The sequence below is a fragment of the Streptomyces sp. NPDC020299 genome, from assembly GCF_044387825.1.
Taxonomy (GTDB): domain Bacteria; phylum Actinomycetota; class Actinomycetes; order Streptomycetales; family Streptomycetaceae; genus Streptomyces.
The window spans coordinates 56,080-113,397 of record NZ_JBIRWL010000017.1 but is presented as its reverse complement, the minus strand read 5'-3'; the positions used below and the strand labels follow the sequence as shown (position 1 = coordinate 113,397).

General features: G+C 71.5%; 50 protein-coding genes (2 of these 50 cut by a window edge). 31 read left to right on the top strand and 19 right to left on the bottom strand.

Annotated elements, in window-relative coordinates; translation table 11 throughout:
* A protein-coding gene (gene xseA, locus ACH45E_RS34875) for an exodeoxyribonuclease VII large subunit (protein ID WP_361447629.1) crosses the window boundary here: on the bottom strand, positions 1-144 show its start. Its footprint begins 1,077 nt before the window's first position; 144 of the gene's 1,221 nt are visible here — the first part of the coding sequence; it begins with the start codon at positions 142-144; its stop codon lies off the left edge, out of view.
* Between the two features lie 72 nt (positions 145-216).
* On the opposite strand from xseA, the gene ACH45E_RS34870 reads away from it, so the two are divergent.
* Together ACH45E_RS34870 and ppgK are read left to right on the top strand one after the other, a co-directional pair.
* Positions 217-1,233 (top strand): 4-hydroxy-3-methylbut-2-enyl diphosphate reductase, encoded by a 1,017-nt coding sequence (locus ACH45E_RS34870; RefSeq protein WP_361447631.1) that lies wholly within the window; start codon positions 217-219, stop codon positions 1,231-1,233.
* Positions 1,234-1,284: 51 nt separating this feature from the next.
* Entirely contained in the window at positions 1,285-2,055 is a 771-nt protein-coding gene (gene ppgK, locus ACH45E_RS34865; protein ID WP_361447633.1) for a polyphosphate--glucose phosphotransferase, read from the top strand.
* 31 nt (positions 2,056-2,086) lie between these two features.
* Here ppgK and ACH45E_RS34860 read toward each other — a convergent pair whose 3' ends face one another.
* Entirely contained in the window at positions 2,087-2,641 is a 555-nt protein-coding gene (locus tag ACH45E_RS34860; RefSeq protein WP_361447635.1) for a DUF6542 domain-containing protein, read from the bottom strand.
* A gap of 202 nt (positions 2,642-2,843) precedes the next feature.
* Here ACH45E_RS34860 and ychF point away from each other — a divergent pair, with 202 nt between their 5' ends.
* Positions 2,844-3,932: a redox-regulated ATPase YchF gene (ychF, locus tag ACH45E_RS34855; protein WP_361447637.1), complete on the top strand. Its 1,089-nt coding sequence runs from the start codon at positions 2,844-2,846 to the stop codon at positions 3,930-3,932.
* Between the two features lie 253 nt (positions 3,933-4,185).
* On the opposite strand, the gene ACH45E_RS34850 is transcribed toward ychF, so the two are convergent.
* From ACH45E_RS34850 to ACH45E_RS34825, 6 genes are all read right to left on the bottom strand, one after another.
* Positions 4,186-4,593: a PIN domain-containing protein gene (locus ACH45E_RS34850; protein WP_361447639.1), complete on the bottom strand. Its 408-nt coding sequence runs from the start codon at positions 4,591-4,593 to the stop codon at positions 4,186-4,188.
* Positions 4,590-4,865, bottom strand: a complete 276-nt coding sequence (locus ACH45E_RS34845) for a hypothetical protein (protein ID WP_361447641.1) — start codon at positions 4,863-4,865, stop codon at positions 4,590-4,592. Before ACH45E_RS34845 ends, ACH45E_RS34850 begins: the two co-directional genes overlap by 4 nt.
* Before the next feature lie 137 nt (positions 4,866-5,002).
* Positions 5,003-5,272 carry a type II toxin-antitoxin system RelE/ParE family toxin gene (locus ACH45E_RS34840; RefSeq protein ID WP_361447643.1) on the bottom strand — a complete coding sequence of 90 codons (270 nt, stop codon included), beginning with the start codon at positions 5,270-5,272 and terminating at the stop codon, positions 5,003-5,005.
* On the bottom strand, positions 5,265-5,534 hold the full coding sequence (locus ACH45E_RS34835) for a type II toxin-antitoxin system Phd/YefM family antitoxin (protein ID WP_055621811.1): 270 nt from the start codon (positions 5,532-5,534) through the stop codon (positions 5,265-5,267). Before ACH45E_RS34835 ends, ACH45E_RS34840 begins: the two co-directional genes overlap by 8 nt.
* A gap of 75 nt (positions 5,535-5,609) precedes the next feature.
* Entirely contained in the window at positions 5,610-6,788 is a 1,179-nt protein-coding gene (gene dacB / locus ACH45E_RS34830; protein WP_361447646.1) for a D-alanyl-D-alanine carboxypeptidase/D-alanyl-D-alanine-endopeptidase, read from the bottom strand.
* A gap of 170 nt (positions 6,789-6,958) precedes the next feature.
* Positions 6,959-7,573, bottom strand: a complete 615-nt coding sequence (locus tag ACH45E_RS34825) for a TetR/AcrR family transcriptional regulator (RefSeq protein WP_361447648.1) — start codon at positions 7,571-7,573, stop codon at positions 6,959-6,961.
* Between the two features lie 123 nt (positions 7,574-7,696).
* Here ACH45E_RS34825 and ACH45E_RS34820 point away from each other — a divergent pair, with 123 nt between their 5' ends.
* The 4 genes from ACH45E_RS34820 to ACH45E_RS34805 all read left to right on the top strand — a co-directional run bounded on the left by ACH45E_RS34820 (position 7,697) and on the right by ACH45E_RS34805 (position 12,729).
* On the top strand, positions 7,697-8,155 hold the full coding sequence (locus tag ACH45E_RS34820; RefSeq protein ID WP_361447650.1) for a cupin domain-containing protein: 459 nt from the start codon (positions 7,697-7,699) through the stop codon (positions 8,153-8,155).
* A gap of 47 nt (positions 8,156-8,202) precedes the next feature.
* Entirely contained in the window at positions 8,203-9,012 is an 810-nt protein-coding gene (locus ACH45E_RS34815; protein ID WP_361447652.1) for an alpha/beta hydrolase, read from the top strand.
* A gap of 46 nt (positions 9,013-9,058) precedes the next feature.
* A complete protein-coding gene (locus tag ACH45E_RS34810; protein WP_361447806.1) occupies positions 9,059-10,450 on the top strand; it encodes a DHA2 family efflux MFS transporter permease subunit in 1,392 nt (463 codons plus the stop codon).
* Positions 10,451-10,548: 98 nt separating this feature from the next.
* Complete coding sequence (locus ACH45E_RS34805) at positions 10,549-12,729, top strand: DEAD/DEAH box helicase (RefSeq protein ID WP_361447654.1); 2,181 nt, start codon at positions 10,549-10,551, stop codon at positions 12,727-12,729.
* A gap of 59 nt (positions 12,730-12,788) precedes the next feature.
* On the opposite strand, the gene ACH45E_RS34800 is transcribed toward ACH45E_RS34805, so the two are convergent.
* Positions 12,789-14,030: an LmeA family phospholipid-binding protein gene (locus tag ACH45E_RS34800; RefSeq protein WP_361447656.1), complete on the bottom strand. Its 1,242-nt coding sequence runs from the start codon at positions 14,028-14,030 to the stop codon at positions 12,789-12,791.
* A gap of 323 nt (positions 14,031-14,353) precedes the next feature.
* On the opposite strand from ACH45E_RS34800, the gene ACH45E_RS34795 reads away from it, so the two are divergent.
* Positions 14,354-16,162 (top strand): P-loop ATPase, Sll1717 family, encoded by a 1,809-nt coding sequence (locus ACH45E_RS34795; RefSeq protein ID WP_361447658.1) that lies wholly within the window; start codon positions 14,354-14,356, stop codon positions 16,160-16,162.
* 27 nt (positions 16,163-16,189) lie between these two features.
* On the opposite strand, the gene ACH45E_RS34790 is transcribed toward ACH45E_RS34795, so the two are convergent.
* The gene (locus tag ACH45E_RS34790; RefSeq protein ID WP_361447660.1) at positions 16,190-17,332 is read right to left on the bottom strand and encodes an FHA domain-containing protein; all 1,143 of its coding nucleotides are present in this window, start codon (positions 17,330-17,332) and stop codon (positions 16,190-16,192) included.
* Between the two features lie 105 nt (positions 17,333-17,437).
* On the opposite strand from ACH45E_RS34790, the gene ACH45E_RS34785 reads away from it, so the two are divergent.
* The 6 genes from ACH45E_RS34785 to ACH45E_RS34760 are packed head-to-tail and all read left to right on the top strand — an operon-like array spanning position 17,438 to position 27,034.
* Positions 17,438-18,406 (top strand): hypothetical protein, encoded by a 969-nt coding sequence (locus ACH45E_RS34785; RefSeq protein WP_361447662.1) that lies wholly within the window; start codon positions 17,438-17,440, stop codon positions 18,404-18,406.
* 1 nt (position 18,407) lies between these two features.
* Positions 18,408-19,841 (top strand): hypothetical protein, encoded by a 1,434-nt coding sequence (locus ACH45E_RS34780; RefSeq protein WP_361447664.1) that lies wholly within the window; start codon positions 18,408-18,410, stop codon positions 19,839-19,841.
* Positions 19,838-21,508: a vWA domain-containing protein gene (locus tag ACH45E_RS34775; protein ID WP_361447666.1), complete on the top strand. Its 1,671-nt coding sequence runs from the start codon at positions 19,838-19,840 to the stop codon at positions 21,506-21,508. The genes ACH45E_RS34780 and ACH45E_RS34775 overlap by 4 nt, the downstream gene beginning before the upstream one ends.
* The gene (locus tag ACH45E_RS34770; RefSeq protein ID WP_361447668.1) at positions 21,505-22,518 is read left to right on the top strand and encodes a hypothetical protein; all 1,014 of its coding nucleotides are present in this window, start codon (positions 21,505-21,507) and stop codon (positions 22,516-22,518) included. The genes ACH45E_RS34775 and ACH45E_RS34770 overlap by 4 nt, the downstream gene beginning before the upstream one ends.
* A complete protein-coding gene (locus tag ACH45E_RS34765; protein ID WP_361447670.1) occupies positions 22,515-23,588 on the top strand; it encodes a hypothetical protein in 1,074 nt (357 codons plus the stop codon). Before ACH45E_RS34770 ends, ACH45E_RS34765 begins: the two co-directional genes overlap by 4 nt.
* Positions 23,585-27,034, top strand: a complete 3,450-nt coding sequence (locus tag ACH45E_RS34760; protein WP_361447672.1) for a hypothetical protein — start codon at positions 23,585-23,587, stop codon at positions 27,032-27,034. The genes ACH45E_RS34765 and ACH45E_RS34760 overlap by 4 nt, the downstream gene beginning before the upstream one ends.
* A 139-nt stretch (positions 27,035-27,173) precedes the next feature.
* Here ACH45E_RS34760 and ACH45E_RS34755 read toward each other — a convergent pair whose 3' ends face one another.
* Positions 27,174-28,379 carry a serpin family protein gene (locus ACH45E_RS34755; protein WP_361447674.1) on the bottom strand — a complete coding sequence of 402 codons (1,206 nt, stop codon included), beginning with the start codon at positions 28,377-28,379 and terminating at the stop codon, positions 27,174-27,176.
* Between the two features lie 89 nt (positions 28,380-28,468).
* Here ACH45E_RS34755 and ACH45E_RS34750 point away from each other — a divergent pair, with 89 nt between their 5' ends.
* The 6 genes from ACH45E_RS34750 (at position 28,469) to ACH45E_RS34725 (ending at position 35,161) form a co-directional block, all read left to right on the top strand.
* Positions 28,469-29,635 (top strand): DUF4190 domain-containing protein, encoded by a 1,167-nt coding sequence (locus tag ACH45E_RS34750; protein ID WP_361447676.1) that lies wholly within the window; start codon positions 28,469-28,471, stop codon positions 29,633-29,635.
* Positions 29,636-29,782: 147 nt separating this feature from the next.
* Complete coding sequence (locus ACH45E_RS34745; RefSeq protein ID WP_361447678.1) at positions 29,783-30,535, top strand: GntR family transcriptional regulator; 753 nt, start codon at positions 29,783-29,785, stop codon at positions 30,533-30,535.
* Between the two features lie 331 nt (positions 30,536-30,866).
* The gene (locus tag ACH45E_RS34740) at positions 30,867-31,064 is read left to right on the top strand and encodes an SPOR domain-containing protein (RefSeq protein WP_361447680.1); all 198 of its coding nucleotides are present in this window, start codon (positions 30,867-30,869) and stop codon (positions 31,062-31,064) included.
* Positions 31,065-31,396: 332 nt separating this feature from the next.
* A complete protein-coding gene (locus ACH45E_RS34735) occupies positions 31,397-31,795 on the top strand; it encodes a (deoxy)nucleoside triphosphate pyrophosphohydrolase (protein WP_361447682.1) in 399 nt (132 codons plus the stop codon).
* Positions 31,796-31,892: 97 nt separating this feature from the next.
* Positions 31,893-32,321: an ATP-binding protein gene (locus tag ACH45E_RS34730; RefSeq protein WP_361447684.1), complete on the top strand. Its 429-nt coding sequence runs from the start codon at positions 31,893-31,895 to the stop codon at positions 32,319-32,321.
* 254 nt (positions 32,322-32,575) lie between these two features.
* The gene (locus ACH45E_RS34725; RefSeq protein WP_361447686.1) at positions 32,576-35,161 is read left to right on the top strand and encodes a SpoIIE family protein phosphatase; all 2,586 of its coding nucleotides are present in this window, start codon (positions 32,576-32,578) and stop codon (positions 35,159-35,161) included.
* Between the two features lie 324 nt (positions 35,162-35,485).
* On the opposite strand, the gene ACH45E_RS34720 is transcribed toward ACH45E_RS34725, so the two are convergent.
* Positions 35,486-36,988 (bottom strand): hypothetical protein, encoded by a 1,503-nt coding sequence (locus ACH45E_RS34720; RefSeq protein WP_361447688.1) that lies wholly within the window; start codon positions 36,986-36,988, stop codon positions 35,486-35,488.
* A gap of 80 nt (positions 36,989-37,068) precedes the next feature.
* Between ACH45E_RS34720 and ACH45E_RS34715 the strand changes: the two genes are divergently transcribed.
* The 3 genes from ACH45E_RS34715 to ACH45E_RS34705 all read left to right on the top strand — a co-directional run bounded on the left by ACH45E_RS34715 (position 37,069) and on the right by ACH45E_RS34705 (position 39,613).
* Complete coding sequence (locus ACH45E_RS34715) at positions 37,069-38,226, top strand: hypothetical protein (protein ID WP_361447690.1); 1,158 nt, start codon at positions 37,069-37,071, stop codon at positions 38,224-38,226.
* Between the two features lie 121 nt (positions 38,227-38,347).
* The gene (locus tag ACH45E_RS34710) at positions 38,348-39,277 is read left to right on the top strand and encodes a class I SAM-dependent methyltransferase (RefSeq protein ID WP_361447692.1); all 930 of its coding nucleotides are present in this window, start codon (positions 38,348-38,350) and stop codon (positions 39,275-39,277) included.
* Positions 39,278-39,298: 21 nt separating this feature from the next.
* A complete protein-coding gene (locus ACH45E_RS34705) occupies positions 39,299-39,613 on the top strand; it encodes a hypothetical protein (RefSeq protein WP_361447694.1) in 315 nt (104 codons plus the stop codon).
* Here the strand turns inward: ACH45E_RS34705 and ACH45E_RS34700 are convergent.
* From ACH45E_RS34700 to ACH45E_RS34685, 4 genes are read right to left on the bottom strand one after another with little or no spacing between them, the layout of a single operon-like run.
* Positions 39,594-40,364 (bottom strand): succinate dehydrogenase/fumarate reductase iron-sulfur subunit, encoded by a 771-nt coding sequence (locus ACH45E_RS34700; protein ID WP_361447696.1) that lies wholly within the window; start codon positions 40,362-40,364, stop codon positions 39,594-39,596. The two genes, ACH45E_RS34705 and ACH45E_RS34700, sit on opposite strands and share 20 nt — an antisense overlap.
* Positions 40,361-42,325, bottom strand: coding sequence for a fumarate reductase/succinate dehydrogenase flavoprotein subunit (locus ACH45E_RS34695; protein WP_361447698.1), 1,965 nt, complete (start codon positions 42,323-42,325; stop codon positions 40,361-40,363). The genes ACH45E_RS34700 and ACH45E_RS34695 overlap by 4 nt, the downstream gene beginning before the upstream one ends.
* A gap of 17 nt (positions 42,326-42,342) precedes the next feature.
* Positions 42,343-43,164 (bottom strand): hypothetical protein, encoded by an 822-nt coding sequence (locus ACH45E_RS34690; RefSeq protein WP_361447700.1) that lies wholly within the window; start codon positions 43,162-43,164, stop codon positions 42,343-42,345.
* An 18-nt stretch (positions 43,165-43,182) separates the two neighbouring features.
* Positions 43,183-43,473: a hypothetical protein gene (locus tag ACH45E_RS34685; RefSeq protein WP_361447702.1), complete on the bottom strand. Its 291-nt coding sequence runs from the start codon at positions 43,471-43,473 to the stop codon at positions 43,183-43,185.
* Between the two features lie 290 nt (positions 43,474-43,763).
* On the opposite strand from ACH45E_RS34685, the gene ACH45E_RS34680 reads away from it, so the two are divergent.
* The 8 genes from ACH45E_RS34680 to ACH45E_RS34645 all read left to right on the top strand — a co-directional run bounded on the left by ACH45E_RS34680 (position 43,764) and on the right by ACH45E_RS34645 (position 55,340).
* On the top strand, positions 43,764-45,884 hold the full coding sequence (locus ACH45E_RS34680; RefSeq protein ID WP_361447704.1) for an ABC transporter family substrate-binding protein: 2,121 nt from the start codon (positions 43,764-43,766) through the stop codon (positions 45,882-45,884).
* A 267-nt stretch (positions 45,885-46,151) separates the two neighbouring features.
* The gene (typA, locus tag ACH45E_RS34675; protein WP_361447706.1) at positions 46,152-48,059 is read left to right on the top strand and encodes a translational GTPase TypA; all 1,908 of its coding nucleotides are present in this window, start codon (positions 46,152-46,154) and stop codon (positions 48,057-48,059) included.
* Between the two features lie 586 nt (positions 48,060-48,645).
* On the top strand, positions 48,646-50,307 hold the full coding sequence (locus tag ACH45E_RS34670; protein WP_361447708.1) for an ABC transporter substrate-binding protein: 1,662 nt from the start codon (positions 48,646-48,648) through the stop codon (positions 50,305-50,307).
* Positions 50,308-50,714: 407 nt separating this feature from the next.
* The gene (locus ACH45E_RS34665) at positions 50,715-51,641 is read left to right on the top strand and encodes an ABC transporter permease (protein ID WP_361447710.1); all 927 of its coding nucleotides are present in this window, start codon (positions 50,715-50,717) and stop codon (positions 51,639-51,641) included.
* A gap of 33 nt (positions 51,642-51,674) precedes the next feature.
* The gene (locus ACH45E_RS34660; protein WP_361447712.1) at positions 51,675-52,598 is read left to right on the top strand and encodes an ABC transporter permease; all 924 of its coding nucleotides are present in this window, start codon (positions 51,675-51,677) and stop codon (positions 52,596-52,598) included.
* Positions 52,599-52,646: 48 nt separating this feature from the next.
* Positions 52,647-53,693 carry an ABC transporter ATP-binding protein gene (locus ACH45E_RS34655; protein ID WP_361447714.1) on the top strand — a complete coding sequence of 349 codons (1,047 nt, stop codon included), beginning with the start codon at positions 52,647-52,649 and terminating at the stop codon, positions 53,691-53,693.
* The gene (locus tag ACH45E_RS34650) at positions 53,686-54,831 is read left to right on the top strand and encodes a dipeptide ABC transporter ATP-binding protein (RefSeq protein ID WP_361447716.1); all 1,146 of its coding nucleotides are present in this window, start codon (positions 53,686-53,688) and stop codon (positions 54,829-54,831) included. The genes ACH45E_RS34655 and ACH45E_RS34650 overlap by 8 nt, the downstream gene beginning before the upstream one ends.
* A gap of 86 nt (positions 54,832-54,917) precedes the next feature.
* Complete coding sequence (locus ACH45E_RS34645; protein ID WP_361447718.1) at positions 54,918-55,340, top strand: VOC family protein; 423 nt, start codon at positions 54,918-54,920, stop codon at positions 55,338-55,340.
* Here the strand turns inward: ACH45E_RS34645 and ACH45E_RS34640 are convergent.
* The 3 genes in view from ACH45E_RS34640 to ACH45E_RS34630 are tightly spaced (each overlapping or abutting the next) and all read right to left on the bottom strand, a layout consistent with a single transcriptional unit that may run on beyond the window.
* On the bottom strand, positions 55,333-56,322 hold the full coding sequence (locus tag ACH45E_RS34640; protein ID WP_361447720.1) for an ABC transporter ATP-binding protein: 990 nt from the start codon (positions 56,320-56,322) through the stop codon (positions 55,333-55,335). The genes ACH45E_RS34645 and ACH45E_RS34640 overlap by 8 nt on opposite strands.
* A complete protein-coding gene (locus ACH45E_RS34635) occupies positions 56,319-57,317 on the bottom strand; it encodes an ABC transporter ATP-binding protein (RefSeq protein ID WP_361447722.1) in 999 nt (332 codons plus the stop codon). The genes ACH45E_RS34640 and ACH45E_RS34635 overlap by 4 nt, the downstream gene beginning before the upstream one ends.
* Positions 57,314-57,318 carry the final stretch of an ABC transporter permease gene (locus tag ACH45E_RS34630; protein WP_361447723.1) on the bottom strand. 907 nt of this gene lie beyond the right edge of the window, so only the last 5 of its 912 coding nucleotides appear in the window; the start codon falls outside the window, past its right edge; the stop codon is at positions 57,314-57,316. The genes ACH45E_RS34635 and ACH45E_RS34630 overlap by 4 nt, the downstream gene beginning before the upstream one ends.

The following is a 57,318-nucleotide window of genomic DNA, read 5'->3' as shown; positions in this document are numbered from 1 at the left end:
CACCACCCCGGCGCCCGGCCGCCGCGACAACTGGGTGATCTGTCCCTCGACCCACACCGCGCCGAGCCGGTCGATCCAGCCCCCGATGAGCCGCGAGATCTCGCCGACGGGCAGCGGGGCGTCCGCGGACGTGTTCACAGCCATGCGGTCGAGCGTAACGGCCGGTACCGACAACGCGGGACGCACGCGGTCTACGGCACCGGACGCGGCCTTACGATGGATGGCATGACTGCTTCGCCTGGCCGCCGTGTCCTGCTCGCCGCCCCCCGTGGCTACTGCGCGGGTGTGGACCGCGCCGTGATCGCCGTCGAGAAGGCCCTGGAGCAGTACGGGGCCCCGATCTATGTCCGGCACGAGATCGTCCACAACAAGTACGTCGTGCAGACCCTGGAGAAGAAGGGTGCCGTCTTCGTCGAGCGGACGGAGGAGGTGCCGCCGGGCAACATCGTGATGTTCTCCGCGCACGGTGTCGCCCCCGTCGTGCACGAGGAGGCCGCGCGCGGGCACCTCGCCACCATCGACGCCACCTGCCCCCTGGTCACCAAGGTCCACAAGGAGGCCGTCCGGTTCGCGAACGACGACTTCGACATCCTCCTCATCGGGCACGAGGGCCACGAGGAGGTCATCGGCACCTCCGGCGAGGCCCCCGACCACATCCAGCTGGTCGACGGCCCCGAGGACGTCGCCAAGGTCGAGGTCCGCGACCCGTCCAAGGTCGTCTGGCTGTCCCAGACCACGCTCTCCGTCGACGAGACGATGGAGACGGTCGACGCCCTGAAGGAGAAGTTCCCGCAGCTCATCTCCCCGCCGAGCGACGACATCTGCTACGCCACGCAGAACCGCCAGCTCGCCGTGAAGCAGATGGGCGCCGAGGCGGAACTCGTGATCGTGGTCGGTTCCCGCAACTCCTCCAACTCCAAGCGGCTCGTCGAGGTCGCCAAGCTCGCCGGCTCCCGCGACGCCCGCCTCGTGGACTTCGCCGCCGAGATCGACGAGGCCTGGCTGGAGGGCGTGACCACGGTCGGCGTCACCTCCGGCGCCTCCGTCCCGGATGTCCTGGTCGAAGAGGTCCTGGAATGGCTCGCCGAGCGCGGCTACGGGGACGTGGAGATCGTCAAGGCGGCCGAGGAGTCCATCACCTTCTCCCTGCCGAAGGAGCTGCGCCGCGACCTGCGCGACGAGGCGGCCGCCCTGGTGGCGGAGCGCGGCGGTTCCGGCACCCCTCAGGCGTGAGCGGCCTACGTCCGTGACGTGACCGCCGGCCCCACGTCGTAGCGTGGGTCCATGCAGATCTTCGGCGTGGACATCGGCGGATCCGGGATCAAGGGCGCTCCCGTGGACCTGGAGAGGGGCGAACTGGCCCAGGAACGCTGCAAGGTGCTCACCCCGCATCCGGCGACACCGGACGGGGTGGCCGACGGCGTCAAGCAGGTCGTCGAGCACTTCGGCTGGACGGGCCCGGTCGGGCTCACCTTCCCGGGCGTGGTCACGGGCGGGGCGACGGTGCGTACGGCGGCCAACGTCGACAAGAGCTGGATCGACACGGACGCGCGCGCCCTGTTCAGCGGGCGCCTCGGCGGCCTGCCGGTGACCGTGGTCAACGACGCGGACGCGGCGGGCGTCGCCGAGATGGAGTTCGGCGCGGGCCGGGGCCGCCGGGGCACGGTCGTCCTGCTCACCTTCGGCACCGGCATCGGCAGCGCCGTCTTCACCGACGGCATCCTGCTCCCCAACACCGAGCTCGGCCATCTCGAGCTGCACGGTCACGACGCGGAGAAGCGGGCCTCCAGCAAGGCGAAGGAGGACCACGACCTCAGCTGGGAGCAGTGGGCGAGCCGCGTGCAGAAGTACCTCGCCCACGTCGAGATGCTCTTCTCCCCGGAGCTGTTCATCATCGGCGGCGGCGTCAGCCGCAAGGCGGGCAAGTTCCTGCACCTCATCGAGGACATCAGGGCCGAGATCGTGCCCGCCCAGCTCCAGAACAACGCGGGGATCGTGGGGGCGGCGATGCGGGCGGCGAAGGACGGGCAGGAGGCCGCACCGCTGCCGGTGTGAGCCTCGGCCCTACCCCGGTACGAGCCTCGTCCTACCGGTGCCGCAGGGTCCGGCGGCGCACCAGCCGGACCCGCCGTACGAGCACGATCGCACCGGCGACGAGCGTCCCCCCGTACAGCCACCCCGCCTGTGTGGCCAGCGCGGTCACCAGTCCCATGACCCGGCCCGCCGTCCCCCCGGCACTGTCGGCGACGGGGACCAGCCCCACCGCGAAGGCGATCGGCGCGACCACCGGCGCGGTCAGCAGGTCGCCCCCGCGCACCCACAGCGCGGTCAGCACGCACACCGGCAGGAACAGCACCCCGTACAGCGTCAGGGACGCCCCGAACAGCAGCTGGTCGAGGCAGCCCAGCAGAAGCATGGCCGCACCGCTGAACAGTCCCGTGCCGAGCCCGGTGAGCCGGGGATTGGGCAGCCGCCGTAACTCGGCCGCCGGCACTGGCGCCGGCGCCTGCCGCGCCGCCCCCGGGGCAGGCCGTCGCTCCTCCCCGGGGCGGCTCCTGGCCTGCGGCGGGAATGGCGTCGGCGATGGCGGTGAGCCGCGTCGCGGTCCGTGTCGCTCGGGTGGCGTCCTGTGTTGCTCCACTGAACCAACCTAGGTCGTTTTATGTGCCGAATAGCCCATCTGACACGCCGGTGAGCCGAGCTTGTCCGAGCACGTGCCCATGCGTTCGACGCGGCCACCGGGCGCGTGCCGGGACGCCGTAGACTGGTGGATCGGCCGGTCCAGTCCTCTGGCCCCTCACCCCTGGCAGCCTCTGGCCCTCTCACCTTCGGGAAGTCGTAACGTGTCGCTCACGATCGGAATCGTCGGTCTGCCGAATGTCGGCAAGTCGACCCTGTTCAACGCCCTGACCAAGAACGACGTGCTGGCGGCCAACTACCCGTTCGCCACGATCGAGCCCAACGTCGGCGTGGTCGGCGTCCCCGACCCGCGGCTGGCCAAGCTGGCCTCGATCTTCGACTCCCAGCGCATCCTTCCGGCCACCGTCGACTTCGTCGACATCGCCGGCATCGTGCGCGGCGCCAGCGAGGGCGAGGGCCTTGGCAACAAGTTCCTCGCGAACATCCGTGAGTCCGACGCGATCTGCCAGGTCATCCGGGCCTTCAAGGACGAGAACGTCGTGCACGTCGACGGCAAGGTCTCGCCCAAGGACGACATCGAGACGATCAACACCGAGCTGATCCTCGCCGACCTCCAGACGATCGAGAAGGTCCTGCCGCGCCTCCAGAAGGAGTCGCGGATCAAGAAGGACGTGGCGCCGAAGGTGAAGGCCGTCGAGGAGGCCAAGGAGATCCTCGACAAGGGCGACACCCTCTTCTCCCAGGGCGTCGTCCAGGGCAGCGAGCGCGCCGAGCTCCTGCACGACCTGCATCTGCTCACCACCAAGCCGTTCCTCTACGTCTTCAACGTCGACGAGGACGAGCTGATCGACGAGGACTTCAAGAACGAGCAGCGCGCCCTGGTCGCCCCCGCCGAGGCGATCTTCCTCAACGCCAAGCTGGAGGCGGACCTCGCCGAACTGGACGAGGACGAGGCCCTCGAACTCCTCCAGTCGGTGGGCCAGGACGAGCCCGGCCTCGCCACCCTCGCCCACGTCGGCTTCCGCACCCTCGGCCTCCAGACCTACCTCACCGCCGGCCCCAAGGAATCCCGCGCCTGGACCATCAAGAAGGGCGCCACCGCCCCCGAGGCCGCCGGTGTCATCCACACCGACTTCCAGAAGGGCTTCATCAAGGCCGAGGTCATCTCCTTCGCCGACCTGGTCGAGACCGGCTCGGTCGCCGACGCCCGCGCGAAGGGGAAGGCGCGGATGGAGGGCAAGGAGTACGTGATGCAGGACGGGGACGTGGTGGAGTTCCGGTTCAATGTCTAGCGGGTGAGTCCAGAGCTTGGCCTGCGGCCGAGAAGCGCCTCGTGCCCGTGACTGCCCTCGTTGACGTGGCGGAGGCGATGGCGCTCTGTCTCTGACGAACCACCTACGGGAATTTGTGCCGCAGGGAGCTACAGCCCCTCCGGGACGGATGGCAGCTGTCGCCCAGGGATAGGACGCCCATCCCTGGTCAAGGACCGGGCGCTGGGCTGCTTCCAGCCGCCGGGCCCAGCCCCAGCTCACTCGGGCCCGTGTGCTAGATGTCGACGATCTGTACGCGGTCGCCGCACAGTTTCGACCAGTCATCGCGGTCCGAGGTCAACACCAGGACGGGCGCCGGGACGCGGAGCGCCATCGCGGCGACGAGAGCATCGATGGCGTACTTGTGTGCGTGCAGACCACCGGCGTCGCTCAGCAGTTGCACCGCGGCGAGGCTGTCTGCCTGGGTGACGTCCTGGACTTGAAGTCGGGAGAGCACCCAGTGCAGCCGGGCGGTATCCGTCTTCCCGTAGACGGCTTCCACCACCGTCAGTGCCGACACGAGGACGGGTACGCCTACGCGCCGTGCGGCCTCGATCCGGGTGATCATCTGGCGGTCGTTGCGCAGGAGCAGCGACAGAGCCTGGGAGTCCAGAACCAGGGACCTGGCCGCGGGTGCCTTCATGCGACGCTGTCGCCGGATGCGTACGGAGCCGGGGCGTCACCGAACAGTTCACGCTGCGCGGCCTGGACTTCGGCCTCGCTCAGCGGTTCGTGCTCCCCTTCGTAGGAGGCCACGATCTCGGCGAGGCCGTCCATCGCCAGCTGGTGCCGGACGGCCGCGGTCACGTAGGCGGACACACCGCGCTTGCCCGTGCGCGTACGCAGAGCGCCGAGGAGTTCCGCGGGCATCGAGACGGAGATGTTCTCCGTGCCGCCGGGGCGGGGTGACTTCATGCAGTCAGTTTAGTACAGAAACTATTACAGCGTTGAGGTGCTGGGATGCGCCCGCATTTCCGCAGGTCAGAGCCTCGTGGCCGAGTTCATGTGTGGCCGTTCGTCGCCGCACGCGGAGTGGTTGGCAAGCGTGCGGTTCAAAAAGGGGTGTCGTAGACGGTGGAGCGGTGTCCGACGTGGACGACCCACACCACGAGCTTTTCGTTTTCAATCGTGTAGACGACGCGGTGGTCGCCGACCCGTAGCCGACGGCGTTCTGGCTGCGACACGAGCGCGGTGGTGCTGAATCCGAGGGGATCGCTCTCCAGTTCGGTCAGCTTGGCGAGAATGCGCAGCGCCATGTCGCGAGGGATCTTCCGAAGCTCGGCCTGCGCCTCGGGGCGGAAAACGGTCCGGTACTCATTCACCGCGCGCCAGCGTCTCCCTCATGATGTCTTCGATCGGGATGCCGGGTGCCGGATTGGCCATGCGCTCGTCGATGATCCGGTTGATCTCGCGCTCTTCCCACTCCTGGTACTTGCGTAGCACCTCGATGGAGACGACAGCGGCGACTTCCTTGCCCCGGCGGGTGATCACCGTGGGTACGTCGTCGCGGTCGGCGCGCTCCACGACCTCGGCGAGGTGTGCGCGCACATCGCGGATGGACTCTGTGGGCAGCGGCTGCGTCATGCGCTCAAGTGTACTGAGTGTCTCATGTGTACACAATGTGCCGTGGTGCGCTGAGGTCGCGGATGGACTCCGTTTCTACCAGCAGCCCTCGACCGTGGCCGCGAGACCGTCCAGGCCGTGCTTGGCCGCTGTGGTGGGGGCGGTGCCGTTCTCGACGAACGCGAAGCTCTTCCAGCGGCCGTCCTTGCCCTTGGTGACCCCGGCCAAGGCGGTCACGTCGCTCAGGGTGCCGGTCTTGGCCTCGACCTTTCCCGTGGCGCAGGACGCGGGGGCGGTCGTGAAGCGGTCCTCGTCCTGGGAGAGGGTGCCGTCCACGCCGGCGATGGGCAGCCCGTCCAGGATCGACGACAGGGCCGCCTTGTGGTGCGGGTCCACGGTGAGCGCGGCGATGGCGGACAGCGCGTCGGCGGTCATCCGGTCGCTGCGGGACAGGCCGCTGCCGTCGTACTCCTTCACGCCGGTGAGCGGTATGCCGTAGTGGACCAGTACGGAATGCAGCGCGGCGGTGCCGCCCGCCCAGGTGGCGGCCCGGCCCTGGCCGAGCGCGGTGAGCCGCAGCAGCCCCTCGGCGATGTCGTTGTCGCTGTACTTGAGCATGTATTTCACCGCCGACGACAGCGGCTTGGACTTGTGGGTGGCCAGAGCGGAACTCCCGTGCGGTGCGGTGGCCCGCGCGGGTGCGCTGCCGACGGTGATCCCCTGGGAGGCCAGTTGCTGGGCGAAGACCTTGCCGGCGGTGAGCGCGGTGTCCTGGGTGTTGTCGCCCTCTATGCGTAAGGCCCGGACCGGAGCGACCGTGTCGGGGTAGTAGCCGGAATTCCAGCCGGGAGCGAGCGTGGGGGCGGCGAAGAGATGGTCGTCGACCATCACCCGCACCGACTTGTGGCCGCTGTTCTTCAGCGCACCGGCCGTGGCGGCGGCGAGGCTCTGCAGGTCGGCCGAGGTGAGCTGCTGGTCGCCACCGCCGACCAGGTACACCGCTCCGGCGTGGTAGACGGTCCTGGTGTTCACGGTGTGGCCCGGGCCCAGCACGGTGAGCGCGGCGACGGCCGTCGCCAGCTTGTTGGTGGACGCGGGCATCAACCCGGTGGTGGGCCGCTTGGACCACACGGTATGGCCCGAGGCCACGTCCCGGACCTCGCCCACCACGTTGCTTCCCAGGTGGGCGACGCCCACCCGTTGGTCCAGCTTCCCGGCCATGGCCTTGTCCGCCGCGGTCAGTCCGCTCGTCGCCGACGCGGATACTGCGCCCATCGCCACCGCGGCCACTGCCGGAACCGCGATCGCCGCTGCCCGCTGCGTGTTTCTTCGACGCGGACGTGCGTGCTTGCCCACCCCACCACTCCCTCACTCGCCTGCATGCGTTAAAGAGGATGTGATCACAAATGCCGTTCCCGGCGGGCGGTTTCGGGGTGAGGTGCCGTTCAGCGCCCCGGCGCGATCGAGCGGACCGCGGCGTCCGTGAGGGTCGACGCGGTCCGTACGGCGCTGGTGACGGCCTCATCGGGGCTGAGGCCGCACAGATCGGTGAGGGTGAAGAGCGCCTCGGCACTCACGACCACCGCGAGATCCCGCTTGAGCTGGGCGAACGCGTCCGGGTCCGTCGCGCCGAGCGTGTCCTCCAGGGGGAGGAGCGCGTGGTCGATGAGCCCGAAACGGACGCCGGGGCGGGTGGTCACCGTCTCGGGCCGGGTGATGGTGGCGGCGATCATCGCCCGCACCGAGCCCTGCCTGGCGAGGATGCCGCGCAGCAGGAACTCGCAGGCGAAAGCGATGCGTTCGACGGCGTCGGCGGAGTCCGCGACCGGTGCGAGCGCCTCGGCGGGGGGTGGCCAGGCGCCGGCCAGGGCCTCGCTGATCAGGGAGGGAAGGTCCGGGAAGTACCGGTAGGCGGTGGCCTCCGAGACCAGGGCGGCGCGGGCGATCGCGGGCATGGTCACCTCGGCGCCCGTGCCGATGAGTTCCCGGGCGGCCGCCACGATCGCCGTCCGCGTGCGCTGTTTCTGGTTGGTGCGGCCGGTCCCCGTCCGTGTCGTCATCGTGTGACTCCTCCCGTCGATCCGCCCTCATGCTAGCAGCATCCTCTCTTTATGAGAGTCCACTTGCATTACGAAACTCGACTCCCTAATCTCGTGAGAGTCAGCTCTCATGAAGGAGGAGCAATGAGCACGGTTTCCATGGTCGGCCCGGGCGACGGCGAGACCATCCAGCTGGGCCCGACACAGATGCGCATCCTCGAGGACGGCAGTACGACCGGGCACCGCCTCGGCATCGGAGAGATCACCATCGCCCCGCACACCCAGGGCCCGCCGCAGCACCGCCACGCCCAGCACGACGAGGGCTTCTACGTGGTCTCCGGCACCGTCCACTTCACCGTCGGGGAGACCACCCACGTGGCCCCGGCCGGCACGCTCGCGATGATCCCGCCCGGCGCCCCGCACACCTTCGCCAACCTCGGCGACGAGCCGGCGGTGATGCTCAACACCTTCACGCCCGACCTGTACGTGCAGTACTTCCGCGACCTGCGGAACATGATCGCGGGCGGCCAGGAGCTGACCCCGGAATCGACCGTCGCGGCCATGAGCCGGTACGCCACGGTCCCCGCGACCGACTTCGCGTGACGGCACGCCATTTTCCCTTTGGGAACACCTACTTGAGGAGTCCGGAAATGCCCCGCAGCACCCACACCCTCACCCTCGCCCAGGGCACCCTCGACGTCACCGTCGACCTCCACGGCGAGCACGGACACCCCTTCCTGCTCCTGCACGGAGGCGGTGGCCCGGGCACCGTCACCCCGTTCGCCGGCCTCCTGGCCGAGCAGCGGCCGGCCAGGGTGTTCGTCCCCGTCCACCCCGGCTTCGACGGCACCGCCCGCCCCGGGTGGCTGACCGACGTCACGACCCTGGCCCAGGTGTACGCCCACCTGCTCGACGCGCTCGACCTGCGGGATGTCGCCGTCGTCGGGAACTCGATCGGCGGCTGGATCGCGGCCGAACTGGCGGCCCTGGGCGGCGACCGGATCAGCAGCGTCACCCTCGTCAACGCGGTCGGCATCCCCGTCCCCGGTCACCCCATAGCCGACACGTTCTCCCTGACGCCCGTCGAGCTGTCCCGCCTCTCCTTCCACGATCCCTCGAAGTTCCGCTTCGACCCCAGCGCGCTGACCGAGGCGCGGCGCGCCGTCATGGCCGCCAACCGCGAGACCCTGCGGGTCTATTCGGGCCCGCACGCCATGGCCGACCCCACCCTGCCCGAGCGCCTCGCCAAGGTCACCCGTCCGACCCTGGTCGCCTGGGGCGCGAGCGACCAGGTCGTGGACGCCGACTACGGACGCGCCTACGCACAGGCCGTCCCGGACGCGGAATTCCGGCTGCTGGAGGGCACCGGCCACATGCCCCAGACCGAGACCCCCGAGCAACTCCTCCCCGTCCTCTGGGACTTCGCCGACGCCCATGCCACCGACCGGCCGCGGCACTGACGCCGGAAGGGCGGCCCACGTGTCCTCTTCCGCCCGCGGCGGGCCCATGACGGTCCTGGCCGTCTGCTGTCTGAGTGTGCTGCTCGTCAGCCTCGACACGACCGTCCTCAATGTCGCCCTGCCCTCGATCCAGCAGGACCTGCACTGCTCCGTGGCGGGCCTGCAGTGGACGCTCGACGCGTACACCATCGTGCTGGCTTCGCTGCTGATCCTGGCCGGGTCCACGGCCGACCGCGTCGGCCGGCGGCGCGTCTTCCTCCTCGGGCTCGTGCTGTTCACCGGCGGGTCGGCGCTGTGCAGCCTGGCCCCGTCCCTCAACTGGCTGATCGTTTTCCGCATGGCGCAGGCGGTGGGCGGCTCCATGCTCACCCCGGTGGCCATGGCCATCCTCGCCAACTCCTTTCCAGAGCCGCAGGAGCGGGCCAGGGCCATCGGCGTGTGGGGCGGGGTGGTCGGCATCAGCATGGCGGCCGGGCCGATCCTCGGCGGCGTACTGGTGCAGACGGCCGGGTGGCGGTCGGTGTTCTGGCTGAACGTGCCGATCGGGCTGGCCGCGCTGCTGCTCACCTTTCTGTTCGTCCCGGAGTCCCGCGCACCGCGGCCCCGCAGGCCGGACCCGCTGGGCCAGCTCCTCGTGATCACCGCGCTCGGGACACTGACGTACGCCATCATCGAGGCGCCGGGGCGGGGCTGGGCGTCACCCGCGATCGTGGCCTGCATGGTCGCCGCGACCGGCGCGCCGGCCGGGTTGGTGCCGTACTCGAAAAGGCGTCAAGAGCCGCTGATCGACCCCCGCCTCTTCCGCAGCGCTCCCTTCAGCGGTGCGATGGCCATGGCGGTCTGCGCCTTCACCGCGCTCGGCGGCTTCCTCTTCGCCAGCACCCTCTACCTGCAGAACACGTTGGGGCTCGACGCGCTGGAGACCGGGGCGCGCCTGCTGCCGATGGCGGTGCTGTCACTGGTGTGCCCACCGTTGTCCGGACGGATCGTGGGAAACCGCGGGCCACGCGTCCCGCTCCTGCTCGCCGGCGCCGGTATCACCGCGGGCGGCATCCTGGCCGTACCGGCCACCCGCCCGGCCGGCCACTCCGACGTCCTCCTCTACGCGGCGTACGCGCTGTTCGGCCTGGGCTTCGGCTTCGTCAACGCGCCCATCACCCACACAGCGGTCTCGGGTCTGCCACGCACCCAGGCCGGGCTGGCCGCCGCGCTCGCCGCGACCAGCCGTCAGGTCGGGGCCGCGCTCGGCATCGCTGTGACCGGTGCCGCGATCGCCGCCGGGGCACGCCCGGCCGCCTGGTGGATCATCGCCGGCAGTGGTGCGGCCATCCTCGGGCTGGGCTTCCTGACCTCGGGGCCGTGGGCGGCCCGTGGGTCCGGTGAGGACGACTCCTCCGAACACGTGCAGGCGCCATCCCGTGGCACGGCAGTCCACTGACCGCCATTCGATCCGCAAAGGCACCGTGCACGTCCGTCGGGCCGGTGCCGCGGTGGGAGGATGCGGGGAGGGCGGGAGAGGGGCGGGAGGCGTGGGGCGTGGGGCGTGGTGAGCGGGACACGGTCGCGCGGGGAGCACGACTGCACGAAGCGGCGCAGGCACTGGTCGGTGACCACGGCAGGGCGGTCGAGGCGGTACGGGCGGCGCTGAAGCCGATCCACGACGCGGCGGTGCAGCGGGAGCTCGACGCCATCCCCGTCGCCCGGCTGCAGGACGTCACCGAAGGGCGGCTGCGGCTGGGGAGCGTCGAGAAGAACAGGCTGCGCACGGTGGGCAGTGTTCTCGAAGCGGGCCCCTACCGATTGCGGCAGATTCCCGGGGTGGGGCAGCGCACCGTCGACCAGATGCTCGCCGCCGCCCGTCGGCTCTCCGAGGCCGTGCACGAGAGCGTGGCCGTCCACATCGACGTGGACCGGCCGGAACCGAGCACCACCGCGCTCGTCACAGCCTTGCATGTACTGGTGGAGGCGGGCCCGGACGCTCGTCGCGCGGTCGACAGGGCCGCCGTCCTGTCGGCACGGCTCGGTCCGCTGCTCGCCGACGCCAGGCCCGCCGCCGGACGGTTCCGGATGCTTCTGGCGGGCCAGGACAAGAAGGCACACGCGTTGGCGGCGATCACCGAGATCCGGTCGCTGGTGGACGAGGCGGAGCAGGCGGCCCTGCCCGAACTGCTTGCCCAGGCGTCGGTGGACCTGCTCCGCGGGCCTTCGTCCGACATCGCGGCGTGGGTGGACTTCGAACTCCGTTCTGCCGAGTACTACAGCCTGCTCGCCGAGATATCCGGGCGGCAGCCGGACACGGCCGCCGCCGAGGGCTTCCTGCCGGACGAGATCGCCGAACGGGTGCGGACCCAGTACCTCGACGACGCGCACCGCAGGGTCTCCCTGCGCGGTTACCAGGCGTTCGGCGCGCGGTTCGCACTGGCGCAGCGCAAGGTGATACTCGGCGACGAGATGGGCCTCGGGAAGACCATCCAGGCGATCGCCGTGCTGGCACACCTGGCCGCCGAAGGACAGAGTCACTTCATGGTCGTCTGCCCGGCGAGCGTCCTCGTGAACTGGACGCGGGAGATCGAGGCCCGTAGTGCCCTGCGTGTCATGGTGCTCCACGGCCCGGACCGGCACTACGCGTTCGCCGACTGGGAGGGGCGAGGCGGGGTCGCGGTGACCACGTTCGACGCGCTGCGCGGCTTTCCCGCGCCGGGCGGCGCGGAGGTCGGATTGCTCGTGGTCGACGAAGCGCACTCCGTGAAGAACCCGAAAGCCAAGCGGTCCCAGGCGGTCGCCCTGTGGGCGGAGCGTTGCGCGCGCACCCTTTTCATGACCGGCACCCCGATGGAGAACAGGGTCGTGGAGTTCCGCAACCTGGTCCGGATGCTTGACGGCGGCGTCGCGGACTCCCTCGGCGAGAAGGACGCGTTGGCCGGGTCGGTCGGCTTCCGCAAGGCTGTGGCCCCGGTCTACCTGAGGCGCAACCAGGAGGACGTGCTGACGGAACTCCCGAGTCTCCAGCAGACCGACGAATGGGAGGAGCTGAGCGCCTCGGACGAGGAGGCATACCGTGAAGCCGTGCGCGCGGGAAACTTCATGGCGATGCGCAGGGCCGCGTATATGCGCCCCGAGAAGTCGGCAAAGCTGGAACGGCTCCGGGAGATCGTCCAGGAGGCCGGCGAGAACGGGCAGAAGATGGTGGTCTTCTCCAACTTCAAGGACGTACTGGGCGTGGTGAAGGAAGCACTCGCCGCCACGACCACCGACGGCACTCCGGTGTTCGGTCCACTCACCGGAGGCGTCTCGGCCGGGCGGCGGCAGCAGATCGTCGACGACTTCGCCGGCGTCTCGGGCCCCGCGGTGCTCCTGGCCCAGATCCAGGCGGCAGGTATCGGCCTCAACATGCAGGCGGCTTCCGTCGTCGTCATCTGCGAACCCCAGATCAAGCCGACCATCGAACATCAGGCGGTGGCCCGGGCGCACCGTATGGGCCAGGTCAGGCCGGTTCGCGTGTACCGTCTCCTCGCCACCGGAGGCGTCGACGAACGCATGGTGAAGATGCTCGAGGCCAAGACTCGCCTGTTCGACGCCTACGCCCGCCGCAGCGCCGTGGCCGAGGCCTCTCCGGACGCGGTCGACGTGTCGGACACCGAGCTGGCGCGCCGGATCGTCGAGGAGGAGCAGGCACGGCTCGGCATGGCGGACGAGAGGCTGACGGCGACCGAGTGAACCCGGCCGAGTCATCAGGGGTACGTTCTCCGCGCTGGGTTGCCGCTGAGGACGCAGGCTCACGAGCTGCCCACGGACAGCCCCGAGCCCGTCAGTCGCACCCGGATGCCGTCCTTCTGCACGCGCACGTCCCGCAGCCGCAGGTCCCCGTGCTTCGGCTCCGGCAGATCGAAGGCCAGGGACAGCCGGTCGGCGAGGGCCGGGCGGGTGAGCTGGGACAGGGCGTCGAGGAGGTCGGGGTCGAGGCCCAGGCCGCGGAGCACCTCGGGGTTGTCCATGGCCAGGTCGACGAGGTTGAGGCGCTGGGCCTGGCGGGCGAAGCGCGGGGAGCCGGTCAGCTCGGTGAGCTTGCCGTCGTCGCTCAGGGCCTCGTGCACGGTCGCCTCGGGCACTCCCAGCCGCCGCACGATCGACGGGACCGACAGCAGGGACTTCGCCTTACGGGTCTCCCGGGCCAGGTCGGCGGACCCCTTCGGCGTCAGGTGCAGGCCGTCCGAGGCGCGCGTGCCGGGGCGGTACGTGGCCAGATCCCCGATGTCCAGGCGCATGCCGCCGATCCTCGTGGCGATGCCCCGCTCGCCCTGCCGCTGGACCGTGGCCTCGGCGTGCAGTCGCAGGTCGTGGCCGGCGACCGGCAGGGTGCCGCGGGCCCGGACCCGGTCACGGCCTTCACCGGTGAACGTCACCTGGGAAGCGCCGAGTTCGCGGTTGAGGTCGGCGAAGGACAGCAGGACGTCGCCGTTGATCCGGGAGGCGCGGGCGCCGTGCACGGATGTGAGACCGTCGGCGTCCAGCCGTACGTCGTGGGCCGTGGCCGACACCTTCGCCAGCGACACCCGGTCGGCCGCCACGTCCGGCACGGTCACCCGCACCGAGTCCAGCCTCTTGTCGGCGAGTTGGGTGAGAAAGGGGAAGCCGCCGATCTCCACCTCGGGCGCCGCGGCCAAGCCCATCCGGTGCTTCAGGGTCTCCGCGGTCCGGTGCTCGGCGTACAGCAGTGCCCAGCGGTCGGCGAGGGCCACGAAGGCGGTGAGAACGGCCAGGCCCACCACCGCTTTCACCGCGAGCGGCAGCCCGGCGAACCGGCCACGCCGACGCCGGCCGCCGCGGCGGTGGACCGGTGGGGTCCACTCCGGCTCTTGTGCCTGCTCTCGCTCGGGCCACTGCTCGGCGCTGCCCTCGGCGAAGAAGTCCTCCAGCGGGCCCCCGTCGAGGGTGCCGAGTTCCTCGTAGGGGTTTCGGGGCGCTTCGGAGCGGTCGTCGGGGCGGTGACGCGGATCTGTGCGGTGGGGGGTGGGCATCGACTCATCCGAACATGCGCACCACCCCTGCTCGCAACCTGAACGCCGGGTATGCGAGGTAGTGCACGATTGTGATCCACCCCGAACCTGAGCTGACGATGACCGCACGTCAGCAGTCGACGCCCGGGCCGCGGGAGCGGAACAAGGCGATGCCGGACGAGGCGATGCCGGACGAGGCCGGCGGTGGCTCATGGCGGAGCCGCCGATGTTCCGCTTCAATGCGTGACACGGAACGAAGGGGCCGGACTCCCGGCGAGTCGGGTCCTTGACCGGGGTATCACCGGGGGGCGCTTGTGGGGTTGGAGGGTGTTTCGGTCGGGGGGTTGTTCTTCGGGCGGGACGATGCCGAGACCGATCTCAAGGACGGGCTGCTGCGCGGGGCGGTGTTCCGGCCCAACCATGCCTACGAGGAGGTGCTCTCGGGGCGGAAGTCGCTGATCATCGGGCGCAAGGGATCGGGGAAGAGCGCCATCTGCCGGCAGTTGGCGACAGCTCGGGGGCATCCCGGGGCCTCCGTGCTGATCACGCCCGACGACGCCGCCGGTGACGAGATCCGGCGGTTCGAGCTGCAGGGGGTCACCGCCGACACCGCCAAGTCGCTGATCTGGCGGTACGTGTTCGCGGTGCACGCGGCACGGCACCTGACCGGACACGCGCGTACCGGGCACCACCGGCGGCGGCTGCCGTCCGCGGTCCGGGCGCTGCGCCGGTTCCTGCGGGCCAACGGTGAGTACGACGACTCCCGGCTCTACGACCGGCTCCGGCGCGGCGCGAGCGGGCTGCAGTCCGCGAACCTGTCCCTCAAGGCGTTCGGCGCGGAGGCCGCGTTGGGGGTCAACGGGGCCTCCGAAGGGGCGCGGGCGGGCCGGCAGCTGGAGGTCCTGGAGGACGGAGTGGCCGCCGCCTTCGCCGAGCTGGGCTGCGACGGCTCCCATCCACCGCTGCTCTTCCTCGTCGACCAGCTCGAGCAGGTGTGGACCGTGGACGCCGACAGCCACGCCCTGGTCGCCGGACTGCTGCTCGCCGCCAAGCATGCGACCGGGCACTACGGCAGCGCCGTACGGACCGCGCTGTTCCTGCGGTCCGACATCTACGACACCCTCAACTTCAGCGAGGGGGACAAGTTCCACAGCGACGAGATCAGGATCAGCTGGAGCCGCAGAGGGCTTGAGGACGTGGCCCTCGCCCGGGCCCGGGCCTCGCTGGGGGTCGAGATCGGCGAGGAGCAGCTGTGGGGGGAGGTCTTCCCGTCGGTGGTGCGGGGTGAGCCGACCGCCGACTACCTCTTCCGGCGTGCGCTGCCCCGGCCCCGGGACGCCATCCAGTTCCTCAACGCCTGCCGCGGCGCGGCTCATGAGCGGGGCGGGCCGTGGATCACGGAGGCGGACGTGCTGGCGGCGACGGAGCGGTTCTCCCGGTGGAAGTTGCAGGACCTGGCCAAGGAGTACCTGGTCAACCATCCTTTCCTGCGGGCGCTGTTCGCCATGTTCGAGAACAGTGCGCACGTCGTGACGCGGGAGGTGCTGGAGAGCCGGTTCGAGGGGCGCAGGGACGCGCTGCACCGGGACTATCCCGACTACACCGACAGTCTGACCGTGCGGGGCCTGATCGACGTGCTGTACGGGGCCGGGTTCCTCGGGGTGCGGCGCGGTGACGGGGTGGTGTACTCGGGCGGCAGCCAGGCGCCGCCGGGGCCGGGGGAGGACGAGTTCCATGTGCACCCGTGCTTCCGGCCCGCGCTGGGCGGCTTCGTCTTCACCCAGCAGCCCTGGTCGGTCAACCGGGACTTGGGGCTGCTGAGCGAACTGACCGAGTCGTGTGACCGGTTGATGCGCCAGGTGATGCGGTCGCAAGCGCCGGAGGCTGTACGCATCCGGGTGGACGAGCGGGTACGGGCCATCGCGCGGACCGCCGCGGCGGAGCGTCGGCGCGGCGAAAGGGGTGGCGAGGTCGACGCCCACAGGTACGTACGGGACTTCGCAAGCCGCTTCCTCATACTCGCCCGGGACCTCGGCGCCATGGGATTCGGCCAAGATCCGCTGGCCCGGCGCCTGGAGTCCGAGGCGAGGTCCCTCATCCGCGCGGCGGGCGGTGCCCAGGGCAGCGGCGCGGGATCGTCCTCCGGGGGCTGAGGACCCCTTCTCCCGTGTGACCGCCGCTCAGTACACCCGCGTGACCGCCTCCGCCCCCTCCCCGCTCGGCGGCTTCCGGCGCTGCCACTCCTGGGCCAGCTCCGCCGGGAAGCGCCGCCCGCTGCGGGCCAGGACGACGCCCTCGGTCAGCTCCAGTTCGTCCCCGGCGCGGAAGTCGCGTACGGCGCCCTTGGGGAGGTCGTGCCAGGGCCCGGGGCCCGACCTGTCCGTAGCCCGCCACCGGGTACCGAAGGAGCTCACGTCGGTGGCGCGCAGGGCGCCTCCCGCGACCCGCAGTTCCACGTGGGTGCGGCTGACGAGGGCGGCCAGGTCGGCGGGGAGCAGGTCGTGCAGGGCGATGCCGTCGGGGTCCGGCTTCCGGCCGATCCGTACCGTCGAGCCGTCCTCCAGGGTGAAGCGGGCCGAGACCCGGTCGGCGACGAGCAGCTTGACCTGGGCGGTGGCGGTGCGCGGGCCGTCGTCGATCAGTTCGAGACCGTGGTGCTCGCAGGTCGGGAGGCCACGCCGCATCCGGGGCAGCAGCACCAGCGCGCCCTTGCGGGTGTCGTACACGGAGCACCGCTCCTCCGGGCAGCGCCAGTTGCGCAGCACCACCTCGGAGCGGGGCCTGCGCCGGGGATCGAGCAGGCCCTGCTTCTTCAGGACCGACTCCTCCTTCTTGCGGGAGATCTGTGCCGCGGAGGCCACTTGCATGTCCAGCGGGACGAGCCGGACCGTGCCGCGCTGCCCCGGTACCGGCTCCAGGAAGTCGTCGGTGTTGCCCTGGAGGAAGGGGAAGTTGTCGCGGGCGTCCCGGTAGCGGTCGCCGGTGATGACCGGGATGCCGGTCATCTCGCACAGCTCCAGGACCCGTCCGTCCGCGTCGCCCAGCTCCTCGACCAGGCCGAGCCGCACCCACTTCGCCAGCAGGTGTACGTCCGCCGGGTCGGTGAACTCGTGGCGGCCGCCGCCGTGCCGCAGACTGCGGTCGGCGACGAGGTACAGCCTGACGTCCGGGTCGCGGGCCAGCCGGGCGGCCGCGTCGATGACGAGGGCCAGGCGGCGCAGCGAGCGTTGGCCGGGCTCGCCGAGGTCCTGGCGGCGCACCACGTTCGAGAGGTCGACGAGGAAGCATGCCTCTTCGAAGTCCGCGGTCAGATGCTTTTCCACAGGATTCCCCCGCTTCCCCGAAAGTCCCCACGCGCCCGCTGATGTGATGTTAATTACTTTATTGGGCAGTGGTCTTGGGGATCCGGAAATGCGCGGGGGGCGGATATGAGCGAGTGGGGTTCACTTGCGGACGAGACGGACGAGACGCCGTCCGGGGGACGGCGGCAGGCGGCCCCTCCGCCCCCGGCCGCCGAGGACGAGTGGGGCACTCTCGACGCCTCCGGCCCCCCTGGGTCCGGTGGACGGCGGCCCGGCCCGTCCGCACCTCCGGTCGGCGTACCGGCTCCGTCACCGGAGGTCGTCGGCTCCCTGCTGACGGCCGGTGAGACGCTGTGGGCACAGGTCGACGGCACCGACGCGGTGCTCGGCTCCGGCTGCCCCGCCACGGCGGTGTACGACGACGAGCCGGACGGCTTCAGCGGCTGGCGCCCGGTCACCGTCGTCGACCCGTCCCGGCTGATCGTGCGCCCGGTGCCGCTGTCCCTGGCCGAACCGTCCGTCGGCGCGGCGACCTCCGTCGCCGAGCTCTACACCGACACCGAACCGCCGGACACCGGCGAACCCCGTCGCACCGCGCGTTTCCCGGTCGGGGAGGGGCCCGACCTGGACGCCCTGCTGGACCGGGCGGTGGCTCAGGAGCGGGAGCGGGTGCGTGCCGAGGCCGCCGCCGCGGCACGCCGGGCCCAGGAGGAACTCGCCTACGCGCACCGGGAGCTGGCCGAGCGGACCGAGATCGTCGAGCGCGGCGCCCGGCTGCGGGAGGAGCGGGCCGAGGAGGCGGTACGGCGGGCGCGGCAGGAAGCCGACCGGCGGCTGGCCGAGGCCGAGAGCCAGGCCGGCCGGCGGATCGCCGCCGCCGAGGCCGCGGCCCGGCGGGAGGTCGACGACGCCCGCGCCCAGGTGGCGCAGGCCGTCCAGCACTGGCAGCACCGGGCACAGCAGGCGGAGACCGAACGGCGCCGGGCGGCCCAGGAGTTGCGACGCGCCAACCGGACGAGCACACAGCGCCTGGTCTTCCTGGGGGTACTGGCCGTGATCGCGGTCGTGCTCACCGTCGTCCTCAAGGGAGCGTGACGTGAGCGAACACGGTGACGCCGTCATCGGCCACGGCGACGATGTGGACGGCGACCTCGCGGGGGAGCGGAGCCCGGACCCGGTGACGACCGAAACGCCCGTGGAGACCCAGGAGATGGAGACGCCCGAGTTCGTGGCCGTCGCCGTCCCCGAGATCGCCGTCCGCTGGGACCAGGACCTGGCACCGACTCTGCGCGAGTGCGTCGACGAGCACGGCAGGCCCGAACGCGACCATCTGATCGGGGAGTTGCCCGCCCTCTGGGACAGGGTGGACTCCGCCCTGCATCGGCTCGGGCCGGGATGCCTGATGACCGAGTCCGTACGGTACGACGCGTACGAGGGCTGGCAGATCGCCGCGCTGCCCCGCTACGACCTCGAGGGCGGCATCGAGTTCCACGACCGGCGTGAGGTCGCGCCCGCGCCCCGTGACCGGCGTGCCCTGGTGCAGGCGCTGGTGGACGCCGTGGCCGAGCGGCCCTGCCTGGACCTGCGGGACGCGCTCCAGCTGCTCGGCGTGTTCGCGGGCACGTTCCCGCCCGGCCTCGACGCGGTGTGCCACCGGCTCCTGGGCCATGACCTGCGGCAGGGCGTGGCAGCGGGGATGGCGCCGCTGCACGAGGCCCTCGCGCGCCGCGCCCCGGCCGGCGTGTCGGCCACCTGCTACCAGGAGAGCGCGGTCGGCTCCCGCAAGGCCAAGGGCGACCCGGGCACCGACAACGAGGACGCGGCGGGCGCCGCCCGGGGCGCCTCGGGCACGGTGCGGTGCGCCGTGTTCGACGGGGTGACCGGCGCCGGGGACGGCTCCGGCCGGATCGCCGCCCAGGCGGCACTGCGGCAGACCGAGCGGCGCTGGCGGCTGGAGGAGGACCTGCCGCCGCAGCAACTCGTGGACGAACTGGACGTGTTCATCGGCCGGGCCACTGAGACGGGCAGCGCGGCCGGCGTCCTGGCCACGGTGCGCCCGGACGGCACGGCGAGCCTGGTGTCCGTCGGGGACGCGGAGGCCTGGCTGGTGCGGCCTCTGCGCGCACCGGTGCCCGGCGGCCCACCGACGCGCGAACTGCCGTACACGGCATGGAAGCTGACCCCCGCCCACACCGGCTACGCCGAGCGGCTGCGGGTCAGCCCGCACGCCCACGGCGACGGGTCCGCCCTGGTCAACTACCTCGGCAACGGTCCCGGCCGCTGGACGCAGACCACCGTCGTCCTCGCCCCGGGGGACCTGCTGCTGCTCGCCTCGGACGGGGCGACGGAACCCGAGCGGGACCGCTGGTTCGGCGCCGTACTGGCCGAACTGGCCTCGAAGCTGGAGGAGCCGGGACGACCGCTCGCCCCGGCGCTCGCCGCCGCGCTCGTCCAGCGGGCGGAGGCCCTGGGCGGCTGGGACAACGCCACGGCACTGGTGTGCGGGATCGGGGAGGCGAAGGACGTATGACCACTGAGGACATCAAACTCGGAGTGGACCGGCCGCAGGTCAATGTCGGCGACGAGTTCTACCTGGCGGTCGCCCCGCGCGAACTGCGCCGCGCCGACCGGATCGCGGAGGGCATCGCCTATGTGCTCGCGGTCGACGACAGCTGGTCGATGGGCATCAAGGCGAACTCCTCCACGAACGAGTTCGCGGACCCGGACGACCCGCGGGACGCCAGCCGCAAGGACGTGGCCGAGTCCGGGGTGCGCGAGCTGGTCGCCGCGCTGCCCCCGGACGCCGGGGTCGACGTGCTCACCTTCGCGCAGAAGGCGGGCCTGCGCTTCTCCGGAACGGCGGCCGAACTGCGCGACAGGGGCAGCTGGAGCGGCAATGCCGAGGACGAGCGCCGCTGGACCAGTATCGAGGGCGCGCTGCGGGAGGCCTACGCGCAGCTGGACCGGCGCACGGCGGCCTCCCGCCGGCTCGTGCTGCTCAGCGACGGGCTGCCCAACTTCGGTGCGACCGAACCCGGGCAGCTGGCCGCGATCGCCCGGGAGGCGGCAGGACGCGAGCTGCACACCGACGTCATCGGCATCGGCGAAGGCGCCGACTACCCCCTGCTGGAAGGGCTCGCGCCGACCGGGATGACCGCTCACGTGTCCTCCCGCGCGACCGCCGCCGAGAAGATGCGGGAGATCGCGTCGAGCTTCGCCGCCTACAGCCGGGACGTGGTCGCGGGCAGCGCCGAACTGTCCCTGGAGATCAGCCCTTTCATCGAGATCGTCGCCGTCTACCAGATCGACCCGGTCCGCCGGCGCCTCGACAGCGTGGTGTCCGACGGCGGGGGACGGCGCCCCAGCAGGGTACGGCTCACCCTGGGCGCGGTCGGCGCGGGCGAGGAGGCCCAGTTGCGCTATGTGCTGAAGCTGCGGGCGCCCGACCGGACCAGCCCGACCGAGCTCCTCGTCGCCAAGGCGACCGGACGGCTCGGCTCGGGACCCGGAGCGCGGGAGCTGGCGCCGGTGACGACCAAGGCGTGGTTCGTGAACGATCCGTACGCCCAGATCCTCCGCCCCGAATACGGTCGCGAGGCCGCCGCCGCGGAACTCGACCAGGAGATCAACAACCGGGTCGCCGCGGCGGGTTCCACCACCGAGGAGGAGCGGATCTACGAGGAGGGGATCGAGCGGGCCCGCCGGATCCCGGATCCCGGGCTGATCGCCTCCTTCCAGCAGGCGATCGGCGGACTCCGCGGGGGGATGCGGTCGAAGGACGTGCTCAACGAGTCCCGCGCGTCCTCCAGCCGCAGCAGCTCCAGCCGCAACAAACGGGACTGGTTCAAGGACATCGAGGTCGAGCCGCCCGACAAGATCCGCGAGCACCGCACACAGCGCAGCGTGTACGACGATGACGACGGCCAGTACGGCGGCGGGTCGTACGGCGGAGGCTCGTACGGCGGCGGGTCGTACGGCGGTGGCGGATACGGCGACGACGGATACGGCTCCGAGGACGGGTACGGCTCCGAGGACGGGTACGGCTCCGAGGACGGCGGCGCATACGGTTCGAGCGGCGGCAGCGGCCGGCACTCCTACGGCGGCCCCTACCGCGGCGCACCGGACAGGGGGCAGGACCACGGCGGCCACGGCGGCGCCGACGCCCCCACCCAGCCGCCGCGCCGGAGCGGGTCATGAGCGTCCCCGTCATCATCGACGCGTCGAACGTGGCCGCGACCAGCCAGACCCGCTGGCTGTTCTCCCGGGTCGTCGACGTACGGGAGGCATGGCTGCGCCGGCATCCCGGCGCGGACGCCATCGCCGTCCTGGACGCCAGTGTCCGGCGCCACCTGGACGACCAGAAGCTCGTCGAACAGGCAGAGCGCGCCCGCTGGCTCCAGGTCCACCGGGGCGACGCCGACGACCGGATCCTCTCCCTCGCCGACCAGTACGACGCGGCGATCGTCTCCAACGACAACTTCCGCTACGCCCGCCGCGAGCACCCCTGGCTGCAGGGCAACAACTCCCGGGTGTGGAGCGTGCGCCGGATGCGCGGCGAGGTCATCCTCAGCCTGCGCCACCTCGGCGTGGCCACCGACGAGGAGATAGAACGCGACCGGCTCAAGAAGCTCCGCAAGGCGGGTCTGCTCCACCCCGGCTCGGACAAACGGTTCCGGCACACCTCCGACACCTCCGGCTGCGTACACGCCGACGAGGAACTGCAGCCCCAGCACGTGCACAGGCAGGGCCACCGCTGGTACTGCCGCTCGTGCTACTTCGACGTCCGCGAGATCGTCGCGGAGCCACCCCCCGCGCCCGGCACCGGCCCGGTCCGGGTGACCGTACTGCACGGCCATCGCACCCGGGACACGCTCACCGTGCCCCCCGCCGGCCTGACGCTGGGCCGGCCCTCGCGCAGCCACCCCGAAGTCACGGTCGTCACCGCCGGGCTGGACGAGGAGAAGGCCAAGGACGTCTCCCGCCTCCATGTGCGGATCTTCCTCGACGACGACGGGAAGCCCATGGTCGAGCACCTCCCCGAACCCGACCGGAACGCGTCGTTCCTCAACCCGGAGCTCGACTTCCAGGGGCGCCCGAAGTCCTCCCGGCTCGCCACCGGGACGCCGTACGCGCTGGAGGACGGCGACGAACTCTGCCTCGGCCTGGGTACCGTCCGGCTCCGGATCGGCTTCGGGAGCGAGGCGTGACCACGTTCGTACCGCAGTGGGTGTACGCCGACAGCCCCGACGAGAACGGCTCCCCGCGCAAGGCATGGGTGCCCGCCGACTTCGGGATGGACGGGCGGTTCGGCACCGTCGAGATCCTCTCCCGGGGCGGCCAGGGGTACGCCCTGCGCGCCCAGGACCGCTGGTCCGGCCAGGACGTCGTGGTCAAGGGCATGTGGTGGCCCGAGACGGCCCTGGACGACCCGCGCAACGTCCTCGCCACCCTGTCCCAGCACCAGAAGGCACGCCGGCAGGGACTGCACGCCGCCCAGCAGGCGGCCCAGCTGACCCAGCAGTGCCCCGTCGTGATCAGCGTGGAATCCCAGCCCTCCCCGTCGCTGACCGAGGCCGGCCACCCGCGGCCACCGGTCGAGAGCTTCCTCGTGCAGCAGTTCATCGGACAGCAGGGCGGCGCCTCCATCACCCTCCAGCAGGACATCGACGCCCGCAAGGCCGCGAACCGGCCCTACACCGAGGACGAACTGCTCGACCTGGCCGAACAGTTGTGCAACACCCTCGCCGCCCTGCACGCCGACCGGCACGCGGACGACAAGTCGTCCAAGGGCTGGATCCACGCCGACATCAAACCGGAGAACATCCTGGTGCTGGGCCCGCCCGCCCGCTACGTCCTGATCGACTACGACGCGGCCGTGCGGATCGGCGGACGCGTCGACACCACCACCGCCGCCTACGCGCCGCCGTCGGCCGAGGGCACCGACGAGCCGAGTGAGAAGTCCCCCGCGGCCGAGCGCTTCGACATCTACATGCTCGGCGCCACCCTGGCCCACGCGGCCGCCCTCCAACGCCTCTCCGAGGAGCACCGCCGCCTGCTGTACGCGGAGCAGACCACCTACGAGGCCATCGCCCCCGCCCGGAGGTTCCTCACCGGTCAGGGCTACGGGCCGGTGCTGACCAACGCCCTCATGACCTGCCTGTCCAAGCGGACGTACCGCCTCACCAACGTCGACCGCGTCCGTATCGACCTCGCCCGCGCCCGCCGGGCCACGGCCCTGCAAACGGCGCTGAGCACCCTGGGAGGCGGGCCACGATGACCGACCACACCACGTTCGGCCGGCTCGTCACCCGGGTCCGCGGCCGTTCCGGACGCCACTGGGAACCGCGTACCGCGCAGCTGCGCCCCGGACACCTGCGCTCCTCCGGGGCGAGCGCGCTGCGCGCCACCCGGCTCGTCAAGGACGCGGAGGAAGACGCCTACGGCGCGCTGCGGTTCTTCCCCAGCGTCAGGGACCGCGGACGGGCGGCCACGCTGCTCGCCGCCGGCAGCCCCGTCACACCCCCGCTCCTGGACGTCGTCGACCACCCCCAGCTGCCGCCCGCCCTGATCACGGCCTGGGCGCCGGGCAACAAGAAGGTGCCGCTGCACGCGCTGCCGGACCGCGACGACCTCGACTCGATGCTCGCCGACGGGCACCGCTGGACACCCGCCGGAGCCCTGCGCACCCTGGTCCCCCTCGGCCGGGCCCTGGACGACATGGCACACGCCGGCTTCGTCCCCGTCGAGCTCTCACCCGACCACCTCGTGGTCAACTTCGGGTCGGTGGTCCTGGCGGGCACCGGCCGGCACGGCTACATCCCGCGCGAGGGCCGCATGCCCGGCGCCCAGGGCATGTCCCTGCCGACCGCGCTGCTCCTCGGCGGTGACGTGCCGAGCGCGGGCAGCGGGGACCAGGCCCTGGCGCAGTGGCGGGAGGTGCAGGTGCGCGCCCTGACCCGGCTGGCCGGCTGGATGGCCTGCGGACTGCCGCCCGGCGCCAGAGGACCGGTCGACGGCCCGGCCGACCTCTACGGCTATCTGGAGACGGCCGGATTCCAGCGGGTGCCCGCGCTGCGCCCCGGCCGGCTCGCCGACACCCTCGCCCGCGCCGCGCACGACGAGGAACAGGCCCGTGCCGGCGCCGACCTGGCCGCGGCGGAGGCCCTGCTGGTCTATGACGACACGGCGCAGTACAGCGGCGGCGAACGGCTCGGCATCAACCCCGAGTCGCTGCGCCTCGGCCTGCTCCACGAGCACGGCCCGGACGTGATCGCCGTGGCCGCCTTCGACCAGCGGCGGCGCGGCACCCGCGGCGCCACACTGCTCTCCGGCGCGGGCTGGCTGCTGGTGCCGCCCGAGGAGCTGGTGAACGTGTCCTGCCGGATCGCCTCGCGCGCCTCGCGCGCCCGTGTGGTCGTCGCGGGCCGGATGTCGTCCGCCGCACTGCGGAACCTGCAGCGGGTGCGGGGCGGACACGTCGAACAGGTCGACTGGGACGACCTGTCGATCGCCTCGCCGCGGATCGCGGGCATGGCCGCCGACCGGCTGCCGTTCGTCACCGACCCGGATCTGGAGGAGTACTACGAGCAGATCCTGGACAGCAGGGGCGGCGTGGCACGGCGCCGGCGCACCTTCGCCGCCGGCTGGACCCTGAGACTGGGCGGCGTCGACCGCACGATGCGGCCCGGGCCGCGCGCGAACCTGCTGGAACAGCTGGCCGACTGCTTCGGCACCGACACGGAACTGCTGGTGGCGGTGCGCTCCCTGCAGAACGCGCCGGGCCTGCGCAAGCAGAACAGGCTGCTCGACGAGGCGGGCATGCGCCGCCTGGTGACCGCCCTGTCGGGCGTGCCCCGGTCCGTCTTCCGGGAGTGCCTGATGTCGGCGCTGCTCGGGCCCGCGGAGCGTGACCTGTACGACGAGGCCGCCCGCCGGCTGCTGCCCGTGGCGGGCCGGCTCGCCGAGGTCTTCGACCCGCGCCGGGAGGTGGGCGCCGACGGGCTGACGATGGCCACCGCGCTGCGGGAGCTGGAGGGCATCCGCCGTGTCGGCCTCTACGGGCGGCTGTGCACGGCCGTCCCCGAGGTCGCGCCCGAGCGGCTCGCGGCCGCGGTCGCCGGTATGGACGACCCGCTGGTCGCGCTGCTCTCCCAGATCCCGGCGCCCAGCCTGCAGTTCCTCGCCGGCCGCCTCGACGACCCGCAGTTGCTCGACCTGCTGCGGCCCCATCTGCACGGCGAGGACGTGGACCTGCTCGCCCGCTACACCCCGCAGATGTGGCGGCGGCTGCTCGAAGGGCTGCGCCAGCCCGAGCACCTGACCGTGCTCGGCCTGGGCTGGGTGCAGATCGTGGACCAGGACACGGCCGGCGCGGTGGACGCGCGGGTGCTGCTCCAGATCGCCGCCGACGCCGAGGTCTCGGGGCGCGACGCGGTACGCGCCCTGCTCGGCACGGCCCCCGCCGACTGGCCGGTCGTGTGCGCCCACCCGGTGCTCGCGGCCCGCTGGCTGTCCGAGCAGGGCGACCTGGACATCGCCGAGATCGCCGACCGCTTCCCCGACACCCGGGCGGCGCTCGCCGGACTCGGCACCGAGGGCCTGCGGCACGCGCTGGAACTCGGCCTGGACCAGACGGCGATGGCCCGGCTCAAGGGGTACGCCGACGGGATCGGCCACCCCCTGTCCGACGTCGTCGCGGCCTTCAAGGAGCGCGGCTACGACACCGTGGAGCAGACCGAGCCGCTCGGCCCGGCCGCCGCGGTCGCCTGGTCGCGCTGGCAACTGGACCTGGGCAACGAGCTGGACTGGGTGATCGGCAACGTCGTACAGCGCCCCGAACGGATCCGTGACTGGGCCGTCAACGGGCCCCGGCTGGCGCACCGCGTCGGTGCCGCCGTCCTCGGCCCGGGTACGGCCCCCGAGGTGACCGGGGCACTGGCGGCCGACCCGGCCCTGCTGCCGCTGCTGGGCGCCCTGGCCGGCCCCGCGCAGCGCACCGCCCTGCTGCGGCTGCACGCCACCGATCCCGAGGGCGCCCTCGATCCGCGGGCCCGTCGTGAACTCCCGCTGATCCTGGCCTCCGACGACCCGCCGCTCACCCTGCGCACCCTGCTGCGCGAGGGGCTCGGCGTGGTCGCGCAGCAGTATGCCGAGCGGCTCGGGCTCAGCCCCGAACAGCGCCGTGTGCTCGCAGAACTGGAACCCCTCACAGTTGAGTTGGCGCTGCGTTCCCTGGAGGCCGTGCTGTCCGTGGGCGCTCGCTGGGGGCTGCGGGTCGCGGTCACCGCGGCGGTCGTGGAGCAGCGGCTGCCGGGCAGCGCCGAGGCGGTGGACCTGTGGGGGCCGCGCTGGCTGCCGCTGCTGGCGGGCCGCTCCGGTCAGCGCGTGCTGCGGCTGCTGATCGAACAGGGCGAGAAGCACGGCCGCCGCACGGACCGGCTCACCCCATGGCTGCTGGCGGCCGGCGACGACGGCCTCAAGCTCGTCGAACGCTACGGTTCCGACGCCCTGGACCTCGTCCTGGCCACCGCAGCCGCCCCGGCCGAGGCCAGGCTCCTGGGTGAACTGCTCACACTCCCGGGCCCGGGCCCCACCCTTTACCACCTGATCACCGAGAACGGGCTCCCCCCGGAGACCTGGCCCCGCGCGGCCCGCCTACTGGCGCGCGGCGAGCAGCCGGAGCGGGTGCTGCTGCGGTTGTGGAGCAGCACGCCGGTGAGGTGAGTCGGGGCAGCGGATCCGGCCGCGCGGTCACCGAGGCCGCGCCGACCGCGGGCGGTAACGGCATCGGCGCCGCCGCGCGCCCGGCGGCGACCGCGGCCCGCTGCCGAGACGCGGCCCGGCGCGAGGCCGCCCGCCGAGGTCAGAACCCGCCGGGGAAGGCCATCCCCTGATACGGCCGCGGGTCCGTGATCCAGCCTGCCACCAGGACGAGTTGTGTCTCCCGGTGGACCGCGAGGAAGCCGAAGGGGCGGTCGAAGACGGCGCGGACGACGGTGGTCTCGTAGCGGTACTGGGGAGGGCCGCTTCCCGGCGCCGGCATCACGGCCGTCACCGAGGCCGCGCGGAAGCCCAGGGCGCCGAACTCGGCGACCGTCGACTGCCGGGCCGCCCCGATGGCGAGCGGGTCGGGGCCGATGCCGGGGAAGTGGCCCTGCCGGGTGTCCTGTGCGGTCGTGAGTCCGAACAGGCGGTGCAGGCCGAGCAGGTCGTGGTCGTCCCGCACGTCGAAGGCGGTCGTCGTCACGTCGAGGGTCACCGGCTCCGGGGAGACGGCGGGCTCCCGTTCGATGTGCAGCCCCGGGCCGACGTGCCCGTACGGCAGTTGCCCGCCCCCGGTCAGCGGCAGCGCGCGTTCCACCGCGCCCACGCCCGCGGCCAGTACCTGTCCCGGTGTCATCCGCTCCTCGCCGAGGACCAGATGGACGTCGAAGCCGTTGTCCCCGGGGACCTTGAGGGCGGTCACGTAACCGTGCGGGGTGTTCGCCACCCCGATCCGCTCGGGCCGGACGCTCCTGCGGTTCAGGCCGACGAGCGTACGGCCCTGCCAGGGCCCGGCGTCCGGGCGCAGCGGGCGCTCGTCGAAGGGGCGCGGCCAGTCGGTGCGCAGCGCCAGGGCGGTGGCGAGGACCATCCTGGCGTCGTCCGTGAGCGTGACCGGCATGCGCTCCACGAGCCCGCCGGTCCGCTTCGTCGCCCAGGCGTCCAGGGCCTCCTGGTCGGTGGGCCGGTCGCCGCTCAGCACCCCGTGCGAGTCGGCCGGCAGCCCCGCCCGCCATTCCTCGCGCAGCCGGAGCGTCCGGTCGGTCCACAGCCCCAGGGCGCAGTTCAGCCCGGTCATGGCGCCCATGGTGCCGAGTAACTCCCGTGCCGCTCCCGCCGCCTGCTCGGCGGGCAGCCCGAGGGCCTCCGCCAGCTCGCCCCGGGCCGGGCCCGCGGCCCCGTCGGCCAGGAAGGCCAGCAGCGGCCAGACACCGGCCGCCGAGAACACCGTGCCGCCCTCCACGGCCCCCGCCCACCGTGTGGTGAGTCGGTTCACCCCCTGGACCGTCGCACTCGCGACCTGCATTACACCCCCATCAGCGGCGCGCTTACGATGCGCGCAGTCGTACGTCAGTTCAGCGCTGCCGCCGCCCCGACCCCAGGAGCACGGTACCCGTGTCCATACCTCCGCCTCCCGGTTCCCACCAGCCCGATGGCCAATATCCGCCGCCGTCGCCGTACCCGCCGTACTCCCCGTACCCGCAGGGCCCCTACGGCGGGCCGCCGTACCAGCCCTGGACGCAGGGCTACAGCCCGTACAACCGGCCGGCGGCGGTGAACGGGCTCGCCATCGCCGCCCTCGTGCTCGGCATCCTCTGCTTCCTGCCGGGCGTGGGCCTGGTGCTCGGGCTGGTGGCGCTGGCGCAGATCAGGAAGCGGGGGGAGCGCGGGAAGGGCATGGCGATCGCCGGCAGCGTGCTGTCCGGGATCGGCCTCGCGCTGTGGACGGTGGCACTGGTGACGGGCGGCGCGGCCGAGTTCTGGAAGGGCTTCAGGGAGGGCGCGCGGGACGGCGCGAGCATCTCGCTGAAGAAGGGCGAGTGCTTCAACGCGCCCGGCGGCTCGCTGGAGGGCGTGACGTACGACGTCGACGAGGTGCCCTGCGACAGGGAGCACGACGGCGAGGTGTTCGCGTCCTTCCAGATCGGGGGCGGCGGTTCGTATCCCGGCGACTCCTCCGTCACGGACCGCGCGGACGACCGCTGCTACGGCCTTCAGGACGGCTACGCCATGGACGGCTGGGCCGTTCCGGGCAACGTCGACGTCTACTACCTCACACCCACCCGGGACAGCTGGGCGCTCGGCGACCGCGAGGTCACCTGTGTGTTCGGCAACACCGACGAGGGCGCCGGCCTGACCGGCTCGCTGCGCAACGACGAGACCATGCTCGACGCCGACCAGGTCGCCTATCTGAAGGCGGCGCACGTCCTCAACGCGGCCATGGACACCGCGCCGGACGCGGAGTACGTCGAGGACGACCTGCCCGGCCACAAGGCGTGGGCGCGGCGCGTGGCGGCGGCTCTGGAGAAGCAGGCCGGGATGCTGCGCGGGCACGACTGGCCCGCGGCCGCCGAGAAGCCGGTCACCGGGCTGGCGGGCGACCTCGACAAGGCACGGGCGGAGTGGGCGAAGGCCGCGAAGGCCGCCGACGCCGACGGTTTCTACGCGCACTACGACAGCGGCTTCAAGCTCATCGACCCGGACCGGACGGTGACGGCGCGCAAGGCTCTGGGGCTGACCACGACCCCGCCGTCCGAGGACGACAGCGGCCTGGAGGTGTGACGGAGGCTGTAGCGGGGAGAAACCGCCTGCGAAACGCCTGCCCCGGGCAGATGTCATCACATCGAGTGATTCTCTGGCCTTTGCTTGCGTGGCACAACCCACGGTTGCCAGGCTGTTGCTGTCTGTACAACCTGATGGGAGCGGCCTGTGACTTTCGGTGAGCAGCCGGCGTATCTGCGCGTCGCGGGTGATCTCCGCAAGAAGATCGTCGACGGTTCGCTGCCGCCCCACGCCCGCCTGCCCTCCCAGGCCAGAATCCGCGAGGAGTACGGCGTCTCCGACACGGTCGCCCTGGAGGCGCGCAAGGTGCTGATGGCCGAGGGGCTGGTCGAGGGCCGCTCCGGCTCGGGGACGTATGTGCGCGAGCGGCCCGCGCCCCGGCGCATCGCCCGCTCCGGCTTCCGCCCGCCCGCCGGCGCCACGCCCTTCCGGCAGGAGCAGGCCGATGCCGCCGCGCGCGGCACCTGGGAGTCCCGCAGCGAGCAGGCCCAGGCGAGCGGCGCCATCGCCGAGCGGCTCGGCGTCCGCCCCGGCGACCGGGTGATGTGCACCAAGTACGTCTTCCGGGACGCCGGCGAGCCGATGATGCTCTCCACCTCCTGGGAGCCCCTCGCGGTCACCGGCCGCACCCCCGTCATGCTGCCCGAGGAGGGCCCCCTCGGCGGCATGGGCGTCGTCGAGCGGATGCGCGCCATCGACGTCATCGTGGACAACGTCACCGAGGAGGTCGGCGCCCGCCCCGGCCTCGCCGAGGAGTTGCTCACCCTGGGCGGTGTCCCCGGCCATGTCGTCATCGTCGTCCAGCGCACCTACTACGCCTCCGGCCGTCCCGTGGAGACCGCCGACGTCGTGATCCCCGCCGATCGCTACCGTGTCGCGTACCACCTTCCAGTGAAGTAGCGCACACCCCCCGGGCAGTTGCCCGGTCCGGTCGGCCGACTCCCGCCCGCGCACGGGCCGTTGGGTTCCGGCCGTTTTCCCAGGTGATCCCCGGTGTGTCCGGCGACCCGTCAACCCGATGCATCGATGCGCACGGACGGCGCACTCGTCATCGTGCGCCCCCCGCGTTCTGGCCGGTTGCGTACCTCTTGGTGAAAAGCCGTATTCGCTGCGTGAAGGTTAGGCGTAGGGTCGGGCATATGCGGACTGCGGTTTCCTCAGCGGGCGGGGCACGGCGGGAGCCGGGGACGGGAGACGGACGGGCGAGGGCCGGAAGAAGAGGTGGGGTGCGATGAACGACGCCAACGGCACGGTCTCGCTGCCGTGGCTCGTCATACGGCAGGACGACAGCGGCAATCGCTACCGCGTGGGCCGGTACGCGACCCGCGCCGAGGCCCAGAAGATCGCCGACAGCCTCGACGACCGCGGCCACAAGCAGATCTACTGGGTCGAACGCATAGGCCAGAACGGCAACGGCTCACGCCCCTGACCTCCGGCCGACTCCGCTGGGTCCAGGGGCCGGTGCCCCGGCGGGCAAGGGCCGAAGGCTGGGGGGAGCGCCGGCCGGACGGCCCCCCCGGCGGGCCGGACGTACTTGGGCTTTCGGCCGGTGTGGCGAGCGGGCGTGCCGGGCGTCGCGACGGGGCGAACGTCGCCCGCCGGGGCACTGGGCCTGTCCCGCTGGTCATGTCGCGGACGTGAGGCTTGGCACGCCCTCCTCCGCCTTGCAGCCGGCCGCACCAAGCCCCGCTCACCAGCGTCGATGAGTCACCGCCCGTCTCCTGCGACCTGATCCGCCGGACAGGCCCTAGGCTCCGGCGCATGACCGAACGGATCGTGGTGGTCGGAGCCGCGCTGCTCGACGACGGCCGTCTGCTCGCCGCGCGGCGCAGTGCGCCGCCCGAGCTGGCGGGGCGCTGGGAGCTGCCCGGCGGCAAGGTGGAACCCGGCGAGTCGCCCGAGGACGCCCTGGTGCGGGAGTTGCGCGAGGAACTCGGCGTCGACGCCGAGGTCGTCGAGCGCGTGCCGGGGGAGTGGCCCCTCAGGCACCCGTACGTCCTACAGGTGTGGACCGCCCGCCCGTGCGCCGGTTCCCCCGGGCCCAAGCCCCTCCAGGACCACGACGAACTGCGCTGGCTCGCGCCGGACCGGCTCTGGGACGTGCCCTGGCTCGACCAGGACGTCCCGGCGGTGCGGGAGGTGGCCGCGCGCCTGCGCTGAGCCCCGTACGCCGTTCGTGTCACTGGGCGCTGTCCAAGACGATATTCGGCACTGGATACCGGGTATGTGCCCATTAACCCCATGAAACCGGACATGGGTGGGCTCGCTGGCCTGGGAAGTGATCGGCGTGATCGACACCGATGGCGACTGCGCCGAGTGGACCTTTCCCGCGGAACCGGGCGCCGTGCGCTCCGCCCGCGGAGCGGTCCGCGACCAACTGTGCGGCTGGCGCCTCGACAGCCTCGCCGACCTCGCGGCGCTGCTGGTCAGTGAGCTGGTGACCAACGCCCTGCGGCACGCCACCGGACCCATCGGCGTACGCCTGGTACGCCCCGCCGAACTCGGCGACACCCTGCTGGTGGAGGTCTCCGACCCGCTCCCGGACCCGCCGCACGAGCGCGCCCCGCGTCCCGACGAGGAGGGTGGCCGCGGTCTCCAACTGGTCGCCGGTTCCTCACGCCGCTGGGGCACCCGGCCCGGAGGCACCGGCAAGACGGTCTGGTTCGAGCTGGCGGTTCCGCGCTGAGCGTCGTACTTGTACACACCAGGCCGCGCTGTCCACCGACCGGTTCCTGTCACGGAACGTTGCCGTCATGTGTGATTCGACGACGTGTCGGCTGGTTAGAAGACTGGAAGTGTTGTCACGCCCCGGACCGAAAACCACCGGGAACGTGCTGTGATCGTGAACACCGTGTTGTGCGGCGCCGTAGTGCTGGATACTGCGGGCAGCCGCCCCCGGTGACCGGTGCCGGACGCGGTGAGCTGGAGGGGACGGTTCGCGTGAGCGAGATACCAGCGAAGGCCACGGAGTCCGAGGACCCGTCGGACGGCGCTAGGGCCAAGGCCGTGGAGGAGCGGCCGCCCGTGGACGCCATGTGGCAGAGCAGTCCGCCCGGCTCCATCTACGACTACATCAAGGTGGCGTCGTTCTCCATCAGCGCCAAGGGGCTCGTCGACCAATGGAGCCTGCGCGCCGAGCAGCTCTTCGGCATTCCGGCCGAACGCGCCATCGGTATGGACCCCGTCGAGGCCTTCATCGACCCCGATCTGTACGAGCGCGGCCAGCGGAAGATGGCCGAGATCCTCGACGGGCGGGAGTGGACCGGAGTGGTCCCCTTCCGGATGCCCGACACCGCGGAAGGGGAGCGCGGCGAGGAGGGCCTCGCCGAGGTCTACGTCATGCCCACCCGCACCGCGGAGGGTGACAAGGCCGCCGTCTGCATCGTCGTCGACGTGCGCACCCTGCGTAGCATCGAGACCGATCTGGCCGCCTCGCAGGCGATATTCGGTCAATCTCCTTTCGGTTTCCTGCTGATCGACACCGACCTGCGGGTCCGCCGTGCCAACCAGCAGTTCGCCGCCACCTTCGGCGGCACCCCCGACGACCACCGGGGCCTCGGCGTCCACGACTACCTGCAACGCGGCGAGGCCGAGCGGGTCGCCGCCACCCTGCGCCGGGTCCTGGAGACGGGCAACTCCATCACGGACATGCACGTCACGGGCTTCGTACCGGGCTCGGAGGAGCGCCGGCACTGGTCCATCAACCTCTACCGCGTGCACAGCGGAAGCGGCCGGCCGATCGGCGTCGCCTGGCTCGGCACCGACATCACCGCCCGCCGCGCCGCCGCCCGCGAGGCCGCCGCCGCACGGCGCAATCTCGCCCTCCTCAACGAGGCGGGCGCCCGCATAGGGAACTCCCTCGACCTCGAGACCACCGCCCGCGAACTCCTCGACGTCGTCGTGCCCGGCTTCTGCGACCTCGCCACGGTCGACCTCTACCAGGGCCTGCTGACCGGTGACGAGACCCCGCCCGGACTCGCCGACGGCAGCGCGGAGCTGCGCCGCGTGGCCTTCGCCAGCGCCGTCTCGGACGCGCCCTTCGCCGGCGGCGGGGCGCCCGTCGCGGTCGGCGCGGTCCACCACTACGCCTTCAACTCGGCCTGCGCGGACGCCCTGCGCACCGCCCGCCCGCAGTTCGTCCCCGCGGAGGAGGGCGGGCTCGTCCAGTCCACGCTGGCCGTCCCGATGGTCGCCCACGACACGGTCGTCGGACTCGCCCAGTTCGCCCGTACCAAGGGCAGCGAGCCGTTCGGCGACCGAGACCGGGACCTGGCCTGGGAGCTGGCGGCGCGCGCGGCGGTCTGTATCGACAACGCCCGCCTCTACCGGCGTGAGCACGAACGGGCGTTGATACTGCAACGGTCCCTGCTGCCGCCCGGCGACCCGGAGGCCTCCGGCCTCGACATCGCCTGCCGCTACCTGCCCGGCAACGCGGCGACCGAGGTCGGCGGCGACTGGTTCGACGTCATCGAACTGCCCGGTGCCCGGACCGCGCTGGTGGTCGGGGACGTGATGGGCCGGGGCCTGCGTGCGGCGGTCGCGATGGGCGAACTCCGCACGGCGGTCCGCACCCTCGCCCTCCTCGACCTCGAACCCGCCGAGGTCCTGGCCGCGTTGGACGAGATCGCCCGCGGCCTCGGCACGCCCGGAGGCGTCCAGCAGGCCACCCGCACGGCCCGCCAGCCCCGGGACGCCGACCTGTCCGAGGTCTACCTCGCGACCTGCGTGTACGCCGTCTACGACTCGGTGACCAGGCGGTGCACCTTCGCCAACGCGGGCCATCTGCCGCCGGTGCTGGTGGAACCCGGTGAGAGCGCGCTGATGCTGGACGTGCCGCCGGGCATGCCGCTGGGCGTGGGCGGCGAACCCTTCGAGGAGGTGGAGGTCGACCTCCCCGAGGGCGCGCTCCTCGCGCTCTACACGGACGGACTGGTCGAATCCCGCGACCATCCCCTCGACGAGGGCCTCCAGGCCTTGGTGGACGCGCTGACCGACCCCACCCAGCCGCTGGAGGACGTCTGCGACCACGTCCTCAACACCCTCGACACCCACCACGGCGAGGACGACATCGCGCTGCTGATGGCCCGTGTGCAGGGGCTGCCGGCCGAGTCCGTGGGCGACTGGACGCTGCCGCGCGAGCCGCGCAGCGTCGGCCGCGCCCGCGAGTACGCGCGCGGGCAGCTGCTCAGCTGGGGGCTCGAACCCCTGATCGACACCACGGAGCTGCTGGTCAGCGAGCTGGTGACGAACGCCCTGCGCTACGGCGAGGGCGAGATACGCCTCCGCCTCCTGCTGGACCGCACCCTGGTCTGCGAGGTCTGGGACTCCGGCCTGGTCCAGCCCCGCCGCCGCCGCGCCCGCGACACCGACGAGGGTGGCCGCGGCCTGCAGTTGGTCGGCCTCCTCAGCGCCGCGTGGGGCTCCCGCCGGACCCCCCGGGGCAAGACGGTCTGGTTCGAACTCCCCCTACCCGACGGCGGAACCGGCCTGACAGACCCGGCGGAGGCGTTGCTGAGCCTGTTCTGAACGGCCGGCGGTGGCCCGGCGGGGGCTGGCCCAGCCTTTTTCTCGCCCCCGCCGCCCCTGCCCTCCCCCACTCTCGGCTTCGCTCGAGCGGGGGGACCCCCATCGTCCCCAGGGGCTCCGCCCCTTCGGCCCCGCCAGGGGGCTGCGCCCCCTGGACCCCCTTCGGCCTGAACGGCCTCGTCCTCAAGCGCCGGACGGGCTGATAATCGAGAGCCGCGCCTTCCAGCCCACTCGCACGAGTGGTGGGTGGGCATAGACCGGGGGTCTGGGGGCGGAGCCCCCCGGCGGGGGCCACCGGAGTGAGCCTCGGGCTCGAAAGCCCGCTCAAGCCCCCGGCAGGGTCCGGCGGTCCCGGGTTTCCGGGCCTCCGAAGCTGGCAGGGGGGCCGGCGTCGGGGTAGGGGGTGCCGTGGGCGCGGACGTCGCGTTCGGCCAGGTCCCGGGAGTCGCGGGCGAGCCGGTCGGCCTGGGTGTACCCGGGGGCGCCGCCGGACAGGAGCCGGGCGGCCTCCGCCAGCAGCGTGCGGGGCTCGGCGCTCACGACCCCCCGGTGCATGCCGATGAAATCCTCCGCGGCGCCCACGGCACTGCGGGCGACGAGCAGCGCCCCCGCCGTCACCACCCCGGCCCGGCCGACCCCCAGCGGCTCCACGGCCCGGGCGATGTGCCGAAGGGCGCCCACGGGATCGTACGGCCCCCCGGTCAGCTGCCCCCGTACGGCGGCCAGTACACCGTCGGCCCGGGCGATCCGTGCCCGCAGTTCCCCGGCGGGCACCTCGGTCGCCTCGGCCCGCCGCGCCGCCGCGATCTCCGCCTCCGCACCGGTCAGCGCCGCCGGCACCAGCTCCGCCGCCTCCCGCACCTCGGCCGCGAGCCGCTCCACGCCGGTGACCAGGACGCCGGCCTGGGCGATCGCCCCCTCGGCGGCCCGGAGATGGCGCGCGGCACGCTCCCGCTCATCCCTGTCGGCAGCCTGACGGCACGCGTTGAGGTGACCGGTAGCGAACACCAGCCGGTCCTTGGCCTGTTCGACGTACCCCGTGACCGGCTCCACCGCCGACGTGGTGAACCGCCCACCCAGCTCGTCCAGCACCGCGGCCACCTCGCCCGTCCGCCCCGCCAGCTCCCGGAACCGTCCTTCCGCGACCGCCAGGGCCTCATCCGCCCCCAGCTCCAGCGCCCGCAGCCCGTCGAACGCGGGCGCCTCGGCGTCCAGCCGCCGCCCGGCCTCCGCGCACCGCCCCACCACCCCCACCAGTGCCTGCCGCCGGGCCGGCTCGTCCTGCGGCACGCCCCGCTCGTACCGCCGGCGTATGGCGAACGCCGCCGCCAGCTCCGTCTGGGCCGCCCGCAGCGCCCGCTCGAACGGCTCCACCGCCTCCGCCCCGAACAGGGCCTCGGCGAAGCCGAGTTCCTCGCGGCTGGTGCGGACACTGTCATCCGCGACGACCAGTGCGGTCCGCGCCTGCCGCTCGAAGTCGGCCACCGTCGGCGCCGGCGGCCGGACCGACACCACCCCGGGCGTCGTACGGCTCCGGGCCCGCCGGGTGCGCCGCACGTACCCGTACCCGGCCAGCACCCCCACCGCGCCCGCCGCCACCAGCGGCAGCACCAGGTCGGTGGGCGACGTCTCGTCCCCCGCCGCCACGGCGGCACCCGCGACCGGCTCGGCGCGGGCCACGGGAACCGGATCTTGGGCACCGCTCGTCATCCCCGGCAACACCAGCCACACGGCCCCGGCCGCACCGCCCAGCACGGCGTGCGCCACCCGCACGGCTATGCGCGACGTGGCGTGCCGCGGCCGGCCCCGGATCAAGGTTGACGTCACATTTCGGAGCGTATGGGCAGGTAACGGGCTCCGCGACCGGGACGGTCGGCCGGTGGAACGGGACTACGGGGAGGACGGGAATGGACGAGGAACCGAAACAGGAGAGGACTCAACCCGCGGCCGCCGACGGCGAACACCCCCCACAGGGGCCACCCGCACCCGACGACGAAAGCCGCACGGGTGGTGCGGGTGGGAACGAAAAGGCCGAAGGCGAAGCCGAGGCCGCGAACACGCAGAAGCGCCGCTGGGCAAAGCGCACCGCCCTCACCCTGGCCCTCCTGCTCCTCCTCCCCCTCCTCACCGCCGAGGTCGCCCTCCGCGTCAACTACACCGGCGACCCCGCGGACGGCACGTACACCCGCGGCAAGGACGCCATCTGGCTCGGCCACGCCTGGGTGGACGGCCGAAAGAAGGACCAGGACGTCAAATCCCTCGCCCGCCGCCTGCGAGGCACCGGCATCCGCGACCTGTACGTCCATTCCGGCCCCCTGGAACACGACGGCACCCTCCCCACATCGGACTACCCAAGGGCGGGTTGGCTGATAGCCGCCGTCCACCGGGAACTGCCCGGCGTCCGCGTCCAGGCCTGGCTGGGCGACGTACTGGCCAGCGAGTCCCCGGACGGCCTGCGCCTGGAGCGCGCGGCGACCCGTGCCGCCGTCGTCCGCTCCACCCGCGAGATCCTCGCCGCCGGTTTCCAGGGTGCGCACTTCGACCTGGAGCCCCTGCACTCCGGCGACCGCGACTACCTCGGTCTCCTCGACGACCTGCGCCGCGTCACCCGCGAGCACCACGCCCTGCTCTCCGTCGCCGCCCACCAGATCGACCCGCTGCCCGCCTTCCACTCCCTGTGGGGCACCCTCACCAACCACCCCAAGTGGTGGTCGCAGGCGTACTTCGGCCAGGTGGCCCGCCGCGTCGACCAGATCGCCGTGATGTCGTACGACACCATGCAGCCGGCGCAGAGCCTGTACGGCGGTTACGTCGCCCAGCAGACCTCCCTGGCCCTGGAGGTCACCCCGCCCACCACCGACCTCCTCATGGGCCTGCCCTTCTACTACGAGAACCGCTTCGGGCACTGGGGCTGGGCCGAGACCGTCCCGGCCGCCGTCCGGGGCGTCCGCCTGGGCCTGTCCCGCACCGACGCGGACCGCGCCCGGTTCGGGGTCGCCCTGTACGTGGACTTCGCCGCGACGGAGGAGGACTGGGCGGCGTACCGGGACGGCTGGGTCGGCTGAGGTCAAGGTTCCTTCGCAGGGTCGTCATGTGCGCTTCTCCTCGACGGGCGCGTCCGTTGGTTGTGCGGGTGCTGTGCGCCGCCTAGCGTCCACATCTCCCGTCCCTGTGAAGGTTCAACTGATGCGATCCGCACTGACCAGTAAGGCCGTCCGCCGCGCCCTGCGACCGGTGACCGAACTCATCGACCAGCGTATCGACCAGCGCATCGAGCGCCAGATCCGCAGAGCCGTCGACGACATCTCCCCGGACGACCTGCGCAAGGAGATCAAGAGGCTGCGTGACCGCCAGCGGCCCCTGGAACTGCTGCTCGACGCGACCGGGCGCGGCGTGTCACGGCTGCCGTCCACCGCGCACCTGGACCGCGCGATCACGGAGCTCACCCAGGTCACCGGGGACAGGGACGGCGCCGAGCGCAACGTCGCCCAGGCGTTCCGGCTGCTCGCCGCGATGGAGGCGCTGGGGGTCGGCCGGATCGCCGGCGGCACCATGAACATCGTCGGCAAGCTGTCCGCCGTACCGCTGCTCGACCCGCCGAACGACGACATCCTGGAGATCGGCACCCTCTACGGGATGTTCGGCGCGGCCCTGATCCGGATGATGGAGCGCGCCGGCCGTGACCCGCGCCTGACGATCGTCGACCCGCTCGCCGGAACGCAGTTGCAGCCCGGCACCACCATGGCGGACGACGCGTCGGGCGCCCCCGTGCGGGGAGCCGCGGTGCGCACCAACCTGGCCCTGGCGGGCGCCGCCGGTGCCGCCGCCCGGATCCAGCAGGGCTTCTCCGAGGACGCCGGGGTGCGCGCCCTGCTCTCCGACCGCTCCTACGGCGTGATCATCGTCGACGGCGACCACTCCGCCGCCGGTGTCGCGGCGGACCTGGAGTGGGCCGAGGAGATCGTCGCGCCCGGCGGCATCGTCGTCCTGGACGACTTCGGGCACCCCAAGTGGCCCGGCGTCCAGGAGGCCTTCGAGAAGCACATGACCACGGACACCCGGCTGCGGCTGCTCGGCCGGGTGGCGCACTCGGGCTATCTGCGGGCGGAGGCCTGAGGCCACGACCCTCGTGGGATCATGACCGTCATGCACATGTACTTGGTGGTGGCGGCCGTCCTGGCCGTGCTGCTGCTGACGGCGGCCGGGGGCGCGGCCGTCGCGACGGGCTGGGTGATGCCCGGGGCCCGCGGGCGGGTCCTGCGCCCGCGGCTGTGGGGCTGCGGGGCGCTGCTCGGCGCCGTCGGCATGACCCTGTTCATGTTCCTGGGGCCGCTCGCCGAGGCGGGGCTGAGCCCGCTGCCGGTCATCGGCTGGCTGATGTTCATGGCCGGGCTCGGGCTCCAGCTCCTGGCCCGGCGTCCCGGCCGCGCCGCTACGAGGTCCGCCGCCTGATCTTCGACCCCAGCCACACCAGCGGGTCGTACTTGCGGTCGACGGCGCGTTCCTTCAGCGGGATCAGCGCGTTGTCCGTGATCCTGATGCCCTCGGGGCAGACCTCCGTGCAGCACTTGGTGATGTTGCAGTAGCCGAGTCCGTGCTCGTCCTGGGCCGTGCCCTTGCGGTCCAGGCCGGTCTCGGCCGCCGCGTCCAGGGGATGCATGTCCAGCTCGGCCACCCGCATCAGGAAGCGCGGACCGGCGAACGCCGTCTTGTTCTCCTCGTGGTCCCGGACGACATGGCAGGTGTCCTGGCACAGGAAGCACTCGATGCACTTGCGGAACTCCTGCGACCGGTCCACGTCCTCCTGCATCATGCGGTACTCGCCGGGGGCGACACCGGCCGGCGGGACGAAGGCGGGGACCTCCCTGGCCTTCTGGTAGTTGAAGCCGACGTCCGTGACGAGGTCCCGGACCACCGGGAAGGCCCGCAGCGGGGTCACGGTGATCGTCTCCTCGCGGTCGAACACCGACATGCGCGTCATGCACATCAGCCGGGGCCGCCCGTTGATCTCCGCGGAGCACGAACCGCACTTGCCCGCCTTGCAGTTCCAGCGCACCGCGAGATCCGGCGCCTGGGTGGCCTGGAGGCGGTGGACGATGTCGAGCACCACCTCGCCGTCGTTGACCTCGACCTCGAAGTCCTCCAGGCCGCCGCCCCCGGCGTCACCCCGCCACACCTTGAAGCGGGCCTCGTAGCTGCTCACTCGTACAGCTCCTCTTCGGCGAGGTACTTGACCAGCTCCTCCTTCTCGAAGAGGGCGAGCAGGTCGGGACGGATGGGATCGGTGGTCTCCTGGGAGAGCGTGATCTGGCCGCGGACCGGGTCCGTCGCCGCCAGTCCGCCGGTGGGATCGGTGAGCCGGCACAGCAGGTTGAGCCGCCGCCAGGCGCGGTCCATCGACGGATAGTCCTCACGGGTGTGCCCGCCGCGCGACTCCGTGCGCTCCAGCGCCGCCCGGGCCACGCACTCGCTGACCAGCAGCATGTTCCTCAGGTCCAGGGCGAGGTGCCAGCCGGGGTTGAACTGCCGGTGCCCCTCGACCCCGGCCCGCCGCGCCCGTACCCGCAGCTCCCCGAGCTTCTTCAGCGCCTGCTCCATCTCGCCCTCGCGGCGGATGATGCCGACCAGGTCGTTCATGGTCTGCTGGAGTTCCTGGTGGAGGGCGTACGGGTTCTCCGGCGGCCCGTCGGCCGGTTCCGCGCTCTCCGCCTCGGCGGAGAACGGCCGCAGCGCCTCCGCCGCCGCCGTGTCCACCTGGGCGTCGTCCACCGGCGGCCGGGCCGCCGCCGCGCCCGCCGCGTACTCGGCCGCGTGCCAGCCCGCCCGGCGCCCGAAGACCAGCAGGTCGGAGAGCGAGTTGCCGCCGAGCCGGTTGGAGCCGTGCATGCCGCCCGCGACCTCCCCGGCCGCGAACAGCCCCGGCACCCCGCGCGCCGCCGCCGTGTCGGAGTCGACCGCGATGCCGCCCATCACGTAGTGGCAGGTCGGCCCGACCTCCATCGCCTCGGCCGTGATGTCGACATCGGCCAGCTCCTTGAACTGGTGGTACATCGACGGCAGCCGGCGCTTGATGACCTCGGCCGGCATCCGCGTCGACACGTCCAGGAAGACCCCGCCGTGCGGGGAGCCGCGGCCCGCCTTCACCTCGGAGTTGATCGCGCGGGCGACCTCGTCCCGGGGGAGCAGCTCCGGGGGGCGCCGGTTGTTGTCCGGGTCCTCGTACCAGCGGTCGCCCTCGTCCTCGGACTCGGCGTACTTCTCCTTGAAGACGTCCGGGACGTAGTCGAACATGAACCGCTTGCCCTCGGAGTTCCTGAGCACCCCGCCGTCGCCCCGCACGGACTCGGTGACCAGGATGCCCTTCACCGACGGCGGCCAGACCATGCCCGTCGGGTGGAACTGCACGAACTCCATGTTCAGCAGCGGCGCCCCGGCCAGCAGCGCGAGGGCGTGCCCGTCGCCGGTGTACTCCCACGAGTTCGACGTCACCTTGAAGGACTTGCCGATGCCACCGGTGGCGATCACCACGGCGGGGGCTTCCAGGACGAAGAACCGGCCGGTCTCCCGCTCGTACCCGAAGACCCCGGAGACCTGGCCCGCGGCGGAGCCGCTGTCGGATGCCGTGTCTTTCAGGACGCGGGTGACCGTGCACTCCTGGAACACCTTCAGCCGGGACTCGTAGTCCCCGGTCTCGCGGTGGTCCTCCTGCTGGAGCGCGACGATCTTCTGCTGGAGCGTGCGGATCAGCTCCAGGCCCGTACGGTCACCGACGTGCGCGAGGCGCGGGTACTCGTGGCCGCCGAAGTTGCGCTGCGAGATCCGGCCGTCCTTCGTACGGTCGAACAGCGCGCCCCAGGTCTCCAGCTCCCACACCCGGTCCGGCGCCTCCTGGGCGTGCAGCTCGGCCATCCGCCACTGGTTGAGGAACTTGCCGCCGCGCATGGTGTCCCGGAAGTGGACCTGCCAGTTGTCGTGCTCGTTGGCGTTCGCCATCGCCGCCGCGATGCCGCCCTCGGCCATCACCGTGTGCGCCTTGCCGAACAGCGACTTGCAGATCACCGCCGTACGGGCGCCCCGCTCACGCGCCTCGATGGCGGCGCGCAGCCCGGCGCCGCCCGCGCCGACCACGACGACGTCCCACTCCTGACGGTCGACCACGGACATCAGATAGCCCCACTCATCTAGAAGAAGCGCGGATCGTCGAAGACGCCGGACGCGACCAGGTACACATAGAAGTCGGCGAGCGCCACGCTCACCAGGGACGCCCAGGCCAGCTGCATGTGGCGGGCGTTGAGCCGCCCCGTGAACTGCCACATCCGGTAGCGCACGGGGTGTTTGGAGAAGTGTTTGAGCTTGCCGCCGACGATGTGCCGGCAGGAGTGGCAGGAGATCGTGTACGCCCAGATCAGCACGATGTTGGCCAGGAACACCAGGGTGCCGAGGCCCATGTGGCCCCAGCGGTAGTGCTCGTCGCGGAAGGACAGCACGGTGTCGTAGGTGAGCACCCCGGCGACCAGCAGGGCGGCGTAGAAGAAGTACCGGTGGATGTTCTGGAGGATCAGCGGGAAGCGGGTCTCGCCGGTGTACGTGCGGTGCGGCTCGGCCACCGCGCAGGCCGGCGGGGACGCCCAGAAGCTGCGGTAGTACGCCTTGCGGTAGTAGTAGCAGGTCAGCCGGAAGCCCAGCGGGAAGATCAGGATGATGATCGCGGGGGAGATCGCCCACCAGCTGCCGAAGAGCTCGGCGTTGGGGCCCGCGTGCATCGTCCGGCAGTTCTCCGCCAGACAGGGCGAGTAGAAGGGCGAGACGTACGGCGCCGCGTAGTAGTCCGCGTTGGCGAAGGCCCGCCAGGTCGAGTAGACGACGAACGCGAACAGACCGGCCGCGGTGACGGCAGGCGCCAGCCACCAGCGGTCGGTCCGCAGGTGCGGGGCGGCGATCGCGGCGCGCGTACGGTTGCGTACACCACCGCTGTCAGGTCTGGGTTCCGTACCAGTGGCCAAAGCAGGACTCCGGTCGGGTCAGGGGGCGTGCCGGTCTCGGGCGCCGAGTCCCTCGTCGTCCGAGTCCGTCCACAGGCTCATGTCGTAGGGGGCGTCGGAGATGGTGACGAGGTCGGGCCGTTTGGCGGTGGCCGGGGCGGCAGCCGCGTCCCGCAGGAGCGCCACGCTCTCGCGCAGATGGTTGGCGTCCGTCCGGACCCGGCGCATCTCCAGACTGCCGCTGCCGAGTTGCTTCTCCAGATGCCCCAGCGACCGGTAGAGGTCGTCGAGGCAGCGCTGGACTGATGTCAATTCGTCGTGCACGGACATGACTTGCCCTCACTTCCACGGGCCTTGCGGGCCCTGGGCGGCAACGTTCATGCGCCAGCGAGTGTTGCGCGCCACACCTGCCCCTGTGAAGAGATGTGCACCGATTGGCCGGGGGCGTACGGGTGCATCTCGTGGTGTGTTGCGCCGCACGGGTGGGTTTGCCGTCCGTTGCCGCCGTGTCGCGCTCTGTTGCCGGATCCTTTCCCCTTCAGTGGGTGAGATAGATCTGATCAGCTCCATATACCGCCAAAAGTGACGATAACGCCAGCGGCTCCCCGGAGGTAGCAGAGATGTCCCACGACGGCGTCGGACTGCGCGCGGTCATGCGCTCGGTCGCCTTCCTCACCGCCGGCGCGCTCGCGATGCCCCTCCTCGGCGGCTGCGGGTCCGACGACGACACGAGCGCCCCGCTGGCCGGACAGGACATCGCCTCCGCCGCCCGGGCCAAGATCGCCGACGGCGGCACCCTCCGCTGGGCCGTGGACGACGTACCGGAGACGCTGAACACCTTCCAGGCCGACGCCGACGCCGGCACCACCCGGGTCGCCCAGGCCGTCCTGCCGTCGATGTTCCGCCTTGACGCCGCCGGCCGTCCGGTCCGCAACCCCGACTACCTGGAGGAGGCCAAGGTCATCGAGACCGAGCCCCGCCAGGTCGTCCTGTACCGGCTCAACCAGCAGGCCGTGTGGAGCGACGGCCGGGAGATCGGCGCCGCCGACTTCGCCGCCCAGTGGCGCGCCCTGTCCGGCAAGGACACCGCCTACTGGACCGCCCGCAACGCCGGCTACGACCGCATCGCCAAGATCGAACGCGGCGCCAACGACCTGGAGGTCCGGGTCACCTTCAGCCGCCCCTACGCCGACTGGCGCTCGCTGTTCTCCCCGCTGTACCCGAAGGACGTCATGGGCACCCCCGACGCCTTCAACGACGGCGCCCGCCGCAAGCTCGACGTCACCGCCGGCCCCTTCAAGGTCAAGAAGGTCGACACCGCGCAGAAGGACGTCGTCCTCTCCCGCAACCCCCGCTGGTGGGGCCGCCCCGCCAAGCTGTCCGAGATCGTGCTGCACGCCGTGCCCCGCGACAAGCGGGCCGCGGCGCTCGCCGACGGCACCGTGGACCTCGCCGAGGTCGACACCGGCGAGGCCCAGCGCATCAACCTCGCCACCCGCCAGAAGGGCACCGGCACGCCCCTCCAGGGCGCCGGGCGCACCGCCGCCAAGAAGCTGCGCGAGTCCCTCACCACCTATCTGCGCCGTCAGCAGCAGCTGCGCGGCTTCCAGGTCCGCAAGTCCCTCGAGCCCGCCTACACCCAGCTCGCCCTCAACGGCTCCGACGGCCCCCTCGCCGACGAGCGGGTCCGCCGCGCCGTCGCCCACGCCCTCGACCGCACCGAGCTCGCCAAGGTCGTCCTCACCCCCCTCGGCCTGCCCGCCGTCCCGGTCGGCAGCCACCTCGCCCTGTCCGGGCAGCCGGACTACGCCGACAACAGCGGTGCCCTGGGCGGCCAGGACACCGCCCAGGCGCAGGCGCTGCTCGCGGACGCCGGGTGGGTGCTCGGCGGACCGGTCAAGGAGCAGAAGAAGCCCGAGAAGGCGGCCGGCCCCGAGCGCAAGAAGGAGGAACGCGGCGACGAGTCCGAGGGCGGCGACGACGGCGCGTACATCATCGGCGAGGACAACAAGGACGCCAGGGACCACCAGGACCACACGAAGACCGACGAGGGCGGCAAGCACCTCGCGAAGGACGGCAGGCAGCACACCGGCAAGGGCGTCCCCGGCGCGTACGCCCCGCGCGGCACCGCCGCCCCCGGGAGCACCGCGACCGGAGCGCTCGCCAAGGACGGCAAGGCGCTCATCCTGCGCTTCGTGCTCCCCTCCGGCCCCGGCTCCGAGGCCCTCCGCGCGGTCGCCGACCGGATCACGAACATGCTCCAGAAGGTCGGCATCCGCACCGACATCACCAAGGTCCCGGACGAGAGCTACTTCAAGGACCACATCGCCGCCGGCCAGTACGACCTCGCCCTGTACTCCTGGCCGTCCTCCGCCTTCCCCGCCACCGACGCCCGCCCGATCTACGCCAAGCCGGTCCCGGCCGCCGACGGCTCCCTGAACGTCGAGCAGAACTACACCCGCGTCGGCACCGACCAGATCGACCAGCTCTTCGACCAGGCCGCCGGCACGCTGGACGAGGACGAGTCCCGGGACCTGATCCGCAAGGCGGACTCCCGCATCTGGGCCGCCGCCGCCTCGATCCCCCTCTACCAGCGCCCCCAGCTCGTCGGCGCCCGCACCACCCTGGCCAACACCGGAGCCTTCGGCTTCGAGACCCCGATCTACGAGGACATGGGCTTCCTGAAGAAGGGAGCGAAGGCCTCCGGCGGGAAGGCGTCTGCGAGTGCGGCCAAGGAGTAGAGGGTCGAGCGCCGTGGGCGGGTGCAGCTGTGCGGGGGCTTGTCGCGCCCACGCGGCGGAGCCGCATATCGAGCACAGCCCCGCGCCCCTTGGTAGGTCACCCCGACGCCCACAGGGACCCTGAGCTGCATAAACGTACCCGGAACGCCAAACCCCCGGAGGGCCCCGTACCATGGGGTGAGGCCGTGGCGTGTCCAGCCCGGCAGGGCCCGCGCGACACAGACGTAAGCGCAGGGCAATCCTCACACTCCGGGAGTACGGCAACCTATGGCCACGCGCCACGACATCCGCAACGTCGCCATCGTCGCCCACGTCGACCACGGCAAGACCACCATCGTCGACGGCATGCTGAAGCAGGCCGGTGCCTTCGCCGCGCACCAGCTCGACTCGGTCGACGACCGCATGATGGACTCGAACGACCTGGAGCGTGAGAAGGGCATCACGATCCTCGCCAAGAACACGGCGGTGAAGTACCACCCCAAGGACGGCGGGGACCCGATCACGATCAACATCATCGACACCCCCGGCCACGCCGACTTCGGTGGCGAGGTCGAGCGCGGTCTGTCGATGGTCGACGGTGTCGTCCTGCTCGTCGACGCCTCCGAGGGCCCGCTGCCGCAGACCCGCTTCGTGCTGCGCAAGGCCCTCCAGCAGCGCCTGCCCGTCATCCTGTGCATCAACAAGACGGACCGCCCGGACTCCCGTATCGACGAGGTCGTCAACGAGACCTACGACCTCTTCCTCGACCTGGACGCGGACGAGGAGCAGATCGAGTTCCCGATCGTCTACGCCTGCGGCCGTGACGGCATCGCGTCGCTGACCAAGCCGGACAACGGCACGGTCCCGGCCGACTCCACCAGCCTGGAGCCGTTCTTCTCCACGATCCTGGAGCACATCCCGGCCCCGACCTACGACGAGGAAGCCCCGCTCCAGGCCCACGTCACCAACCTGGACGCCGACAACTTCCTCGGCCGTATCGCGCTGCTGCGTGTCGAGCAGGGCGAGCTGCGCAAGGGCCAGACCGTCGCGTGGATCAAGCGGGACGGCAGCATCAGCAACGTCCGCATCTCCGAGCTGATGATGACCGAGGCGCTCACCCGCAAGCCCGCCGAGAAGGCCGGCCCGGGTGACATCTGCGCCGTCGCCGGTATCCCGGACATCATGATCGGCGAGACCCTCGCGGACACCGAGAACCCGGTCCCGCTGCCGCTGATCACGGTCGACGAGCCCGCGATCTCCATGACCATCGGCACCAACACCTCCCCGCTGGTCGGCCGCGGCGGCACCGGCAAGGGCGCCGACAACAAGGCGGCCGTCAAGGACCGCAAGGTCACCGCGCGCCAGGTGAAGGACCGCCTGGACCGCGAGCTGATCGGTAACGTCTCCCTGCGCGTCCTGGAGACCGAGCGTCCGGACGCCTGGGAGGTCCAGGGCCGTGGTGAGCTGGCCCTCGCCATCCTCGTCGAGACCATGCGCCGCGAGGGCTTCGAGCTGACCATCGGCAAGCCGCAGGTCGTCACCAAGGACGTCGACGGCAAGACGTACGAGCCGGTCGAGCGGATGACGATCGACGTCCCCGAGGAGCACATGGGCGCGGTCACGCAGCTCATGGGCGTCCGCAAGGGCCGGATGGACAACATGTCCAACCACGGCTCCGGCTGGGTCCGCATGGAGTTCGTCGTGCCCTCCCGCGGTCTGATCGGCTTCCGGACCGAGTTCCTGACCCAGACCCGCGGCACGGGCATCGGGCACTCCATCCACGAGGGCTTCGAGCCCTGGTTCGGCACCCTCCAGACCCGTAACAACGGTTCCCTGGTCGCCGACCGCTCCGGTGCCGTCACCGCGTTCGCGATGACGAACCTCCAGGAGCGCGGCGTGCTGTTCACGGAGCCGGGCACCGAGGTGTACGAGGGCATGATCGTCGGCGAGAACTCCCGCTCCGACGACATGGACGTCAACATCACCAAGGAGAAGAAGCTCACCAACATGCGGTCCTCGACGGCCGACGTGGCCGAGTCGATCGTGCCGCCGCGCAAGCTGTCGCTGGAGCAGTCCCTGGAGTTCTGCCGCGACGACGAGTGCGTCGAGGTGACCCCGGAGGCGGTCCGCATCCGCAAGGTGAACCTGGACGCCCGCGAGCGCGCCCGCGCCGCCAGCCGCGCCAAGCACGGCTGACACGGGCTGGCACACCGCAACGGGTAAACACGCGTAAGCAGCACGGCCGGGCGTCCCAGGACGCCCGGCCGTGCTGCTTGTAGACGTGCTGCGTGTAGAGGGTTTTCCCTATGACTTGGCATCAGATCCCTACCGTTACTCCGCCTGGTTGTTTACCGTTGGTAAAGTGACCGGAATCTGCGGCATTCGGGCTCTCGCGCCGGTCTGTCCCGCGTCATGGCGTCGACACAGTCAGGTCCGCCGTCGCGCGCAACAGGTTTTCCAGCCTCTCCGTCCGGTATACGGACATCGGTGCCCGATACTTGTGTAACAAGTCCGTTTCGCAGGGATCTTTCGGCAAACCCTTTGTCCGGATTTTGGAAGATGTACGCGTCAGGTGTGATCGAACCGAGACCTTGAAGGTGTGGTTCGGTCCCCGGCACATGGCAGATAGTTAGGCGCGTAGAGCTCGGATCGACGCGTCCCGCGCTGAAGGCGGCGCCGACTCACGAGCGCGGGGGCACTTGACCATTTCAGGCACCGGTAACGGTGATGTGTCTGGTGTCCCCTGATGCGGTGAATCATTGGACTCATGAGGAGGAGCCCCATGCGTGGTGCCAAGAGCGCCAAGTGGGTTGCGGGTGCGATCGTCATAGCTCTGGCTGCGACGGCCTGCGGGAGCAGTGACGACAGCGGGGGCGGCAGCAGCGGCGGCGGCAAGGGCTCCGGCAAGAACGGTGGCACCTGGCGGATGGGTATCACCGAGCCGGTGGCCATCGACCCGTACAACTCGCAGGAGTCCGAGGGCACGCTCGTCACGGACAACCTCTTCACGGGTCTGTACGACCCGACCGCGGACGGTCAGGTCGTCCCGGCGCTGGCCACCTCGAAGAAGGTCAGCAGCGACGGCAAGACCTGGACCTTCACCATCAAGAAGGGCACCAAGTTCACCAACGGTGAGGCCGTGGACGCCGAGTCGTTCATCCGCGCCTGGAACCGTGTCGCGGTGAAGTCGGCCGCGTCCGACGTGGCCTACCACATGGCCGGCATCGCGGGCTTCGACGAGGCTCAGGCGGGCAAGGCCAAGACCATGTCCGGCCTGTCCGCCCCGGACCCCTACACCCTCCAGGTGAAGCTGTCGAAGCCGGACTTCGAGTTCTACATCAAGACCTCGCACACCGTCTTCAGCCCGGTCCCCAAGGTGGCCGGCGACGCCCACAACAAGACGTACAACGAAGCCCCCATCGGCAACGGCCCGTTCAAGATGCAGGGCAAGTGGGAGCACAACAAGTCGGTCACGCTCGTCCGCAACGACGACTACGGCCTGAAGAAGGCCCACCTGGACAAGGTCCAGATCGACATCCTGAACTCCCAGAACGGCGTGACCCTGGAGTACCAGGGCTTCGAGTCGGGTCAGTACGACTGGGCCCGTATGCCCACCCCGCAGCTGCCGGCCGCCAAGGCCAAGTACGACCCGCAGGGTGAGTGGACCGGCATCGACACCAACGGCATGAACTTCCTGCTGCCGATCACGGACACCAAGCCGCTGAACAACGTCAAGGCCCGCGAGGCGGTCTCCTACGCCATCGACCGGGACGCCATCATCAAGGGCGTCTTCCAGGGCATGATGACGAAGTCCACGACGATCCTGCCGCCGGTCTTCAAGGACGTGTACCAGAAGGACCTGTGCGCCTCCTGCGTCAAGCAGGACAAGGCCAAGGCCAAGCAGCTCGCCAAGGAAGGCGGCCTGAAGCCGGGCACCACCATCGAGCTGGCCTACAACACCGGTGCCGGCCACGAGGAGTGGATCCAGGCCGTCCAGGCGCAGCTCCAGGACGTCCTCGGCCTGAAGGTCAAGACGGTCGGCAAGCCGTTCGCCGAGCTCCTCGGCGACCAGCAGAAGCCGGGCGCCACGGGCCTGTACCGCTTCGCCTGGGGCGCGGACTACCCGACGCCGGACAACTACCTGTTCCCGCTGCTGGACTCGGCGTCCATCAACAAGGACGCCTCCGGCAAGGTCACCGGTGACAACCGGGAGCGCTACAGCAGCAAGGAGTTCGACGGTCTGGTCGCCAAGGCCCGCGGCACCGCGGACCAGGCCGGCCGCAACGCCCTGTACAAGCAGGCCGAGAAGGTCGCGCTGGACGACATGGCGCTCATCCCGCTGTGGAACCGCACCCAGTTCCGTCTGGTCAACACCAAGAAGTTCGGCAACGCCACGCTGGACTTCCACGAGAACCCGAGCCTTCCGGAGATCAGCCTGAAGTAATCGGGTGCCGCTGACGGCGGCGTTCGGTGATGGGGGTCGTGGGGGGGGGGCCCGGGGGGGGGGGCCCCCCCCCCCCCCCCCCCCCCCGCCGGGGGGGGGCCCCCCCCCCCCCCCCCCCCCCCCCCCCCCCCCCCCCCCCCGGGGGGGGGGGGGGGGGGCCGCGCCCCCCCCCCCCCCGCCCCCCCCCCCCCCCCCCCCCCCGGGGGGGGGGGGGGCGGGGGGGCCGGGGCGGGGGGGGGGGTGGGGGGGGGGGGGGTGGGGGGGGGGGGGGGGGGCCCCCCCCCCCCCCGGCCCCCGACGACCGTCGGGAGGGTGCGATCCGCCCTTCCGGCCCCACCCCCAACACCCCCATATATGGGGCTGGGAAGCTGCCTGGGAAGCGGCAGCAAAGGCGAGAGAGGCATGTCATGGGAAGGTATGTGGTCCGCAGGCTGGGCCAGTTGATCGTCGTCACGCTCGGCGCGACGATGATCTTGTTCGCCTGCCTGTTCATTCTGCCCGGGGACCCGGTCGGGCAGATCGCGGGCAGTGACAAGGCGCGCGACCCGGCCGTGATCGCGCAGCTGCACAAGCAGTACGGGCTGGACAAGCCCCTGGTGGTGCAGTACGGCAACTACGTGGGCAAGCTCGTCACCGGCGACCTCGGTACGGACTACACGCAGAGCCGGCCGGTCACCGAGATCCTGCAGCCGAAGCTGGCGAACACGGCGAAGCTGGCGGTGTTCGCCATCGTGGTCGACGTCGTCATCGGTCTGTCCGTCGGTATCCTCGCGGCGATCAAGCGATATTCGGTCTGGGACGTGTCGGCCACCTTCCTCACCACCATGGCCATCGGCGTGCCACCGATCGTGCTCGGCATGATCATCCAGAACGTCTTCGTCATCAAGCTCAACTGGTTCCCGCTGATCGCCGACGGCAGCTTCAAGTCGATGGTGCTGCCCGGTGTCACGCTGGCGATCATCGACGCGGCCCTCGTCGCCCAGCTGGCCCGCAGCAGCATGCTCGAAGTGCTGCGCGCCGACTACGTCAAGACCGCCGTGGCCAAGGGACTTCCCAGCCGGACGGTGCTCGTGCGGCACATTCTGCGCAACTCCGTCATTCCCGTGGTCACCTACATCGGTATCTCCTTCGGCACGCTGCTCGGTGGTGCGATCATCACGGAGACGATCTTCAACTGGAACGGCATCGGTCTCGCCTTGGTCCAGGCGATCCAGCAGAACAACAACCCCATCATCACGGGAGTGGTGACGATCGGTGTGGCGATCTTCGTCGTGCTGAACCTCGTCGTCGACCTGCTGTACGCCGCCCTCGACCCGCGCATCCGCCTCGCCTGACCGGCAGGGTCGTTTCCCCCTAGGAGTCACACCATGACCGAACTCGTCACGGGCACGGGAGGGCCGGTCCAGACCGATCCCGCCGCGGCCAAGCAGGGCGCCGAACCCAATGTCGCCCGGGTCAGCCAGTGGTCCGACATCCGGCACCGCTTCTTCGCCAACAAGCTCGCCGTCGTCGGACTGGCGATCATCGTCATCCTGGTTCTCGTCGCCGTGCTGGCCCCCGTGCTGGCGCCCTTCGACCCGCTGAAGCAGGACCTCAACGCGACGCTTCAGTCGCCGGGCAGCCATCATCTGCTCGGCACCGACGCGCTCGGCCGGGACCAACTGTCCCGCCTCATCTACGGCAGCCGCATCGCGGTGATCGTGGGTCTCGCCTCGATCCTCCTCGCGGTCGCCATCGGTGTCGTCCTCGGCGCCCTGGCCGGCTACTACGGCGGCTGGGTGGACACCGTGATCATGCGTATCGCGGACATCTTCTTCGCGTTCCCGCTGCTCATCGGTGCCATCGTCATCATCCTGGTGATGGGCCGCGGCGTGATGCCGGTGGTCCTCTCGCTCGGTATCTTCTCCTGGGCCGTCTTCGCCCGACTGCTGCGCAGCCAGATCCTCTCCGTGCGCGAGATGGATTACGTGCACGCGGCGAAGGCGCTCGGCGCGAGCCAGGGCCGGATCATCCGCAAGCACATCCTGCCCAACTCCATCACCTCGGTGATGGTGTACGGCACGAGCAACGTCGGTATCGCGATCGTCGCCGAGGCGTCGCTGTCCTACCTGGGCGTCGGCGTGGAACCGCAGGTCGCGGAGTGGGGGAACATGATCTCCGCCGGCCGTGGCTTCATGGGCGTCAAGGACTACATGTGGACCTACCCGAGCATAGCCATCGTCGTCACCGCGCTGGGCTTCATCCTGTTCGGCAACGGTCTGCGCGACGCGCTCGACCCGAAGCTCCGGTGAGGCACCGCCGTGAGTCGACCCCCTCTGAAGCAACACGAAGGTGATGGCATGACCAGCCTGGAGATGGCACCCGCGAACACCGGGTCGGACGGGACCGCGCCGCTGCTCGAAGTCCGCGACCTGCACGTGGAGTTCAAGATCCGGGACGCCGTGACCAAGGCGGTCAACGGTGTCAACTACAGCGTCAAGGCCGGCGAGACGCTCGCCGTGCTCGGTGAGTCGGGCTCCGGCAAGTCCGTCACCGCGCAGGCGATCATGGGCATTCTGGACAGCCCGCCCGGACGGATCAGCAAGGGCCAGATCTTCTTCCAGGGCCAGGACATCCTGGCGCTGCCGGAGAGCGAGCGGCGCAGGCTGCGCGGCGCCAAGATGGCCATGATCTTCCAGGACGCCCTGTCCTCGCTCAACCCCGTGCTCTCGGTGGGCTACCAGCTCGGCGAGATGTTCCGGGCGCACCAGGGCATGTCCAAGAAGGACGCCAAGGCCAAGGCCATCGAGCTGATGGACCGGGTGCGCATCCCCGCCGCCAAGGAGCGCGTGGGCGACTACCCGCACCAGTTCTCCGGCGGTATGCGCCAGCGCATCATGATCGCCATGGCGCTGGCCCTGGAGCCCGAGCTGATCATCGCGGACGAGCCCACCACGGCCCTCGATGTGACGGTCCAGGCCCAGGTCATGGACCTGCTCGCCGAGCTGCAGCGCGAGTACAACATGGGCCTGATCCTCATCACCCACGACCTGGGTGTGGTCGCCGACGTGGCGGACAAGATCGCCGTCATGTACGCCGGCCGGATCGTCGAGACGGCGCCCGTGCACGAGCTGTACAAGCGGCCCGCCCACCCCTACACCCGGGGCCTGCTGGACTCGATCCCGCGCCTGGACCAGAAGGGGCACGAGCTCTACGCGATCAAGGGCCTGCCGCCCAACCTGCAGCAGATCCCGGCGGGTTGCGCCTTCAACCCCCGCTGCGCCAAGGCGCAGGACATATGCCGCACCGATGTCCCGGCGCTCGTTCCGGTGACCGAGGAGGACGGTACGGAACTGGTCGGCCGCGGCTCCGCGTGCCACTTCTGGAAGGAGACGATCCGTGGCTGAGCTCAACAAGGACGACGGGGCCGATGTCACGCCCAACGTCTCCGATGTCGAGGTGGTGGACGCCGCGACCGAGGACGAGGCGGTGGCCGCCGTCGAGGCGCCCGTCGCGCAGGGCGAACCGATCCTTCAGGTGCGCAACCTGGTCAAGCACTTCCCGCTGACCCAGGGCATCCTGTTCAAGCGTCAGATCGGCGCCGTCCGCGCCGTCGACGGGGTCTCCTTCGACCTGCACCAGGGCGAGACCCTGGGCATCGTGGGCGAGTCCGGCTGCGGCAAGTCGACGGTGGCCAAGCTCCTGATGAACCTGGAGCAGGTGACCTCCGGCGAGATCTTCTACAAGGGCCAGGACATCACCAAGCTGTCCGGCCGTGCGCTGAAGGCGGTGCGCCGGAACATCCAGATGGTGTTCCAGGACCCGTACACCTCGCTCAACCCCCGTATGACGGTGGGCGACATCATCGGTGAGCCCTTCGACATCCACCCCGAGGTGGCCCCGAAGGGCGACCGGCGCCGCAAGGTGCAGGAGCTGCTGGACGTCGTCGGTCTCAACCCCGAGTACATCAACCGCTACCCGCACCAGTTCTCCGGCGGTCAGCGCCAGCGCATCGGCATCGCCCGCGGCCTCGCGCTCAACCCGGAGGTCATCATCTGCGACGAGCCGGTGTCCGCGCTGGACGTGTCGGTGCAGGCGCAGGTCATCAACCTGATGGAGCGACTGCAGGACGAGTTCAACCTGTCCTACATCTTCATCGCGCACGACCTGTCGATCGTCCGGCACATCTCCGACCGGGTGGGCGTGATGTACCTGGGCAAGATGGCCGAGATCGGCACCGACGAGCAGATCTACGAGCACCCGACGCACCCCTACACCCAGGCGCTGCTGTCGGCGGTCCCGGTGCCGGACCCGGAGGCCCGCGAGAACCGCGAGCGGATCATCCTCACCGGCGACGTGCCGTCCCCGGCCAACCCGCCCTCGGGCTGCCGCTTCCGCACCCGCTGCTGGAAGGCGCAGGACAAGTGCGCCAAGGAGGTCCCGCTGCTGGCGATCCCCGAGCCGTTCGCGGGCGTGGACACGCCGGCGGCCCACGAGTCGGCCTGCCACTTCGCCGAGGAGAAGGACGTCGTCGGCGCGGCGTGACACCGATCGGCCGATGAACGCGGGCGCCCCGGCGAGTACTGTCACTCGCCGGGGCGCTCTTTCGAATCGACAAGCACCGGGGCGAGATGATTCACCACGTCGAGCTGTGGGTTCCCGACCTCGCGCGCGCGGAGCACGAATGGGGCTGGCTCCTCGCCCGGCTCGGTTACCACCCGTACCAGCAATGGGAGCACGGCCGCAGCTGGCGTCAGGGGCCGTCGTACCTCGTCGTCGAGCAGTCGCCGGCGCTGAGCGGCACCCGCCACGACCGGATGCGCCCGGGCCTCAACCATCTCGCCTTCCACGCCGGAACCCGCGACGACGTCGACGCCCTGACGGCCCAGGCCCCCGCCCACGGCTGGACACCGCTCTTCGCCGACCGGTATCCCCACGCCGGCGGCCCGGAGCACTATGCGGCCTACCTGGTGAACACGGACGGCTTCGAGACCGAACTGGTGGCCACCGATCCGCCCCCGGACGGCCACAGGCCTCTGCCCGCCCTCACGTAGCGGCCCGGGTCCGCGCCCAATGGCAGGCCACCTGGGCCTCACCGCGCCCGTTCAGCACATCCGGGTCCCGGGTGCGGCACGCCTCCGCGACGCCCGCTCGGTCCGCGTCACCGGTCGCCAGGACCTGGCAGCGGACGTGGAAGCGGCAGCCCGAGGGGATACGGGAGGGGTCGGGGGGCTCGCCCGTCAGGACCACCGGGGTGCCGGGGGCCTCGGGGAGGACCGACAACAGGGCCTGGGTGTACGGGTGCCGGGGCACCGTCAGGACCTGTTCCACCGTGCCCGTCTCCACGATCCGGCCCAGGTACATCACCGCCACCCGGTCGGCGACGTTCCAGGCCAGACCCAGGTCGTGGGTCACCACGAGGGCGGACAGGCCCAGTTCGGCGCGCAGGCGCAGCAGCAGCGCGAGGATCTCACCGCGTACGGAGGCGTCGAGGGAGGCCACCGGCTCGTCGGCGACGATGAGTTCGGGCTCCAGGACCAGCGCGCCCGCGATGACGACCCGCTGCCGCTGGCCCCCGGAGAGCTCGTGCGGGTAGCGCAGGAAGAAGCGTTCGGGCGGGCGGAGCCCCGCGCGAGAGAGGGCCTCGGCGACCGCGGCCCGTTCGTCGCCCCCGTGCCCGTGGATCCGCAGGCCCTCGGCCACCGCCTCGTACACCGTGTGCCGCGGGTTCAGTGATCCGCTCGGGTCCTGGAGGACCAGCTGGACGCGCCGGCGGTAGGCCTTCAGCGCCCGGGAGGAGTACTCCAGAGGCTTCCCGTCGAAGCGGACGCTTCCCGCGGTCGGCGGGACCAGCCCGAGCAGCGAACGCGCCAGCGTCGTCTTGCCGCAGCCCGACTCGCCGACCAGCGCCACGATCTCCCCGGCGGCGATGTCGAGTTCCACGCCGTCCACGGCCCGGGCCGGCGCGGCGCGATGCCGGCCGGGGAAGGCGACGTGCAGGCCCCGCGCGCTCAGCAGGGGCGGCGGAGTCGTCATGTGCTGCTCCTCACGTCCTCCGCCGGACCGGCCGGCGGCGCCGCCGTCGCCTCCACGTGCACACAGGCCGCCCGCCGTCCCCGCCCGGCCTCCCGCACCGGCTGGTCCTGGACCGCGCACTGCTCCAGGGCCACCGGACAGCGCGGGTGGAAGGTGCAGCCGGCGGGCAGGTCCGACGGGTCGGGCGGGTCGCCCGCCAGGCCGCGCGGGGCGAACCGGGAGGCCGGGTCGCCGATGCGCGGGAACGCCGCCGACAGCGCCTTGCCGTACGGGTGCAGCGCGTTCTCGTACACCGCCCGCGCCGGCCCCTCCTCGACCACCCGGCCCGCGTACATCACCGCCAGCCGGTCGCAGGTGTCGGCGAGGACCGCGAGATCGTGGCTGATCATGATCAGGCCCAGCTCCTGCTCCGACACGAGCTGTTCGATCAGCCGGAGGATCTGCGCCTGGATCATCACGTCGAGGGCCGTGGTCGGCTCGTCGGCGATGACGAGCCGCGGGTCGCAGGCCAGCGCCATGGCGATCATGACCCGCTGCCGCTGGCCCCCGGACAGCTCGTGCGGATACGCCCGTGCCCGCGCGGCCGGCAGACCCACCTGCTCCAGCAGCTCACCCGTCCGCTTCCGCGCGGCCGCGGCGGTCGCCCCGCCGTGCAGCAGGATCGGCTCGGCGATCTGGGCGCCGACGCGGTGCACGGGGTTGAGGGAGTGCATAGCGCCCTGGAAGACGATCGAGGCGCCCGCCCAGCGCACCGCCCGCACCCGCCCCCACCGCATGGTCAGCACGTCCTCCCCGTCGAGCAGGATCTCCCCGCCCACCCGGGTGCCGGCCGGCAGCAGCCGCAGCAGGGCCAGTGCCAGCGTGGACTTGCCGCAGCCGGACTCACCGGCGACGCCGAGTTTGCGGCCGGCGTCCAGCGACAGGTCCACGCCCCGTACGGCCTCGGCCCCGCCCGGATAGGTGACGGTCAGCTCCCGCACCTCCAGCAGTGTCAAC

Excerpts from the sequence above, each read along its gene's own strand:
- ACH45E_RS34845 (WP_361447641.1), bottom strand. The coding sequence starts at position 4,865 with ATGAAGTCACCCCGCCCCGGCGGCACGGAGAACATCTCCGTCTCGATG.
- ACH45E_RS34640 (WP_361447720.1), bottom strand. The coding sequence starts at position 56,322 with ATGACGACTCCGCCGCCCCTGCTGAGCGCGCGGGGCCTGCACGTCGCC.
- ACH45E_RS34660 (WP_361447712.1), top strand. The coding sequence starts at position 51,675 with ATGACCGAACTCGTCACGGGCACGGGAGGGCCGGTCCAGACCGATCCC.
- ACH45E_RS34735 (WP_361447682.1), top strand. The coding sequence starts at position 31,397 with ATGACCGAACGGATCGTGGTGGTCGGAGCCGCGCTGCTCGACGACGGC.
- ACH45E_RS34785 (WP_361447662.1), top strand. The coding sequence starts at position 17,438 with ATGAGCGAGTGGGGTTCACTTGCGGACGAGACGGACGAGACGCCGTCC.
- ACH45E_RS34695 (WP_361447698.1), bottom strand. The coding sequence starts at position 42,325 with ATGTCCGTGGTCGACCGTCAGGAGTGGGACGTCGTCGTGGTCGGCGCG.
- ACH45E_RS34870 (WP_361447631.1), top strand. The coding sequence starts at position 217 with ATGGATGGCATGACTGCTTCGCCTGGCCGCCGTGTCCTGCTCGCCGCC.
- ACH45E_RS34710 (WP_361447692.1), top strand. The coding sequence starts at position 38,348 with ATGCGATCCGCACTGACCAGTAAGGCCGTCCGCCGCGCCCTGCGACCG.
- ACH45E_RS34770 (WP_361447668.1), top strand. The coding sequence starts at position 21,505 with ATGAGCGTCCCCGTCATCATCGACGCGTCGAACGTGGCCGCGACCAGC.
- ppgK (WP_361447633.1), top strand. The coding sequence starts at position 1,285 with ATGCAGATCTTCGGCGTGGACATCGGCGGATCCGGGATCAAGGGCGCT.
- ACH45E_RS34775 (WP_361447666.1), top strand. The coding sequence starts at position 19,838 with ATGACCACTGAGGACATCAAACTCGGAGTGGACCGGCCGCAGGTCAAT.
- ACH45E_RS34680 (WP_361447704.1), top strand. The coding sequence starts at position 43,764 with ATGTCCCACGACGGCGTCGGACTGCGCGCGGTCATGCGCTCGGTCGCC.
- ACH45E_RS34850 (WP_361447639.1), bottom strand. The coding sequence starts at position 4,593 with ATGAAGGCACCCGCGGCCAGGTCCCTGGTTCTGGACTCCCAGGCTCTG.
- ACH45E_RS34800 (WP_361447656.1), bottom strand. The coding sequence starts at position 14,030 with ATGCCCACCCCCCACCGCACAGATCCGCGTCACCGCCCCGACGACCGC.
- ACH45E_RS34755 (WP_361447674.1), bottom strand. The coding sequence starts at position 28,379 with ATGCAGGTCGCGAGTGCGACGGTCCAGGGGGTGAACCGACTCACCACA.
- ACH45E_RS34705 (WP_361447694.1), top strand. The coding sequence starts at position 39,299 with ATGACCGTCATGCACATGTACTTGGTGGTGGCGGCCGTCCTGGCCGTG.
- ACH45E_RS34665 (WP_361447710.1), top strand. The coding sequence starts at position 50,715 with ATGGGAAGGTATGTGGTCCGCAGGCTGGGCCAGTTGATCGTCGTCACG.
- typA (WP_361447706.1), top strand. The coding sequence starts at position 46,152 with ATGGCCACGCGCCACGACATCCGCAACGTCGCCATCGTCGCCCACGTC.
- ACH45E_RS34815 (WP_361447652.1), top strand. The coding sequence starts at position 8,203 with ATGCCCCGCAGCACCCACACCCTCACCCTCGCCCAGGGCACCCTCGAC.
- dacB (WP_361447646.1), bottom strand. The coding sequence starts at position 6,788 with ATGGGCGCAGTATCCGCGTCGGCGACGAGCGGACTGACCGCGGCGGAC.
- ACH45E_RS34810 (WP_361447806.1), top strand. The coding sequence starts at position 9,059 with ATGACGGTCCTGGCCGTCTGCTGTCTGAGTGTGCTGCTCGTCAGCCTC.
- ACH45E_RS34670 (WP_361447708.1), top strand. The coding sequence starts at position 48,646 with ATGCGTGGTGCCAAGAGCGCCAAGTGGGTTGCGGGTGCGATCGTCATA.
- ACH45E_RS34760 (WP_361447672.1), top strand. The coding sequence starts at position 23,585 with ATGACCGACCACACCACGTTCGGCCGGCTCGTCACCCGGGTCCGCGGC.
- ACH45E_RS34645 (WP_361447718.1), top strand. The coding sequence starts at position 54,918 with ATGATTCACCACGTCGAGCTGTGGGTTCCCGACCTCGCGCGCGCGGAG.
- ACH45E_RS34685 (WP_361447702.1), bottom strand. The coding sequence starts at position 43,473 with ATGTCCGTGCACGACGAATTGACATCAGTCCAGCGCTGCCTCGACGAC.
- ACH45E_RS34655 (WP_361447714.1), top strand. The coding sequence starts at position 52,647 with ATGACCAGCCTGGAGATGGCACCCGCGAACACCGGGTCGGACGGGACC.
- ACH45E_RS34825 (WP_361447648.1), bottom strand. The coding sequence starts at position 7,573 with ATGACGACACGGACGGGGACCGGCCGCACCAACCAGAAACAGCGCACG.
- ACH45E_RS34740 (WP_361447680.1), top strand. The coding sequence starts at position 30,867 with ATGAACGACGCCAACGGCACGGTCTCGCTGCCGTGGCTCGTCATACGG.
- ACH45E_RS34835 (WP_055621811.1), bottom strand. The coding sequence starts at position 5,534 with ATGACGCAGCCGCTGCCCACAGAGTCCATCCGCGATGTGCGCGCACAC.
- ACH45E_RS34820 (WP_361447650.1), top strand. The coding sequence starts at position 7,697 with ATGAGCACGGTTTCCATGGTCGGCCCGGGCGACGGCGAGACCATCCAG.
- ACH45E_RS34715 (WP_361447690.1), top strand. The coding sequence starts at position 37,069 with ATGGACGAGGAACCGAAACAGGAGAGGACTCAACCCGCGGCCGCCGAC.